Raw genomic sequence first — 51,646 nt, 5'->3', positions numbered from 1 at the left:
ATGGTTCATTTTTCCTTGCCAAGGGTTGCTAAGAACTTTGATTCAACTTATATAGCATATAATTCTCAAGTTCTCTGGCGGATGGCGTCCATTTTAACCACTTGTAATAGGCAGATCGAGCAACCCCTGCTAACGTACACAACTTTGTAATTGCGTAACCTTTTTCTTTGTTCAGTTCTTGAATCGCTTGATACAAGTCTACTTGTCGAACGAGGGTTAGCGTGTATTTCGTCGCTTGATCTCCGCCAACTTTTTTGCGAAAGTATTCTCCATCTCTTGGTATTCGTTTCGAGCCTCTAATTCCTTGATCCGTAGCTTAAGACGTTCATGCTCATCTAGTTCCTCTAAAGGCTTTTTGCGACCGCGATTGTCCTTAAGAGCATCCTCACTGCCTGCTTGATATTTCCGAGCCCAGGCGTACACCTGCTGATAAGATACACCGTACTTTTCGATCGCTTTCTGATAATCCAAACCATTAGCGATTGTATATTGTGCAATTTCAATGCGTTCCTCGAAAGTTGTTTTACGTCCTTTACTCATATGAGATAGTCCTTTTCCTTTATGTGTAGGTTTCAATTCTATCTCATTAGTATACTTGGTAATCCATTTCCCCAAAACACTTCTACTCGAAATACGATGCTTCTTTGTCGCCTCTTCTACGGAGCAATGACCAGACAACACATCTTTAATAGCAGCAAGCTTCAATTCCTTTGAGTATGATTTCCACGTATTCCATTCCTTTAACCCATCCAAACCATCTGCACTATATTTTCTTATCCATTCTTTAACTGTGTGTGTGCTAACACCTAGCTGTTTCGCTTCATAGTTTGGATTTGATTTGTGCTCTAAGCATCGCTGTACACATGTAATTTCGTTTCAAAAGAAATTGAACTTCTTTTAGACATCAGAAAAACTCCCATCACTGTAGCAGTAGAAGCTTTTGTTTTTCCTACTGTCTACTATGATGGGAGCATATCAATTCATCCCGGCTTTTTTCTTTTGTGAGCGGACATGCTTGATAAAAAAGGACGGCCCTTCCTGTGTCAAGACGAGCCCAACTTTCTTATACTGTCATTACGACATGGGCATTCGTCCTGGTCGATGCCGCAATCCGAGGAGGCACACGATGGTAACCTGGAGCATTTGTATCGCTGCAATCGCTTGGACTGCTTTATGTATTGCCGCGATTGCGCTTATCTGTCGCAGCTGGCGCAGCCTGACCAAGGTGGATGCCGGCATGGAAGAAGGCCGCAGGCTGATTGAACAGCTTCGAGAGCTTACCCGCCGAGCAGAGAAGGTGTTGAATCAAGCGGAACAGACAGGCGACACGATCAAGGAGTGGTCCGATACGCTGCATGAATTGCATAAACGGGTTGGACGGTGGAATGAAGCCCTCGGCAGATGGTCTCAGCGGGCGTATTCTGGAATCGGCACTGCGAGGGAAGCAGATGAACGACGCGAGCCCGATACGCAGCTTTGGCTGGACATTTTATTTAAACTGTGGAGTGAGATTCGATCCCGCCGCGCCCGTGCATCGTAATCTTCTTCGGATGTGCAGCAAGGATGAATGCAATAGAAGGAGGAACTAACAAAATGGCGAAAGCAAATAAAACATTCTGGATTGGCGCGTTAATCGGCGGAGTGCTCGGTTCGGTGTCCGCACTTCTCTTGGCTCCCAAATCAGGCCGTGAATTGCGTCAAGATATTGCTGAAGGAGCACAGCAGGTCAGCGAGAAGACACAGCATTTGGCGAAGCAATTTGGGGAACATTCAGGAGAACTATTAACGACGGCGAAAGAGAAAGTCGTCGCTATCAAGCAAGGCTGGAGCGAGTGGAGACAGGACGGAGCGGAAGAGGAAGAGAAGGTTATGGTCACTGCGGTTAAGGAGAATACTGCAGAACAAGTCACGGATAGCTTAGCAGAGCAACATGAGGATAATCTATCGGGGCAAACCAACGAGAACGTCAGTCACAGTGAGGAATCTGTTAGCCAAGCGGAGACGGAGCATGAGTTAATTCATCAATCTTGACACCGGTGCTATGAGAGCGAAGAAGTCCCTTCATACAACCATTCGCGCCCGGTTGCGATGAAGGGACCACTCATTCATAATACGATATGATTACCATGTGCTCGGATCGATCTGGCTTGGATCAAGGCCTTCCCAGATGTTCTTGATTGTAACCTGCTCTGGATGCTCAAAGACCAAGAAGGCGGAAGGCAAATAGCGCTCTCCGTATTGGCTTGCAGGCGAATTCTTAATCGATCCGCCTCGTTCGACCAACACGGTCGAGGACCCCCCATCCAAGTTCGCTGCAATAACGGCTCCGTTCTCCAGCATAACTTGTTGGCAGTCATATAAATCGGCTCCGATGCTGTGAGTCTGGCGGCCATCGATGATGAGGAAGAGTATGGCACCGTCTTCCCGTTGACCCATTACCGTGCGGGGCGCAATCCCCCAGCCATCGGCATGGTTTTTAATTTGTCCCTTGCCATTGACAATCATGCGGGGTTGGAATGTGACGCCTTCCTTTACTCCCATTTCCAGCAGCTCATCGACTTTATAATTGCCTGCTACCATCTTTCCATCGTTGTCGATGCCGACGATTTGAGTGCGGCGGTTTTTACCTACGCCATCGTAATACAGTTTGCCGTCAGCGAAGACGACACCGATAGGCTGGAATCCGTTCCCCTTCCAGTTCGGATCGGCGAAGCCGCCCGCATTGACGCCTGCCAGTGCCCCGGTACGCTCGACCATGCTGCTTACCTTTTCACCGCGTCCGACTCGATTCGGCACGGCGATTCGAATCTTGGTCGGGTCGTTTACAATCATCAAATAGCCGCTATACCCCTTGCCGCTTACTGTCTTATATTCAATTAACGGCTTCTGCTCTTCTTCAACAGGCGCGGGCTTCTTAATTTCGAGAGTGGACTCCTCTTCGCCCATTTGTTCGAATTTCTTCCAATATGCTGCTACCCGTTTATCGAGCTCTTCTTGTCCAATTACATATTTCGCCCAATGTCGGTGTCTTGTTGTAATTAAAGTATCTGCAATTAAGAAACGCATTTCCGTTCCGGATGGCGTGAAAAATAACCACCCTGCCCCAAATGCGCTCATGATGAGCATAACGACTGCTGTCAATCTGAGCGTGCGCCAGAATGAACGTTTGCGACGACGTTGTGTCTTTTGCTGCTTGCGCCGCCCTGTCCGCTGTTGAGCGGATTTACGTGGCGGCAGAGAACGAGCGGTGCTTCTTCCCGCCGATGAACGTTCAGGATTCATATTTCAAGTCCTTTCTACATTATCTTGCATCATTATAAACGTTTTTTTAGAGACAAAAGGTTGCAGTAATGTAACAATATGAAAACAATGATTTTAGCTGCATGCCAATCCCGGAACATGTGACTTGAACCTTGTCTGACTTGCTGATAAGATCGAGGTACGTTTTACCTCTACCAATCATATGGTATCAAAGGTCAGTCAAACAAGAGACGAAGGAAGCGGTGTATTCGTGCAGCAAGCCATAGCAATGTTTGATTCAGGTGTGGGAGGACTGACGGTCGTCAAGGAAGTGATGCGTCAACTGCCACGCGAGAAAATTATTTATTTCGGAGATACTGCCCGTTCGCCTTACGGTCCGCGCTCAGCGGAGGAAGTAAGACTATTCACCCGACAGATCGTAGATTATCTCATTCAATATGAACCCAAAATGATTGTCATCGCTTGCAATACAGCGACTGCCGTAGCATTGGAAGAACTGCGTGCATACGTTTCGATTCCTGTCGTTGGCGTCATTCATCCTGGCGCAAGGGCGGCCCTTTCAGCAACAGACACAGGTTACATCGGAGTTATCGGTACGGAGGGAACGATTAAGAGCGGGGCTTACGAACAAGCACTGAAACGGTTAAATCCACACGTAGAGGTCATTAGCAGATCTTGCCCTAACTTTGTGCCTCTGGTGGAGAAGGGATTGTTCCGATCTGATGAAAGATGGCACATCGTGAGTGACTCATTGGATCCATTGCGAAACGTTCCAATAGACACCCTTATTCTCGGATGCACTCATTATCCTTTTTTAACGGAACCGATTCAACGAGTAATGGGATCAAGCGTGCAACTGATTAATTCTGCAGAAGAAACAGCAAGGGAAATCAGCACGATCTTGCATGATAAAGGGCAATTGGCTCATAATGACGTGGTGCCAGTCCATCAATTCTTTTGCAGTGGTGATCCTGAAATATTCCAGCAGATCGCTCGTTCTTGGCTTGGAGAACAAATTCATGCTGTGCCTGTTGTATGGCAGATGCCTCAAATCATATAACATCCACACAGTTGAGAGTCTGTTCCTAAGTCAATCCTTTACTTTGCGGGCATTCTATTCAGCCAGCTTAAGCAGCTTCCAATGATCAAACTCGAAATCAAAAATTTTATTGATGTCATAGAGGCTTGAGGAGGGTTGCCCTCTCAAGCCTTTTTATAATTTTTAAGCTGCAGCATTAGTCGCCGCAACCTGTAATTTTCGCCATCCTCCTGGCATATGATCAATGATGATAGGCTAAGGAGGTGCCATAGATGGCTATCCCTTATATAGTGCAGCAAGGCGATACCTACCTGCGTATCTGCACGCGTTATGGTATTAATCTGCATGCATTGTTTGCGCTCAATCCACAGCTGGATACGGAGGATTATGCGCTTCCCGGTCAAGTTATAACGATTCCGAAGCGGCCGAACAATACGTATATCGTTCAGCAGCATGACACGTTCTACGATATCGCTTCCCGGTTCCACGTACCGGCGCAGCTGCTGTCCTCCGCCAATCCGTGCATCAACCCGAGCCGATTGATGGAAGGGCAAAGCTTGCTCATTCCTTACGGCTGTCCGGAAGGGGCGCTAAGAAGAAACGCGGAATACGGACATGTTCAACTGACAGAGGATATCTGTCGATTGAGCAGCCGATATTCCTTCATCTCAGTGGAAACGATCGGCCATAGTGTATTGGGCAAGCCGATACAGGCCATTGGTATCGGCAGGGGCGGTGTTCCGATACATGCGAATGGAGCGGTGCATGCGAATGAATGGATTACCTCGGCTCTGTTGGTTCAATTCATTGAGGATTATGCAAATGCATATGACAGCGGCTTGGCATGGCGCGGATGGGACGCGCATGCCGCTTATGAGCGGACGTCATTGTGGATTGTGCCGATGGTTAATCCCGACGGTGTCGAATTGGTGCAGGAGGGCATTTCGCTCGGGCATCCGTTCTATAAGTCGATTATGGAATGGAACCAAGGCTCAAATCGGTTTCAGCGTTGGAAGGCGAACGTGCGCGGCGTTGATTTGAATGATCAATTCCCGGCTCATTGGGAGGAGGAGCGGGAAAGGCGGGGGATGCTTTCCCCGGCTCCGCTTAATTATGGAGGGGAGCAGCCGCTGTCCGAGCCGGAGGCTGCCGCTTTAGCGTCATTTACAGAGCAAATTCCATTTGAGCTTGCCTTATCGTTTCATACACAAGGTCAAGAGATTTATTGGAATTACCGGGATTACGAACCTGAAGAGTCGTTATATTGGGCGGAACGGTTTCAACTGGTGAGCGGATATCGTGCCGTTAAACTAGCGGGAAGCGATGCAGGCTATAAAGATTGGTTCATTCAGCGGTTTCTCAAGCCGGGGTTTACCATTGAAGTGGGACTTGGATCAAGCCCGTTGCCTTTGCACGATTTTAATTCGATGTATCGGGAGGTGTCTTCCATTTTGATGGAGGCACTAAGAGGTGATATAGTCGAGAACGAAAACACGTAGAATTTAGTAAATATGTATTTGTGTTTTGTTGTATGTTCCAAGGGGCGCGACGCACAATATCGTGAAGGAGGTGTGCGCGATGGCACCATCATCACGGGAACCGAAGCAGCGTTCGGGAGGAAGGCGCCCTTGGAACAATCTGTGGTGGCTTATCAGCTCCGTCCCCCGTCTGTTAGCATCACGCAACGTACCGATTTGGGAAAAGGCATTGTTCGTCGGTCTCGTTGTCTTGTATTGGATCATGCCGGATGTTCTGCCGTTTATGCCGATTGATGATATATTATTCACAGTTATTCTGATGCCATGGTTTGCTAAACGCTCTCTGAAATATGAACAGTTGTCATGAAGTTTGCGCAATATGGTTGCTTCTCTGTACAGGTTCCCTTACAATGACATAGTAGGTCAAGCAAACAAAATGATTGCGAAAGTACATCATGACTAAGTGGGTAAAGCGGAGTGACGAATAATGGCAAACGATATACGTATTTGTGATAAATGTCGGCATATTAAAATGAAGTCGTTTTTACCGAAAGTGAAGAAGCTTGATCCGAATGCGGACATTAAGATTGGTTGCAAATCATATTGCGGACATTGCACCAAGCGAGTGTTTATTTATATTAACGGCAGATACGTAACCGCCCCGACGGAAGATGAGGCTATCGAGAAGGCGAAATCCTTCTTGAAAGACTAAAGGTATAGAAAATGCTGCTGAGCACATCCTATTCATTGGAGAAGGACCGCAACGAATACCGTTCCAACGAAGGAGGCTCACAGCATGTCCCAATACGACTCCAGCTTGCAGTCGCAAAATCCGATCTCGCAGGCGCAAAACGCCATTGAGACAGCGCATAATGCTGTTTCTCAGGCTATGTCACATCCAACGGACCAATCCGTACTACAAGCGGAGCAATCTCTTGAGCACGCCGAACGCGCGGTCGAACAAGCCGGTTTGAGCGTGAATCCACATCCGGTCCAATTAGCGGAAGAAATGCTTGCAGAGGAACAAGGCCGATTGCAATCCCTCATTGAAAGTGAGCAATGGGAGCAGCAAGAGGGGTAGGCTTACTTAATCAAGGTAATGATGTTTTTTTATCCCGGACACAATAGGTCTGGGATTTTTTTACATATCATACATGGCAACAAGAACGACAAGACAAGCATCTAGGAGTGGTTATGTGGTTTTTGGTATTTCAGTCATAATAATACTAGCGTTTGTTATATGGGGCTTCGTCGCACCGGACACTCTTGCTGAACAATCGAGCGCAGCATTGTCATATACGACGGAGACATTCGGCTGGTTCTATCTCATTACGGCACTGGTTATTTTGATATTCTGTTTTGTTCTGGCCTTTGGCAAACACGGGCACATTACACTCGGAAGCGACGATGATGAGCCTGAATATTCAAATATATCTTGGTTCGCCATGCTGTTCAGCGCAGGAATGGGAATCGGCCTTGTGTTTTGGGGAGTGGCAGAGCCGATCAGCCACTATATTACTCCTCCTACGGATGACGGGATGACACCCGGTGCGGCGCGAGAAGCGCTGCGTTATTCCTTCTTCCATTGGGGACTTCATCCGTGGGGAATCTACACTCTTGTGTCGCTCGGACTGGCTTATTTTACGTTCCGCAAAGGCTATAAAGGTCTGATTAGCTGGACGTTTCAGCCATTGCTCGGGGACCGGGTGAATGGGCCAATCGGAAAGGCTATCGATATTTTGGCTATTATAGCGACCGCTTTCGGCGTAGCCACGTCTCTTGGGCTTGGAGTCATGCAAATCAACGGCGGACTCGCGCATACATTCGGCATTCCGAGCAATCCAACGGTTCAGATCATTATTATTGCAATCGTAACGGTACTGTTCCTGACTTCTGCCATCTCTGGCTTGGACAAGGGCATTCGCATCCTGAGCAATACGAACCTGCTTATTGCGCTGGGATTGCTTCTTTTCACACTGCTGCTCGGTCCAACGTCGTTCATTTTTGATACATTCACGACAACGCTTGGAGGTTACTTGCAAAACATTATTCAAATGAGCTTGCGCTTGACGCCGTTTACCGAGGATTCTTGGGTGGCGAACTGGACGTTGTTCTATTGGGCATGGTGGATTGCTTGGGCGCCGTTTGTAGGTTCATTCATCGCCCGCGTCTCACGTGGACGTACGATTAAGGAGTTCGTTCTCGGAACGCTGCTCTTGCCAAGCGGATTCAGCTTCATTTGGTTCTCCGTCTTTGGCGCGACCGGTCTGAAGTTCGAAATGTTCGATGGACTGCCCATTGCCGAATCAGTGAAGCAGGATATTACATCGGCATTATTCATCACACTTGATTACTTGCCAGGGGGCACGTTCCTGGCGATACTGGCTACGCTGCTCATTGTAACCTTCTTCATTACGTCCGCCGATTCGGCTACATTTGTCCTCGGCATGATGTCTTCGAACGGTAATCCGAATCCTAGCATTCCCGTGAAGCTGGCATGGGGTATCTTTCAGTCGCTCATCGCGATTGTTCTGCTGTTGAGCGGCGGACTGGAGGCGTTGCAGACGGCCTCTATCTTGACCGCCCTGCCATTCGCTGTCATTCTGCTCGGCATGTGCCTGTCACTCGCCAAGGCGCTGCGCAAGGAAGAGCGGGAGCGGCGCTTGAAGGAGAAGAAGCGGCGCAGGAAGCTGGACAAGCTGTTGGAACAGGACGGAAGTTGACGTAGAGCCGGGATGGCCTTTACTATCTGGGAATCGCCATAGTCCTTTAACCATCAACTAACCTTGTGGAACTAGAGAGAATGCGTCGAGCTTTCGGCGCATATTTCATTTTTCTTTATGAAAAGCAAGCATGCTCAAAATAGTTGTCTAATGAATGAAATGAAACGATCGCTTCCTCATCGTTCTCATTCTTGTTTCTGACTCTCTCTACCTTCGCTGCAGGATGGATGTCAATTGTCGGCTGAGCTTTAAGCATCAGGAGGAGATATATTTCGCCTCAATCTTAATGCCGCTTGACCCAACTCTGAGAAGGTCTCTTCGTTCGCTTCTTTGCATCACACTCCCCTCCATTCAGAACAGACATACCGATTCCCTGTAAACCTAGATAATTTCATTACATATCTGGCCCCGCTGGCCATCAGCAGCTGTGACTTGTTCCCTGTAGTATCCCCCATGCACGGAGTGCGGCACCTTCAGATGATGCAGTATAAAAGATAGCATCGAACAAGCGGGCTGATTCGGATGCTGAGGCATATCGCACCATACGAAATACATCAAAATTGGAAGAAGAAAGGGTCTTGTTTCGTGTTGTTTAAAAAGCTGCTTCAAGCGTATTTGGATATTCAAGCTAGTAGAAAAATAACTTGAAACAGGAACATTTGTTCTGTATAATGAATATAAGAACATTAGTTCCATAATTAGGTCGAAAAAGCCCGTTATGAGGAGGTAGTCTTGATGGAAGCATTGCAATCTATCGCTACATTGGAAGAGTTGCGCCGTCAGTTTCATACCGAATCTTCTTGCTTCCATTTTCTATATAAGTTAAAGTGGCCGCATGGTTTTGTCTGTCCACGCTGTCAGCATGCCCATAGCTATGTCATCCGGACACGACGGCTTCCTCTGTACGAGTGCCGCGCTTGCCGACATCAGACTTCGCTCATCGCTGGCACGGTCATGGAAGGCAGCCGCACGTCCTTGCAGAAGTGGCTCACTGCATTCTGGCTTGTCTCCCGTTCCGACACCGGCATCAACGCCGTCCGGCTCAGTTCGATTATCGAGGTTACATATAAGACAGCCTGGTTGATGCTGCATAAGATCCGAGCTGCGATTAGCCGTACCGACACTGAGCGTCCTCTGCAAGGGGTCGTTCATGGCTTCGTGGCCTTTTATGGCCGCCATCCGTCAAGACAACTTAACCCTCGGGAATGCCCTCTGATCGTTGCCGAATCTGTCACACCAGACGGGCAAACGGGAGAAATCAAAATGAAGCTAGTAGAGCCAACGGGCCACTGCAACAAGCTGCTGCTCCGTTCCGACTGCGAACACTTCGCCGCACTGCATGTCGCTAAGACTGCTGCCGAGACATCCATCATCCGACACAATTACCGGGTACGCCGCAATCGTCCTTTATTTCAATCTTTCAGACGGGCGTGGCGTTGGATGAACGACACATTTCACGGAATAGGCGCTAAATATCTCCAGACATACCTGGATGAATTTTGCTTTCGATTCAATGCATCTCTCCATCATACGTCCGCTTGGGAGCAACTACTGTATATATGCATGGCGGTGTTTTCTCCTGTCCCGACTTCGTCTTGCATCGGCTATGACGAGCCCTTAGTTCCAGACACACCAGCAGCAGCATGACCAGGTTGACTGCGCCCTTGCATGAGGCGTTCTTCAAAGTTTGTTTACATCTCATTAATTTATTCCGTTCAATACTGCGACTTTTCGAACGTTCTTGCTGTACTTCTTAATCCGTTCCAACTGCAAACATTGAAACGTTCTGGCAGAACTTCTAGCATTCTTCCGGTTGGTTACTATATGAGCGTCCTGCAGTATTTTTTCATGCACCGTTCCGTTTATCGCTGTATGAGCGTTCTAGCAGCATTTCTTGAATTGTTCCAGTTGGTTACTATATGAGCGTCCTGCAGCATCTTTTCATGCACTGTTCCGTTTATCGCTGTATGAGCGTTCTAGCAGCAATTCTTGCGTTCTTCCGGTTGGTTACTATATGAGCGTCTTGCAGCATTTTTTTATGCCCGTTTCGTTTATCACTGTATGAGCGTACTAGCAGCAATTCTTGAATTGTTCCAATTGTGACTGTTTGACCATCTTGATTGTATTTGATGCTCCATTCCAGTTGCTGCTCTTTGGCGTTCTTCATGTTGAAAACCTATTTCTGAAATATTTATCTCATGTCTTAGCTCTTTTTTTACTTCTCGAAAAATGAAAAGGCGCTGCTATAAGCAAGTGCATGCGCTGGTATTATCCTGCATCAACTTTATATAGTTTCTGAACTAAGGGGAGAGTGGAGCTAAGTGCTCTATGAAGGATCCTACTATGAACGTAATACCTCAAGGTTTATATTGTTTCAACTGTAGAGTACAGTCGCTGGATAAGCACGTCGTGCTGGCGTTTCCTAAAAAAGAGGCCGTCTTTCAGTAGAAAAATCTACTTGCGAGACGACCCCTTTTGCTCAATGAACGTTCAATTTTCGCCTTGCCGGAACTGCTTAATCAAGTTATGCGTAATGACCTGATCCGAGATGCTTAGACGATGCTTGGCTTCAGCTTCTAAAGGCTCGCAGCGGGATACAGCAGTCGTTTGGCGCGTGCTGTAATCGAAGCAGGTTCCGTTCTCGAACAGCCCGTCTGCCGAAGGCACATAGAATACGTTGCCATCGGTAAAAGAGCCGTTGCGCAGCACGACGAGCCGGTTGTTAGGGTCGAGCAGGTTGTGGCCCATCATATATTTGTCACCCGCATCGATGCCAAGCCAGTGCAATATGGTAGGAGCAATGTCCAACTGACCGCTTGGGGTGTCGTATGTGCCTGCGTTGGCTCCGTCTGGAAGATGAACGATGAGCGGGACTTGATTCTTCATTTCGAGCATATCCAAGTCGCTGATGTCATGCCCCAGAAATTGGGCGAGCGGCTCCCGGTCCCCGATGGAATTGTCATGGTCCCCGTAGAGCACCCAAATCGTCTTATCCCATAATCCGCGCTGCTTTAAATCGGCGATCATCTCTCCGACAGCATCATCCACGTAACGTATGGCCTGCAAGTAATCACCAAAGATAGTATCCTTGTGCGGGTCGACGTTCAACTGCTGTGCGGATTCCGGCAGCTTGTACGGGTGATGGCTCGTCAGCGTAATTAAGAAGCTGTAGAACGGATTCTGTGCTTCCGCCATGCGCGCAACAGATTGGCGCAGGAAAGACTTGTCTCCGACCGACCATCCTAGCGGCTCGTCCACTTTATAATCTTTGCGGCTCATGAAGAAATCGTAGCCCATATTGTTATACATTAAATAGCGATTCCAAAACCCTGCGTCATACGCGTGATATGCCCCTGTCTCATAACCCGCTGATTTTAAAGTTCCTGGCAGCATATCATACGTCTGATTCGGGTAACGGATAAAGACGGAACCCGTCGGAAGCGGGTGAAGGCTGCCATTGACGCCAAAGTCTGCATCCGAGGTCCGGCCTTGTCCCGTTTGATGGAAGAAGCGGTTAAAATACATGCTTTCCTTCAACAAGGCGTTAAGGTGCGGCGTAATTTCCTGACCGTTAATCTTTTTGCCGATGACGAAGTTCTCAAATGCTTCTGCTTGTACGATGATGACATTGCTATCTTTGTATTTGCTGAACGAGACGGGCGGACCTTGGCGATCGGCGCGATGGTCGGCAAACCATTGCTTGGCCCCCGCCAGTTCCTCGGCGGAAATCGTGGCGCCAGAGAACCAGTTATCCTTGGCATAGCGGTACACGTCATAGCCGTGAAATCCGAGTAGTCCGGTAACGTTATAAATCGAAGCGTTCCACCAATGACCGGCGAACAAGCCTTTCGCCCACGTGCTTGTCGCTTGCTGTACGGGTACTGCGATGAGCAAGGAACCGATAGCGATGCTGACAATGCCGCTGATCAAGCGCGTTATTATCTTGGGACGTCTTCTGGATGACCCTGGAAGAATATAGCTGCTACTCTGAGCGCGACGCTCCTTCGACAGCATGCGGAATGTCACGATGGATAACGGAATGACGACAATCCAATCAATGAACAACAAGCCATCCTTCAGCATTATCAACGAAGCGATGCTGTCTCCGAGCGAGCTGACCTGTGCCGCTTGCAGCAGAACTGGCACGGAAATGAAATCTTGAAAGTAACGGAAATAGACTAAATCCGAAAAAATCAGTATCGTGAGAAGCACGTTCAGTATCATTAAGGCCAAGGTGCGCCAACGCGCTGATAACCATAAGGTCCAACCCCCGACGATAAGCACCGCACCAAGGGCAACCCAGAAATCGCTCGTGGACATCGCCATATTCGGGATGGAGAGCGCCTTGTCGAACCAAATGAGCTTCCACAAAATCAAGACAACAAACCAGACGATATCCAACCGTCCAACTAAAGACAGCAGCCGTAGACTGCGGTTCGAGTATCGGACTGGACCGTTTATTGTCGGTTTCATAACTTCTTCCTTTCTCCTTGCAAATTGAAAAAAACTGTATGGAAAAATAAACACTCCCCATCATAACAGATTTACGAAATATATAAAAATAAAAAGACATCCAAAACGATGAGCTCGTTAAGGATGTCTGGTTAATTCAAGCTAGCCCTGCTCTGGGGAATGCAACCCGCGAGGCGGTCGAGGTGGGAGCGGACCGAAATATTGGTAGAACTGGCATTCTATATTTCCGTTAAACAGCTTGCGCCGCTTGTCCGCCGGCTTGCCGAAATAATGCTCGAACTGCCGGTTCGGACTAATCGTGAAGAACGACCATGTCGGCAAGCCCTTCGCCATGAAGCCCAGTTGGCGCACCATGCGTTCCACTTCATCCTTTTCATTCAACCGCTCCCCGTAAGGCGGGTTCGTAATGACAACGCCGTAATCGCCTTCTGGCTTTGCCTTGGCGACTGGTGTAACATGGAAGTTAATCTCCCTGGAGAAGCCTGCGCTCTTGGCGGCCGCTTCAGCGAGATGAATCGCTTCGGCATCGATATCGGATCCCGTCAGCTGCAGATCGATATCATCCTTCACCGAATCGAACGCTTCCTCGCGCGCCGTCTCCCAGTGAGCCTCTTCGATGACGTGCCAAGCTTCCGCAGGGAAGGAGCGACGCAGCCCGGGAGCTACGTTCCAGCCTATCATTGCCGCTTCAATGAGAATCGTACCCGAACCGCAGAAAGGGTCATACAGCGGGCGATTCGGATTCCAGCGGCTTAACTGCACCAGTGCGGCTGCCATCGTTTCTTTGAGCGGCGCCTTACCGGTAAGCTTCCGGTATCCACGCTTATGCAGTCCCGGTCCGGTCGTATCCAAGGTAAGGAGCGCCCGGTCGTTCAACAACGATATCTCGATGCGGTAAAGCGGTCCGGTTTCTTCGAACCAGTCGATATGATAATGCTGCTTCAGTTGTTCAACAATCGCCTTCTTCACGATCCCTTGGCAAGCGGGGACGCTGGAAAGCTGGGATTTATGAGAGCGGCCGTCGACCGGGAATTCTCCGTGTGCGGGAATCCATTCGTGCCACGGTATCGCCTTCGTTCCTTCAAACAGTTCCTCAAACGTTCGTGCCGGGAATTCTCCCATATTGATAAGCACGCGGTCCGCCGTGCGCAGCCACAGGTTGGTCCGGCATACATCGAGCGGTCCTCCTTTGAAATGCACGCGTCCGTTCTCTGCATGCGCATCCTCATAACCTAGCTGATGCAATTCTCGCGCCACAATGGCTTCCAGTCCCATCGGGGCGGTAGCGATTAACGACCAAGGTCGATTCATCGGTGTTCTTCACTCCGTTCTACTTTGTCTGACTTGTACTCATATGGCATTCATCATATCATAAAAAGCAGGAGGTTGGGAAAATGTCTAATGAAGCGGTAGAAACGTATTTAGAGCAGTTATACACGAAGGATGTCACGTTGGAGCATATTAAAGAGCAAATTTGCGCCAATGGTCTGCCCGAAATATCCGTTCCGGCCGGATATGGGCGCTTGTTGACGATGCTTGTCCGCATGTCGCATGCGAGGAATGCGTTGGAAATCGGCGCGTTAGGCGGATACAGCGGCTGCTGCCTGTTGAGGGGGCTTCCTGCGGAAGGCAAGCTCGTGTCGCTGGAATTGCGTCAGGACTATGCCGATTTAGCGAAGCAACACCTAACGGAGGCGGGCTTCGGCGAACAAGTGGAGTATCGGGTCGGGGAAGCGCTTGACTCGTTGGCAGCTTTGAAGAAGGAAGGCGCACGCTTCGATTTCTTCTTTATCGATGCTGATAAAGGCAACTATCCGAATTACTTGGAATATGCCATTACACTGGCCCGGCCTGGAGCCATTATCGCCGGTGACAATCTCATGCTGCGAGGACGCACCTTAGACACTGACAAGCAAGGTCCTTCTGTGCTAGCGATGCGCCGCTTTAATGAAATGATCGCACAAGACGATCGTCTGATTAGCACAATGCTGCCGGCTTATGACGGTCTGGCATTAGCCATCGTGCGCTAGTGCGCATAAGTGTAAAGATTTGCGTCTGGAAAGGCCTTTGCTCCCTTGTGTTATAATATGTGACAGCAACTTATGTAACGGAGGGTACGGACTATTATGAAATCGGGAGAACAATGGACTTCCAGGCTTGGATTTATTTTGGCGTCAGCCGGTTCAGCCATCGGACTCGGAGCGATATGGAAATTTCCGAATGTCGTGGCGACAAGTGGCGGGGGCGCCTTTTTCCTTGTTTTCATTTTATTTACGTTTGGGATCGGATTGCCGCTTCTGCTCGCTGAATTTCTCATTGGACGGAGCACCGGAAAAGAAGCGGTGTCTGCCTACCGCGATTTGGCACCGAACAGCCGCTGGCATTGGGTTGGATATTTAGGAATGGCGACCTGTTCGATATTGCTTTCCTTCTACAGTGTCGTCGGTGGATGGATCGTCCTGTACTTCATTCGCGCCATTACCGGCTCTTTGTTGACAGCCGGACGCGATTATGGCGCTCTTTTCGACCAGACATCGGCCAATCCATGGGAGGCAGTGCTTTCTCAAGGCGCATTTATGCTGCTGACGATTGTGGTCGTGGCCAGGGGAGTCAAGCAGGGCATCGAGAAGGCAAGCCGGATCCTGATGCCAGGGCTGTTCTTGCTCTTTGTCGTGCTTATTATCCGGTCGCTTACGCTGCCGGGAATGAGTGAAGGGCTCGTCTACTTTCTAAAGCCGGATTTCAGCCGACTGTCTTCTGAGGCGCTGCTGTATGCCCTCGGACAGTCCTTTTTCTGCTTGAGCGTAGGCGGATCCTGCATGGTGACATATAGCTCCTATTTGCAGAAGAACGAACCGCTTGGCAAGCCGGCACTGTCCGTTGTCGGCTTGAATGTGATGACCTCGTTCATGGCGGGCATTGCCATCTTTCCGGCTCTGTTCGCGCTTGGGATGAAGCCGGTAGAAGGACCGGGATTATTGTTCGTGACACTGCCTGCTGTGTTCGAGCAACTGCCGTACGGGAGTCTGTTCATTACGGTGTTTTTAGCTTTGTTCCTGTTCGCCACGCTGACATCGGCCTTCTCTTTGCTTGAGATAGTCGTCGCGGCTTTCGCCCACGGGGATGCAGCCCGCCGCAAGAAGATGTGCTGGCTGTTCGGAACGATTATATTTATGCTCGGCATCCCGTCCGCGCTTTCCTTCGGGGTCGGCAGCGACTTCGTATGGCTGGGCAGAAACGTATTCGCATGGGCGGATTTCGCGGTGACCAATGTGATGCTGCCGCTGGGCGTGCTGCTCATCTCTGTATTTGTTGGCTTTCGATTTCCGCGGGAGCGGCTGCAGGCAGAGTGGTCAGGCGAGTCGGCATGGGCCCGGAAGGGACTTGCCTTGTATGTCTTCATGCTGCGATTTGTCCTTCCCGTTATCGTCGTGCTTGTCTTCATGCACGGGATGAACTGGCTGCCCATTTAAAGAGGGTGTATATGACAACACACAACTATTTCAACAAGAGTGACAACAGGAGGAACAAATGAAATCGCGAGAGCAGTGGTCTTCAAAAATAGGTTTTATATTGGCGTCAGCAGGGTCGGCCATCGGATTGGGCGCAATCTGGAAATTCCCCAATGTGGTGGCAACGAGCGGAGGCGGCGCTTTCTTTCTCGTTTTTCTACTATTTACATTAGGTATCGGGTTGCCACTGCTGCTTGCGGAGTTCGTTATCGGACGCAGTACCGGTAAAGAAGCGATTTCTGCCTATCGGGACATCGCTCCCGGATCCAAGTGGCACTGGACCGGGTATCTCGGTATGGGAACATGCTTCCTGCTCTTATCTTATTACAGCGTGGTAGGAGGCTGGATACTGATGTATTTGGCGCGCGGATTAGTTGGCGGGCTGCTGCAGGCGGGGCAGAATTACGATACGTTGTTTAACGAGACTGTATCCAATCCATGGTCTTCGGTGACGGCGCAGTTCACCTTCATGCTCATTACGATTATCGTGGTCGGACAAGGAATTAAAGGTGGTATTGAGCGTGCTAGCCGTCTTTTGATGCCAGGCTTGTTCATCTTGTTTCTCGTTCTGATCGCGCGATCGTTGACGTTGCCAGGCATGACCGAAGGGCTGTTGTATTTTTTGCAGCCTGACTTTGGAAAATTGACAGGAAAAGCGATCTTGTATGCATTAGGACAATCCTTTTTCTGTCTTAGCGTCGGGGTATCTGTTATGGTGACGTATAGTTCTTATTTGAATAAAAAGGAATCTTTGGTGAAGTCCTCTTTATCCGTTGTCGGGTTGAACGTCTTGACCTCGTTCATGGCAGGTTTGGCCATCTTCCCGGCTGTGTTCGCGCTTGGCATGGAGCCGCAAGAAGGACCGGGACTGTTGTTCAGCACATTGCCTGCACTGTTTGAGCAGATGCCATACGGAAGCATCTTCATTGCGCTGTTCCTCGCACTGTTCTTATTTGCAGCCATGACCTCGGCCTTTTCGATGCTGGAAATTCTCGTCTCGGGATTTTCCCGCGGGGAGGAGCAGAAGCGCAAACGGTTAAGCTGGCTGTTCGGGGCCCTCATCTTTATGGCAGGCGTTCCATCGGCTCTATCCTTTGGCGTATGGTCAAACGTCCAAATTATGGGATTGTCGCTATTTGATGCGGCGGATTTCGCTGTGACGAATGTTCTGATGCCGATCGGCGTGCTGCTTATCGCCTTGTTTGTCGGATACCGCATGCCAAAAGAACGGTTGTACGCCGAATTTTCATCGGAAGCGGCAGGATGGCGCAAAGGTTTGGCCTTATATGTGCTGCTGTTGCGATATGTGATTCCGGTCATCATCGTTATCGTTTTCTTAAACGTTCTGAACATCCTGCCAGTTTGAATTTGATATGGGGCAACAGAACGGGAAACCGGGTTCGACGACATGACCATCATTCCGTTGCCGACAGATGCCAAGGCGGATGAATAATAACAAGCCTCCGCCCATGTGGGTCGGAGGCTTGTTCGTATTACAGCAGGCCGACGGTCCGCAGTCCCTTCCATATGCCATCCTCGGTATGAGAAGCCGTGACGAGATCGGCGTGCCGCTTGACCTCCTGCGAAGCGTTGCCCATAGCTACGCCTGTTCCGGCGAACTGCAGCATCTCGATGTCGTTCACGCCGTCTCCGAATGCATAGCAGTGCTCCTGGCTCATACCGGTCCGTTCCAGGAATTTACGTATTCCCACCGCTTTCGAGCCATCCTTCTGCAGGAAGTCCGTCGCTAAGGAGTGCCAACGGTAGAATTGCATGTTCTGAAAGCGCTCGGCAAACGGTATCGTCGCCTCGTCATTGCAGAATAGAACGCCTTGATATACTGCTGCTTCCCTATAGCCCGTTGCACAGACGGGCGGATGCTCCAGATTGCATGTTCGCAATCCGTCGTGAATAAGTTGATGCTCCATGGAGGCGGACATACCGTGCGAATGCATGTACACAATAGGATGATGAAGTGATGCGGCCATGGAAGCGAAAGCCTCAAGCTCAACGGTGTCCAGCGGCTGATCGTAAATGACCTCATCTTCGAAGACGACGTATTGTCCATTAATCGATACATAGGAGTGGATGCCTAGTTCTTCGCGGATCCACGTAAAGGTGGATGGTGCTCGGCCGGTAGCAAGTGCGGTATATACACCGGCATCCTGCAGTTCTTGGATGGCGCGTTTTGTCGATAGGGCAATTTCGTGGTTCTCGTTCAAGATCGTTCCGTCTATATCGAAGAAAACGATATTACGTGCCATATTTTAGACCTCCTGCTTCATGCTGCTGTTCTTAGGGGCGAGCCACCGAGCCGTAACGCCCGACAACATCCGGTTACGCCGACTTCAGGTGACTGCAATCCCAACATAAATGATGAAATGCATTTCAGGTCAAGCTGAATTTGTAAATGTCGAATCATATCTCGCGATGCTTCGTGCTCAAAAGGTTTTTTTGAACAATCTCTAAATTTAAATTTCGTTAATGCGATCGTAATCATCTATAATACAAGTATTAGCCTGGACAGGGGGGATTTGCGCTTGGCAAACATTAAACAAATCGCGGAGCTTTCTGGCGTATCTGTCACAACAGTGTCGCGTGTCTTGAACAATCATCCCTATGTCAGCCGGGAAAAGAGAGAAGCCGTACTGGAAGTCGTCAGGAAGCTGAATTACAGCCAGAATGTTAATGCTGTCCATCTGGTTAAAGGTCGAACGCAAATGATCGGAATTTTATTGCCGTATATGAATCAGCCCTTTTTTACGAGCTTTATGAAAGGGCTTGCCGATGAGGCATTGAAGCATCAATACAACCTCATTTTTTTTCAATCCGACTATCGGGAGCAAGAAGAGCTGCGCGCCTTGGATATGTTGAAGATGAAGCAGATTGACGGATTAATCATCGTGTCCAAGGCAGTTCCTTGGCATGTCGTGGAAGAATACGCAGCGTATGGGCCGATCGTTGCCTTTGAAGATACGGGCGAACAGACGATTTCCTCGGTGTCGTTCGACCATTATAACAGCTACATGCATGCGATGGATTATTTCATTCAGCGGGGGCATCGGCATATCGGTCTTACGCTGGCCCGGGAGCACAGCTTCAACAGCGGCATTCGCAAGCGCGCCTTCAGCGATGCATTGGAGCGGATTGGCGAGCGTCCGAGGAAAGAGTGGATGTTCTATCAATGCTATGACATTGCGAAGGGTGCTGAAGTGATAAGAAGCTTGGCCAAGCTGGAGGAGCTTCCTACCGCGATGCTTGTATCCGGAGACGAGATTGCGGCGGGTATGATGCTTGAAGGACGGAAGCTGGGGATAAAGGTGCCAGACCAAATGTCCATCATTAGCTGCGAGAACTTGCCGCTTGCCGATGTGCTGGAATTGACGGCTCTGGGGCATTGCAACGAGGAGGCTGGAAGTCTCATGTTTCAAGTCTGTTATCGTAAAATAATTAATCCTGCCGAAGAGACAGTGAAGCATAAGCTTCCCTTTCAATTCGTCGAACGCGCATCAGTCCAGTCGTTGACATAACAACAGAGGCCAAGGTTATCCCTTGGCCTCTGTTCGTGCTGAGTGGCAGTGTGAATCGATGTGGCGACGTGTGACCTTATCTTAGTTGATTGCATTCGTACGATAGAGACGTCACGGACGGTGCGTCGCACGGTTCCGACCATATAGAGAGAAGCGGGCCCAAGCTGTATTGATAAGCAGAAATACTCCAGACATAATGAAAATGCCTTGAATGCCAATGAAGCCGGAAACAGCCCCGCCCATAATAGGACCGATCATATTTCCTAGAGCGAGTGTACTGCTGTTAAAGCTATAGGCGCGGCTCTCCATCCCGTCAGGCGTATATTTCCGAATGAGCGCGTTGACGGAGGGCAAGAGACCGCCCATAAACATACCCAACATGAACCGTATGGCGACAAGCTGCCATACTTTACTCACGAAGGCTTGCGGAATGAGCGTACACGCAGCCCCGATTAAGCATACCGTTAAGATGCGGTGGGAGCCGATCCGATCGCTGAGCCGGCCCAGTATCGGCGAGCAAATCATGTTCGACATCCCCGCCACTGCACTAACAAAGCCGGCGAGGAGCGCCAAGTTCTGCTGTGATCCATGCAGCTCCTGCACATAAAGCGGCAGCAGGGATGCAGGGCTCATCATCGCGAATTGCAGCAGAAATGTGACCGCAAACAAAGCAAGCAGCTGCGGAATGCCTGCCAGCTGCTTAAATCCGGCCATGACGGACATTTGCGGCGTCTCGGCCGCCTTCTCGCGGTCGAACGGTTCCTTAACCATAAGCATAGTGAGCATGGTCGCGAGGAAGAGCAGCGTACCGGTAATGTAAAATATCGGACGGTAGCCTACCATATCCGCTAGAACCCCGCCGATAAGCGGGCCTAGAATCGTACCAGCGACGACACCGGACTGAAGGATGCCCATCGCGAAGCCCATGCGTTCTTTCGGTGTCGTTGACGACACAAGCGCGACGGCAGCCGGGTTAAAGCCTGAAATGGTTCCGTTCAACATGCGCAGGAGCAATAGATGCATAGGCGTCTGCGCCAATCCCATTAAAGCCGTTACCACCGCCATGCCGAAGCCAGAACGCAAAATCATAATTTTGCGGCCGTATTTATCCGCGAATTTGCCCCATATCGGCTGAAATATGAATGAGGTCAAGAAATTCGCCGCAAAAATTAGGCCCGACCAGACGGCGATTTCATGTTGATTGCTCATTCCAATGTCGTGCTGCAAATAAAGCGCCAAAAATGGCGTTACCATGGTCATGCCTGCCATGGCTAAAAATGACCCGAACCATAGGATGATTAGATTTACTTTCCATTGCTGCATTTCCCTATTCACCACTTTCTCAGGTCACGGTCCGTCCGATGCGCCAGCAACTGGTGTTCATTATATCATACTTTTACTATATCGATTGTGTCATATGACATAAACGGAGGTATGCTCTATAACGTTCAATGTCCTTCTGCAATCCCTTTTATTACCTGAATATGTTGCGCAAATATTGTTTTTTTATGACAGCAACAAAGAAGCTTGTACGGCCGAAGAGCAGCAGGGCAAGGATGACGATCAGGACGATGCCGATATTACCGATACCCATACGCTCACCCCCTTATCATGTGAAGCCGGTCCCTTTTTCCAATGATAATGAAGAAGTTGATCGTGAATGTGTTTAGCTCGTCACTATAAAGGTAAAAGTTACTTGTAAGCGGGGGGGAGCGGCATTTTAAGAATTTGTGTGATAAAATGTCAAAAGTTGTTCACATTTGGGTGATTTTTGTCAACAGATTGTCATAGCTTCGTAGGAAGGTCCGGTTGTGGCAAGACGAGAAAAGGGGCATAATGGAAGCGGTAGGTTGTAACAAATTGCACAATGCCGTCAAAGTGGGGGTTATTGATGAATTATAATGATCGTTTCTTGCGTGCATGCCGAGGAGAGCAAGTAGATCGGCTGCCTGTGTGGTACATGAGACAAGCTGGACGTACTGATCCTGATTATCGCAAAATTAAAGAGAAATACAGTTTGCTTGAAATTTGCCGCCAGCCCGAATTGGCTGCGGAAGTCACCATGATGCCGGTGAACAAGCTCGGCGTCGATGCGGCGATATTGTATTCCGATATTATGAATCCGGTTGCTTCCATTGGTATTGATTTCGATATCGTAGCTCAAGTCGGGCCTGTTATTCACAATCCGATTCAAAGCGCTGCCGATGTCGAGCGGCTGAAGCCAGTTGATCCGGAAGGGGATCTGGGACATGTTTTGGAGACGATTCGCATTTTGGATGCGGAGCTGAAGGTTCCGCTCATCACGTTTGCGGGAGCTCCATTCACCATCGCCAGCTATCTGATCGAAGGGCGCCCGTCCAAGTCGTATATCCGTACGAAGACAATGATGTATGAAATGCCTGAAGTATGGTTTGCCCTGATGGATAAGTTGGGCGATATGGTCATCACCTATATTCGTGCTCAAGTTAAAAATGGAAGCAAGGCGTTCCAATTGTTTGACAGCTGGGCAGGTTCTTTGTCACCGCGCGATTTTAAGCGCTTTGTGCTGCCGACGATAGAGCGCATTTATGCGGAACTGTCTGATCTGGATGTGCCGAAAATTTACTTCCCGGGTGTAAGCTCGGGCGAGCTTCTGCCGTGCTTGCATGAGCTGCAGGCTGATGTGATTGGCTTAGATTGGCGCGTGTCGATACAGGAAGGACGCCGACGTCTGGATGGCCGCTTTGCGGTACAGGGCAACTTAGATCCTTATTTGCTCACAGGACCGATGGATGTCATTAAGCGCGAAGCGGCTCATATCATGGATGAGGGCATGCAGGAGCCGGGGTATATTTTCAACCTCGGTCACGGGCTGTTCCCGGAAGCATCGCTAGATAAATTGAAACAGTTAACGGAGTTCATCCATTCTTATTCCAGCGAAGCACTCGCAAAACAATAGAATAGAACGTATTGGAGACAAGAGGGAGGCGAAGAGATGAGTAAACGCAAAGTAGGAGTTCTCGTGATGTCCTATGGGACACCGCGCAGCATGGAAGAAATCGAGCCGTATTATACGCATATTCGCCGTGGAAATCCGCCTTCAGAAGAGCAGCTTCAGGAGCTTACAGAGCGCTATGAAGCGATTGTGGGGGGAGTATTCCCGCTGCGCGAGCATACCGACCGTCAAGTCCAAGGATTGCAGCGCATGCTTGATCGTGCGGCGGAAGGAACGGACGTGCAATATGTGTGCTATCAAGGCTTGAAGCATGTCGCTCCGTTTATTGAAGACGGCATTGCCGCGATGGCGCAGGATGGCATTCGTGAAGCGGTCAGTGTGGTGTTGGCGCCGCATTATTCCGTAATGAGCGTGGGAAGCTACAACAAACGCGCGCAGGAAGCGGCGGAGCAGCAGGATATCGCGCTGAAATGCGTGAATAGCTACCATCTGCATCCCGATTTGCTAGATGCGTTGACAGAGCGTGTTCAAGAACAATTAGATGCTTATGTGTCGGAAGGCGCGCCCCGTGAAGAAGTGGAAGTGCTGTTCAGTGCGCACAGCTTGCCGGCACGCATCTTAGAAATGAATGATCCGTATCCGGACGAATTGAATGCGACCGCTTCCGCCATTGCGGAGCGCTGCGAATTGAAGGAAGGACAATGGCGCTTTACCTGGCAGAGCGCCGGACGGACAGCTGCGCCGTGGCTGGGACCTGATATACTGGATACGCTTGATTCGTTGCGTCAAGAAGGTGTGAAGCATGTGCTGTCCGCACCGATCGGATTTGTATCTGATCATCTGGAAGTGCTGTATGACTTGGATATCGAGGCGACTCAGGCGGCAGAGCGTATGAACTTGAATTTTAAACGCATTCGCATGCTGAATGATGATCCGAAATATATGTCAGCGCTTGCGGATGTCGTTATGACATTGGATCAATAGTGAGCTTGACAGAAAGAAGGGGCACATCATGAATGGTTCGCGGGATCTTGTCATTATCGGCGGAGGAATTACGGGACTATCTGCCGCCTATTACGCGGTGAAGCAAGCGGAGGAGCGCGGACAATCGCTGTCCGTCACCATCGTTGAATCTGCTTCGCGCTTGGGCGGTAAGATAGAAACGTTGCGCAAGGAAGGCTGCGTCATTGAGAAAGGACCAGACTCTTTTCTTGCCCGCAAGCTGCCGATGATTGATTTAGCACGCGATTTAGGATTGGAATCGGAGCTCGTGGCGACGAATCCGCATGCCAAAAAAACATATATTGTACGGCGGGGCAAAATGTATCGCATGCCGCCGGGGCTCGTGCTTGGCATTCCGACGGAGTTGGGACCGTTCGCCAAGACGGGCCTTATCTCCGTCTTCGGAAAGTTGCGCGCGCTGATGGATTTGGTGAAGAAGCCCCGCACCTCGTCGGATGACGAATCGTTGGGATCGTTTCTGGACCGGCGACTAGGCAAGGAAGTTACCGAGAATGTGGCAGAACCGCTCTTGGCCGGCATTTATGCGGGGGATATGAGCAAGTTGAGCCTGCAGGCGACATTCCCGCAATTCGGGGAAGTGGAGCGCAAGCATGGCAGCTTAATCCGTGGGATGCAGGCGAACCGCAAGGCGGGGCAATCGCTGCCCGGACTGCCGGATGTGGCGAAGGGATCGATGTTCTTGACGTTCCGGAACGGCTTGACTTCGCTTGTCGAGAGATTGGAAGAAGTGCTGAAGGACCGGGTCGAGCTTCGGGTAGGCGTCGGTGCGGAACGGTTCGACAAGCTGGAAGATGGCCGCTACCTCATTGCTCTGCAGGATGGCAGCACGCTGGAGGCGTCTTCCATCGTCGTGACGACTCCGTCTTATCATGCGGCATCATTCCTGAAGGGACATGTGGATGTAAGTGCGCTTCAGGCCATCAATCATGTGTCGGTAGCGAACGTCGTCAGCGTATTCGATCGCAAGCAGATAAAGATGCCAGTGGATGGAACCGGCTTCCTCATTTCCCGTAAGGAACGAAGAGCCATTACCGCGTGTACGTGGACTTCGATCAAATGGCCTCACACGAGCAGCGAGGACAAACTTATCGTTCGCTGCTATATCGGCCGTGCCGGTGATGAAGAACGTGTGGAATGGCCGGACGATGCATTGAAACGAACGGTGAAAAATGAGCTGCGCGATCTGATGAGTATTGAAGCCGAGCCTGAGTTCGTGGAGATTACCCGCTTAAGGAATTCCATGCCGCAGTATCCGGTTGGACACGTGCAAGCGATTAGCGCGCTGCGCGATGGCGTCCGTCGCGATCTGCCTGGCGTATATTTGGCTGGTCAGCCATATGAAGGAGTCGGCATGCCAGACTGCATTCGCAGCGGCAGAGCGGCGGGAGAAGACGCGTATTCGTACTTTGCAAGCCGTAACAATGAATTGGAGCCCGTCTATACGACAACTGGGTGATATCGAATAGTTTTTTCTAAGAAGGCCGTGCTGCGGCCTTCTTTGTGTTATTAGGGTGCTTGCCTTGACATGTCTGCTAATAACCGTGTATATGTATTTGCAAAGACGATGTTCATTGATGATAATATCTTGTCAATGAGCAGATGCTTTTTATGGAGAGAGATGCTGTCCATTTTAATTGAAATAAACGTGTTAGAGCTAGTCCGGAAGGGGGGATGCCGGTGAAGCAAACATTGATCGACGGTCATGGGCGTGTTCACGATTATATGCGAATCTCTATCACAGATCGTTGCAATCTGCGGTGTGTCTGCGCTTTATTGAGTATATGCCTATAGGCGGGCGGCAAACAGGCTGGAAGGAAAGCTATATGTCTCTTGAAGAGCGGCGGGCGGCCAGTGAACTCGGAAGCGATTCCGGAAGGCAAGCCGCGGTAAGGCGGACCGGCTGAATATTACCGTCTGCCGGGGGCGCCAGGCTCATTCGGCCTCATTCATCCGGTAAGCGCTCATTTCTGCGAAACGTGCAATCGGTTGCGGCTGACGGCGGATGGCTGCTTGAAGCCTTGCTTGTGCTGGTCCGATGAATTTAACATTCGCACTTATATAGGCAATGAGGCCGCGCTGGCTGAAGCGATGCTGCGATCGCTCGATGCGAAGCCGCTCAACCATGAGATGGCGCACGAAATGTCCGGCCAATCGTTATCGTATCAACCGACGGAACGTACGATGTCCCAAATAGGCGGTTAGAAGGAGGGCGCAAATGACGAAGCCCAATACGTATACATCAGATCCAAAATTTAATCGCACAATTATATCCGTGCAGGAAGCGCAATCCATGGTCATGTCGCGAATGAAGGCGGGAGGGGTGGAGTACATCCCGCTGGAAGAAGCATACGGCAGACATGCGGCGGCGACCGTGCGGTCAGATGTGCCGGTGCCGCATTTTCGCCGGTCCATCATGGACGGCTATGCCATCCGTGCCGCAGATATTACGCAGGCTTCGCTGGAGAAGCCAGTTCGATTGCGCGTGACGGAGGAGGTAGCATGCGGCACGGTTGCAAGCCGAGCGTTGCTTCCGGGGGAAGCAGTGCGCATTATGACGGGCGCACAGGTTCCGGAAGGTGCAGATGCGGTCGTCAAGCTGGAGGAGACGACGGAATACGGCACAGCCGACCAGCGGGAGCTGGAGCTGCAGCAGCCGGTGAGGGAAGGCGACAACATTTTGCCTGTCGGCATAGAGATTGCGCAGGGCGAGCTGATGGTTGGCAGCGGCTGCCGTATCGGTGCAGGCGAAATGGCCTTGCTCGCCATGTTTGGCTGCGCGACCGTTCAAGTGCACCGCCGCCCGCGTGTAGCTATCTTGTCCACCGGACACGAGCTGCTCGATGTCTCTGCGCCACTGGAGCCGGGCAAGATTCGCAACAGCAACAGCTTCATGCTGGCCGCTCAGGTTCGGGAAGCAGGTGGAATCCCACACATGCTGCCGCATATTCCCGATGAACTGGAACGGGCGAAGGCAGTCATCATGGAAGCGATAAAGGAATTCGACGCCGTCGTTACGACAGGAGGCGTGTCTGTCGGTGACTACGATGTCATGTACGATCTGACAAACAATTGGTCTGGTGAGTTGTTGTTCAATAAGGTTGCGATGCGTCCAGGCAGTCCGACAACCGTCGGCTTCTTGCACGGCAAGCCGCTCTTCGCCTTATCCGGCAATCCGAGTGCTTGCTATGTCGGGTTCGAAATGTTCGTCCGTCCGGCGCTGCTTCGCATGCAGGGGGCACATGAACCGCTTCCTCATCGCATGACGGCGATGCTTCTTGAGCCGTTTGCGAAGCAGGACCGCTTTGAACGGTTCGTCCGCGGCAATTATGCCGCTGATGAGAATGGCAAACTTACGGTACGGCTGGCTGGGATTGATATGTCCAACGCTACGATTACGATTCGCGATGCGGATTGTCTCATCTGCATTCCGCCGACGAGCGCGGTCATGCCTGCAGGAACACGAGTCAATATCATTCCGCTGCGGCTGAGGCGCTAAGGCATCTGAAGGCGACATCGCAGTGGCGAAGCCGACAGGTGGATGGATAGTTGCGATGGGATGATTAGAAAACGAACTGAAAATATAAATTTTTGCTTATGGCCAAAGGACACGGGGTAGGTCTTCTGCTGAATGTTCCTTAGACCCATTCTCCCGTACAGTCAGGAAGGGTAATGTCGTGGCGAAGATAAGGTACATGCCACCTCGTATAGATACCATGTCAAGAAGCTGCCGTGAAGCGGCCAATCAGGATGGGAGTTAGCTTGACGGCGTCCAGAATCGCGAATGGGCGTGCCGCCTTCTGATGGAAGGGGAGAATGATGCAAAGGGGCTGATGAAGCGGATCACCTACAGTCTGAACGCGCCCCTGCATTAACGCAACGTTTTCCCATGGTGTCACTTTACCCTTCCCAGAGAAGGTATGCCCGTTCGATTCTTCGCATCACTTTCCCCTCTATTTAGAACATCAGCAACTCATTCCCTGCAATGAGCATCTTTCATAAGAATAGAAAACGAACTGAAAATATAAATTTTCACCCGTTGTTACTCATTCCAGGGCAGCAAGAGCGGATCGGGATCGAGAATCGATTCGTACTGTGCCATTGAACCCCATGTTCCGTCTGGATCCAAGCAACGATAGCGTTCGTATTTAGCGCAGCGATCTTCCGCTAGGGCCCAACCAAAATGTTGGATACGGGCGGGATGGCATGCGTATGACAGATGCTCGATTTGGTCTGGGAAGCGGCCGCAATGCTGATTCGTTTCCTTCCATGTATACGTATCCCCATGGCGAGGACGAACGAGGAACGGGCGATAGATGGAGTGGGCTCGCCATACGTCATCTTCCCGGTAGCAAGTATCGTTCCACATGTCGTATAAGCGAAAATACAAGGCATCAGCTGTCTGCTGCCTAAGGATCGCTTCAATGTCTTGATCGAAGCTGGGTTCGAACACTTCATCCGCATCGAGCATGAGGATCCAATCTGGCTCGAGGCGCATCGTTTCGTCCCATTGCTGCTTGCGCAAGCGATATTCCTCCGCGAAGCGGGAGACCGGATTGCGAATGATGGAGTGAGGAACGTCGTGAAGCGCTTCTGCACATACTTGCACCGTGTTATCTGTGCTGCCATCGTCGATAATGAGGGCATTATCGATGAGATGGCGATGCCGCTTAAGCATCCTGCTCAAATATCGGTCAGCTTCATTGCGGACAATCATGGAAAGTGTTAATCGATATGGTCTGGAACGCATCGTAAATGAGAACCCCCCTTTGTCAGCAAAGGCTTTGAAGTATCCTTGAACGCTTCAAAGGCATGCAAATACCTTGTGATTTGCTTAATTAGGACCATGCTCGCCGCCTTCCGCATAGTGTTGCGATGTGGCGTGCAAATAAGCGTCAACCCCCTGCAGGTTCGAGGGACGATAGATGTGGTAGGCCGGTCGGCGCGTATCGACAAACAATGGAAAGCCAAGAGCTGCCGCACGGATACAGAAGTGCCGGTCCTCTCCCCAGAAGGACACGTTGCGAATTTCAGCGAAACGAACACCAGCGCGAATCGCCTGTCGGCTAATTAAGGTGCAGGCACCGAGACCGCCGACTTCATAGATGCCAGGTTCTCTTAGCTGCTGCAGGAAAGCGTGCAGCCGGCGGTTGGCTTCCTCATCGGATAATGATTCGGATCGGCCTTTTTGAACTAGCGAATATACATCCTGAAGCCATACTTGAGGCATCTCAATCGTTCCCGGTTGCCAGGACGTCCAAAATATATTGCAAATAATATCCTTCTCCGCCGTAAGCAAACGATCAATCGTATCGGGGGAGACGAGGACGTCGGAATCGATGAGGAACAAATAATCGTAATCGTGAGTCTTTGCATGGGTGATGATGCGGTCTTTCATGGCGGCGACGCGCCAGACGAGCGTTTCATTCCATTCGTGGGTTACTTCATTGCACCGATATGGAACGGAGGGCTCCTGACTTGGCCAGATTAGAACGCTGCGCCTGCCCATGGTTCGTGATTGGAACGCAGCGAGTTCAAGCGATGCTTCGGGGGATTCATTATCGTCAATGAACAGGAAATCTGCGGAATGCCGCTTCGCATCGAGCCGTTCCAACGACGTTAGAAAAGGATTCAATATATCCGCTGCTTGGCGGACGGGACTTCCGATAAGCACGCGCGGGGTGGGCATGGCTTCACCTCAGTAAAATATAATAGGGCTCAAGCGGTCGTTCACCTATATTGTATGAGCGATACGAGACATTCAACACAAGAAGAAAGCGATATTAATGAATGGCCCTCGTATGGAAGAGATGAAGTAGGCTTTTGCATCGCATTCATGTAAAATAGTAGTGATGATATGTAAGAGGTTAGCAAGCAGCTACGCGTAATATTTTAGGAGGCGACGACATGCAGGAAACGACAGCGTCGGCTGATTCGGACGTGACAATAGACAATGGTTCGAACCATGATCGCTACTCCCGTCAAGAACGTTTCCAGCCTATCGGCCCGGAAGGGCAGCGTCGGCTGAAGGAGAGCTGTGTTCTCATCGTTGGTGCAGGAGCGCTCGGATCAGGCACTGCCGAAATGCTAGTGCGTGCGGGAGTCGGAACGGTGACGATCGTGGACCGGGATTATGTGGAGTGGAGCAATCTGCAGCGCCAGCAGCTGTACGTCGAAGCGGATGCGCTTGAGCGCCTGCCGAAGGCGGTTGCTGCCGAACGGCGTTTGAAGGCGATTAATAGCGAGGCTAACGTGTGCGGGGTCGTCGCTGATGTAACGGTTGACGAATTAGACGCATTAGCGGACGGGGCGCAGCTGATTATGGATGCGACCGATAATTTCGATACGCGTCTTTTACTTAACGATTATGCGATGAAAAAAAGCATACCATGGATTTATGGCGCTTGTGTGGGCAGTTACGGCATGTCAATGATGTTCGTGCCGCAGGAGACGCCGTGTCTGCATTGTCTGATGGAAACGGTGCCGCTTGGCGGGGCTACATGTGATACGGCTGGAATTATTGCCCCGGCTGTACAGATGGTGGTCTCTTATCAGACGGCAGAGGCGTTGAAGTGGTTGACAGGACATCGTGAAGCGCTGCGTCATACATTGGTCTCGTTCGACCTGTGGACGAATCAGCATACGGCGATCGGAGTGAAGGACGCGAGACGGGTCGATTGTCCATCTTGCGGGATAAAGGCCACGCATCCGTATCTTAGCGCAGCCCATCACCGCAAGACAGACATTCTGTGCGGACGGGACACCGTTCAAATACGGCCTGCTCATCACATAGAGCTTGATTTGGACGATATCGCCCAGCGATTTCATTCTGCACAGCATGGAGAGGTGCGGGTCAATCCGTATTTAGTATCCTTGCAGGCCGATGCGCACCGCCTGGTCGTCTTCCGTGACGGAAGAGTGCTGGTGCACGGCACAAAAGATCCGGTCGAAGCGCGCATCATACATGACCGTTACTTGGGTTGATAAGGCTCCGTCATCGGATTCCAGAGTTCGGCCCCGAGCTGATGCCCGACCCATTTAGAGCCATCTTCCCATATTTCTTTTTTCCAAATGGGCACGCGCTGCTTCAAGCGTTCGATGGCATAACGGCTCGCATCATAGCAGCTTGCGCGATGGGGAGAAGATACGGCGATAACGACGCTTGCTTCTCCCACAGGAACCGTGCCTAATCGGTGGGTAATCGCCGTTAACGTGCCAGGCCAGCGTACGGCGATCTCTTCGCCGATGGATTGGAGCATCTTGAGCGCCATCGGAACGTATGCCTCATAATCGAGCTGGATCGTGCGCTTGCCGTTCGTGTGCTCACGAGTCGTGCCGATGAACAGCAGCGCTGCACCATGGTCTGGATGCGCGACTGCGCTGGAGACGGCTTCGACTGCAATGGAATTATACATAAGCACAAATCGGTCATCATTGGAACGGGCGCCTGTCTCAGCGGAGACCGCAGAGGTACCGTCTCCGCCGGATACCGGCGGGATTAAGGCCAATTCATCCTGCGGCACGATCATGTGGTCGTCCGCGGCATATTGTTGATTGACGGCCATGAAGGCGCGCAGAATCGCTTGCGCCGCATGCGGATATCGGACAGCCATTATACCTTTCAGCTCTGCTACGGAAATGGTGGAACCATGGGCTTCCACCGTTGCGACGGCTTGTCCGATCAATTCGCCCAAGCCGGCAAAGCATTGCACATGATATAGCATTTTATAACCTTCTTTCTCCCATTGTTGCGATGAACACATTTTATCTGAACCCATCTTACCATAGGACTCAGGTAACTACCTAGTTTCCTGCAGGCTGGAAAAAGAACGTTAAAATAGAAGTCATTCAGTGACCGAGATTGAGGAGAAACTATGACATTATCGAGAATGGATCGAGCTAAAGAGGAGCGGGAACAACGTAAAAAGAAAAAGCGGCATCGCCTGTGGGGAAATGCCATTCTGGGCATTATCCTCATTGCGGCCGCTATCTACGGCTGGCAAAGCGGATTAATCGGCGGATCGGCGCCTGATGTGAATGAGTTGACTGTCGAGCCGGCAACCGGACCTTCATCGGACGGCGTGGATGCGAATAAGGAGCAGGACGATGCGAGCGGCCAACGTGGCGATGGAGGCGATTCAGAGAGCACCCAGCCCGGGGATCAGGATTCCGCCGGGAAAGAGCCGGTGGTGCGCCTCACATTTGTCGGGGATATGATGATGGCGGGCAAAGTAGAGGGCGTCGTTCAGGAGAAGGGGTACGACTTTCCATTTCAATACGTAAAAGGGTTGTTGCAAGCAGCGGATCTGTCTATCGGAAACTTGGAGACGCCGTTGACGACGGATGGCGTTCCAGCGGAGGAGAAGGACTTCGTCTATAAGACATCTCCGCAGGCGGCTCAAGCCATAGCGAATGCAGGTATTGATATCGTCAATCTGGCCAACAACCATACGATGGATCAAGGAGAAAATGGACTGCTTGATACGTTCGAAGCGCTCAATAAGGCGAAGGTGAAGTATGTCGGCGCAGGGAAGGACAGCAAAGAAGCTTACAGTCCCGTCATTGTAGAACGCCAAGGCATCAAGATGGCAATTCTCGGCTTTACCCGCGTCATTCCTGACTCAAGCTGGTATGCAGGGAAGAATAAGCCTGGAGTCGCAACCACCTATGAAGGTACGAAGGAGCAGGCGGCCGCGGCGATCAAGGAAGCGAAGCAGCAAGCCGATCTCGTTATTGTCATTGCCCATTGGGGCAAAGAGCGGGAGGATTATCCCCTCGAATATCAAAAAGAATTGGCTCAATTATATGTCGATTCCGGTGCCGATCTGATTGTCGGCGGTCACCCGCACGTGCTGCAAGGCTTTGAGCAATATAAAGATAAGTGGATTGCGTACAGCGTGGGCAATTTTGTGTTCACACTCAATGAACTGCCGAAGACGTGGGATACGATGGTGCTGCAGGCGGAATGCACGAAGAGCAGCAAATGTGAGCTGCAGATGAAGCCGTTCTTTACCGAGCTGGGGCAGCCGGTACCGCTTGAGGGAGAGAAAGGGACCGAGCTGATGAAGCACGTCGAAAGCATCTCCAACCGTGTATCCATTGACGGACAAGGACGTATCGCATCGAAATCATAAATAAGTTGCCATGAGGGGAGACATAAACGATGAACGCAGACCTAAAAGTAAACTTTGACCCATCCGCCGTACGCAATGTGTACTGCATTGGACGCAATTATCGCTTGCATGCGGCAGAGCTCGGCAATGACGTGCCTGCGCAGCCGATGGTATTTCTGAAGCCTTCCCATGCCGTATCGCTGATTGCCGATGGGACGCAGCTTCCTCTGCCGCTTCATACCGGTGCGGTTCACCATGAGATTGAGCTTGTGCTTCGCATTGGCCGCAAGGTGACCCCAGGCATGACCGCGGACGAAGCGGTGGATGCCTATGCGTTAGGCATTGACTTTACGCTTAGAGACGTGCAGGATGTGCTGAAGCAAAAAGGACATCCGTGGCTTGCGGCAAAGGGAGTGCTAAATAGTGCCCCCATTACGCGCTTTGTGCCGTTTCCGGGAACGGCTGAGCTTGAACGCATCCCTTTTTCGTTAGTGAAAAATGATGAAACCGTACAGTTTAGCAGTGCAGAAGAGATGATTTTTTCGCTGAATACGCTCATTTCATACGTCGCTCAGCATTACGGCTTAGGTGAAGGAGACTTATTGTTTACTGGTACGCCTGCAGGAGTCGGTCCTGTACAGGCGCGGGATCGATTAGCCCTTTGTCTGCGCGAAGAGGTGCTCGGTTCCTGCATTATTACGGAGCAGGGTTAGAATGATCGGAACAGAACTGGCTTGGTGGAGTCTCGAGGAGGGACGAATTTGTTTCAAGAGTGGATGAGGCTATTGGGCAGCATCAGTCCTTGGTTGATTGGCTTCGCGGGAAGTCTGCTGGTGGCAGGCGCAGCGTGGTGGAAGCGATCGCTGACAAAATCGGGTGCCGCTGCAGCTGTTATCATGGGGACGATATATTATGGGAGTGGCGACCTTCTCTGGTTCGGATTGCTGTTGACTTTTTTCATTACGTCAACTGGCTGGTCCAAGTGGAAAAAGCGAATGAAGGTGCGCTTTGATGAACTGTATGAAAAAACAGGAGAGCGCGATGCAGGGCAAGTGTTGGCGAACGGCGGCATTGGCATGATTCTCTGTCTCTTGAATTACGTTGCTCCGAATTCGATATGGATGTGGTTGTTTATCGGGGTAATGGCTACGGTCAATGCGGATACGTGGGCAACGGAAATCGGCAGCCTCAGCCCTAAGCCTCCCCGTTCTATACTGACAGGCCGTACAGTTCCCGCGGGAACATCGGGGGCTGTATCGGTCATAGGCACACTAGCTTCTGTTGCGGGGGCGCTGACCATTGGCATTGCAGCCGTCGTTTTTATGCTCATTTTGAACGAGCAGCATAATTGGGTTGATTTAGGGGTGATTATTGGCGCAGCAGGAATAGGCGGTGTGGCGGGAGCCATGCTCGATTCCTTATTCGGCGCTACCGTCCAGGCGAGCTACCGCTGCAGCAAGTGCGGCGCGGATACGGAACGAACCGAACATTGCGGCATCCCGACCGTGCTCGTTCGCGGGGCAGGCTGGATGAACAATGATAGAGTCAATATGATTACTTCTAGCGCCGGCGGTGCTGCTTCTTGTCTTGTTTTGTTGTTATATGGAATGTAACAAATCGACAAGCAATCGAACTCGTGATATATTCGAACAAAGAATGTCAGGCATAGGTCATGGCTTGGGCAAATGTGGAGGAGGTGGGCCGATGAGTTACGGTTATGGCGATAAGCTGCATCTCATTTTAGATGCGGCATACGAGCTCTTCGGTTCCGATGGCTTTTACGAGACGAAAATGTCTGATATTGCCGATAAAGCAGGCATTGCCAAAGGAACACTTTATTTATATTTTAAGAGTAAGGAACAATTGTTCACCGCGATGACGGTGCGTGATTTTGAACAATATTTGCGCGAACTGGAATTCGGTCTGAATCAACGCCATTCATTGGAGGAACGGCTGCGATTTATTGCGGACCATCATTTGCGCTATTACTATAACCGCAAAGAGTATACGAAGCTGTTCTTCAAGACGCCGAATAATGACCCGGACATGATGGCTGCGCTTCGAAACTTCATGCACAGCTATATGCGTCTTATTTCGGAGACGATGGAGGCTTACGGGGTGCCGGAAGCGACACTTCATGCCAAATCGTACGCGGGAATGTTGGATATGATCAAGATGGATATTTTGTTCTCGCCTACATTTACGGAACGAGATTTGCAGCAGCGCATTCGATTTGTTGCTGATTTGTTCATGAATGGGTGTGCCGCGAGTCATGAAGAAGCCGCCGGGCAGTAAGAGGAGCGACTTAGCCAAAGGTGCCGAAAGTGTATAAAAGCAAGGGGAGAACCTCGGGTTCTCCCTTTTTGGGCAAATCATGCGAATTTGCTTACGAACCGAATGGAGGATTTATGATGCATTTAATGACGATAGATCAGCTTGGCAAAAGCTACGGAGAGAAGACGCTGTTCAAGGAGGTAACCTTCGGAATTGAAGCTGGGGACCGCTTGGGCATTGTCGGTGTAAACGGTACGGGAAAATCAACTTTTTTGCGCACGATCGCTGGAGTGGAACCGTTGGAAGAAGGGCAAGTGCTTATCGGAAATCGGGTGACCCTGCAGTATGTGTCGCAGGAGCCAGTCTTTGATCCGGAGGCTGCCGTTCTCGATCAAGTGCTTGGCGGAAATGCGCCCGAGATGGTCGCTGTCCGGAAATATACGGAATGCTTGGAAGAAGCTCGCCGTAAGCCTGACGATGAAGCCATACAGATGAAGCTTGTGCACGCAAGCGATGATATGGAGCGGCTGCAAGCATGGCAGCTCGAAAGCGAGGCGAAGACGATTCTGTCCAAGCTTGGCATTCAACAGTTCGACGCCAAGATGGGAACCTTGTCCGGCGGACAGCGCAAGCGTGTTGCACTCGCCTCTGCGCTCATTCATCCGTCAGATATTTTGCTGCTGGATGAGCCGACGAACCATATCGATAACGATACTGTCGCATGGCTGGAGACGCTGCTGCAGAAGCGATCGGGTGCGCTGCTTATGATTACGCACGATCGTTATTTTCTCGATCGGGTTGCCAACCGTATGATGGAGCTTGATCGAGGATGCGCTTTCTTCTATGAAGCGAACTATACCCGTTTCTTGGAGCTGAAGGCGGACCGTGAAGCAAGGGAAGCGGCAACCGAAGATAAACGACAGAACCTGCTGCGTCAGGAGTTGGCTTGGATCCGGCGTGGTGCGAAAGCGCGGTCGACGAAGCAGAAGGCGCGCATTCAACGGTTCGAAGATCTGCAAGCGGACGGACCGCTTGCAAAAGGCGATCAGGTGGACGTCTCGACCTTATCTGCCCGGTTGGGCAAGAAGATAATGGAGCTTGAGCATGTCGGTTGCTCCATTAACGGCCAAGCGCTGTTCCAGGATGTGAATTATATTGCGGTTCCCGAAGATCGCATCGGCATAATCGGACCGAATGGAAGCGGGAAATCAACGCTGCTGCGCATCATTGCTGGACTGCGAGAGCCTGACGAAGGGTCGATCGTGCTTGGGCCGACGGTCCGCATTGGGTTCTTCACGCAGGAGCATGAGGAAATGGATGAGTCGATGCGGGTAATCGAATACGTGCGCGAAGGGGCGGAAACGGTTCGTACGTCGGAAGGGCAGAGCATTACCGCAGCGCAAATGCTGGAGCGGTTCTTGTTCTCTCCGGCGATGCAGTGGACCTTAATCGGCAAGCTGTCTGGTGGAGAGAAGAGACGGCTGCAACTCCTGCGCATGCTGCTGGAAGCGCCGAACGTCCTGCTGCTCGATGAGCCTACGAACGATTTGGACGTGCAGACACTAGCTGTGCTTGAGGATTATTTGGACGATTTCCCGGGCGTAGTCATTACCGTGTCCCATGATCGCTATTTCCTGGATCGTGTGGTGGAACGTATCTGGTCGTTCGAAGATGGAGCGATAGAACAGCATGTAGGCAACTATTCGGAATATATGGAGTGGAAGGCAAAATACGGCGGAACAGCGAGCGCGGAGTCCGATCAAGCGGCTAAGGCGGCTACAGCAGTTGATAAATCCGAACGTCTCGAGCGTAAGACTAAGCTGAAAATGTCTTATAAAGAAGAGCGTGAATATGAGCAAATCGAGGATCGAATTGCAGAGGCGGAAGAAAATATGGAGCGCATCCAGAAGGAAATGGAGCAAGCATTCAATGACTCCGCCCGTCTGCAGGAGCTCATGAAGGAAGATAGCACTGCCCAGACACAGTTGAGTGATTTAATGGAGCGATGGACCTATTTAAGCGAGTTAGCAGAACAGATTGAGGCAGAGAAACAGAAATAACATCGGTACGGACGGGATAGAGTGCAACATGAGGTTACGTGCTCCTTCATCGGTTTATATAAGAATAGTTGGGATGAAAGGAGAGATGCTCTGTCGTGACAGCATATGAAGCGGAGTCGAATGCATATGTCATTTATCCAGGCAAGCGCAAATTGATATTAACTTTGTTGGGGTCGCTTGTGTTCGTCGTCATCGGTATTGTATTGATGCTTGACAGTGAAGGAGTATCCATTGTCGTTGGCGGAATTTGTTCATTATTTTTTGCGGTAACATTGGCATACTCCCTCTTTCGCCTGATGGTGCCGAAGCCGGCGCTAGTTGTTTCTAATGAAGGCTTCATCGATAATGCCTCCTTGAGTGCGGCAGGTGTAGTGACATGGGATGAAGTAAAAGACATTTTTATTTATGAATTCATGGGCCAGCATTTTATCGGCATCCAAGTAGTGAATCCGGATCGGCTTATGGCGCGGATTCCATCGTGGAAGCAATCGATTGCAAAAGCGAACAAGCATTTAGTGAAAGCTCAAGTAAATATTCCAAAGGTCGCCATCAGCGTGCCATTGGAACAGGTGGTCAACGAAATGCTCGCGCGTTGGAAACGATCCGAACCAACAATGGGATAGTCATAACCAAACGAATACAAAGAGCAGGCGCCGACCTTATGAATCGGCGCCTGCTCTATTTAGATAATATGGTAACACTGACATGCGCAGCTGGCGTTTGTGCGTTCGCGCAGCGTCATTGTTTCATTCACGATCATTTCTAATCTTCCGCAGCTACGTGGACGAGCGCGCGGCCCCATGTCTGCCCTTCGAGCATACGAGCGGTATATTCCGGCACATCTTGAAGGGATATCTCATGGATCCATTCATTGTCTTGTGCAATGAACTTCCATTCATCAGCCATTCTTGACCAGAGTCGAGTCCTGTGAGCGGCTGAAGCATAGACCGAGTCAATTCCGTATAGGGCTATGCCTCTCAAGATGAACGGATAGACCGATGTCGGCAGCTGTCCTCCCGCAGTCAGTCCGGCAGCCGCAACGGCTCCGCCATACCGGGTAGAAGCGAGCGCTGCTGCAAGAATGTCGCCGCCACATACATCGATTACTGCCGCCCAGCGCTGCTTATCCAACGCACGCGGCCGTTCAGGCTGCCACCCCTGCCGCGATACGACATGAGCGGCACCTAAATTCCGCAGTGTATCGGCTAATTGACTCTTACCGCTCGCGGCGGTTACTTCGTAACCGAGCTTGGCCAGCATAGCGACGGAAATGGAGCCGACTCCGCCGCTTGCTCCGGTTACAAGAACCGGGCCATCATCTGGACGAATACCGTGCTGTTCGAGGCGTTCTACGGCTAATGCCGCCGTAAATCCTGCCGTTCCGAACACCATCGCCTCCCGCAAGCTGAGTGACTCGGGTACAGGCACGACCCAATCTCCAGGGACGCGGATGATTTCGGACAGACCGCCGAAATGAGTCACCCCTAGCTCATAACCGGTAACCAGCACTGGCTGACCGGCAGTAAAGCGCGGATCATGACTTGTCATTACGATACCCGACAGATCGATTCCGGGGATGAATGGGTACGATTTAACGATGCCGCCGTTCGGTGCGCAAGCTAATGCATCTTTATAATTTAAGCTGGAATAAGCAACACGGATCGTTACACTGCCCTCCGGCAGATCGGACAAGCCGAGCTCCTGAACGGACACGTTCATTATATCGCCGTCTGACTTGCGCACGACTAATGCTCGAAAGCGCTCCGTCATATTTCTTCCTCCTTCTCATCGATGCAAGTTGTCGTTCGAGTGATAGAGTCCTGATAACTATCATGTCCCTACTTCCGTCCGGTAAGTTTACTCTGTAATGTAAGCGGAGAGAAGCCGCGCCGTATTGATGACTGCCTTCTGATGGGTACGTTCCATCGCATGGGATGCATGCACGCCCGGTCCGATGAGCGCGGCGCGAATATTATGACCTCCCCGTAAAGCGGCGGAAGCATCCGAGCCGTAATGAGGATAAATATCCACCGCATACTCGACGCCTTCCCGCTCGGCCAATGCGATCAATTGTCCGGTCATCATGTAATCGTAAGGACCGGAGGAATCTTTGGCACATATAGATACATCGGTCTCTTTACATGACAAATCGTCCCCCATTGCGCCCATATCGACGGCGATCATTTCCGTTATTTCCTGGGGAATGTATGATGCGCCGTGACCGATTTCCTCATAGTTCGTAATGAAAATGACGATATCGTGCTGCGGTTGCCAAGATGTGCGCTTTATGCTCTCCAATACGCCGAAAAGTGCTGCAACGCTTGCTTTGTCATCCAAGTGACGCGATTTGATCAAGCCGTTATGCAGATGGACTGGGCGCGCATCGAAGGACACGTAATCGCCCGTACGGATGCCAAGCGCTTCGGTATCCTGCTTGGAGTGGACAAGCTCATCGATGCGCACCATCATATTTTTCTCTTCACGCACGTAGTCGCGTGCGTCGCTATATACGTGTACAGACGGGTGATTGGTCATAATTGTGCCAGTATAGACCCGTCCGTCCCGAGTATGTATTTGGCAGTACTCGTTCTCCATTGAATGAGACATGTATCCGCCTAACGAAGTGAGCCGCAGCGTCCCGTCTGCGTTGATGGAACGGACCATTGCGCCAAGCGTATCCACATGCGCTGATAAGCCGATGACTTTCTCGGCATTGCCTTTTGCGCCGTTCACTTTGATCACGCCGCATCCTTTTTGCGTAAGCTCAAATGAATATCCGAGACGTTTCGCTTCTTCGCCAATTCGCTTCATTATGTGATGTGTATAGCCGGTTGGGCTTGGGGTCTGAAGCAGTTCCATTAAAAACGAAGTTACATAATTCTCATCTATCGCCGCATGAAACGGCTCCGATGTTATGACAGGTTGATTCATTATATAGCCTCCTCATCTTTGCATCCGTTTAATTCCATATAGATAGTGGTAGTTATGCTACTCGGCGTGCTTCCGATCAGCGGAAGCGTTGGAGGTATCGCTCAGATCCTCAGTGCCTTGCAGAGCTGGCTCTTCTACAGTGTCCGGAATGACATACCCCGTCGCGTCCATCACTTGAGCAAGCTGCTGTTCCAGCCCTTTCAGCTTCTTCTGGGATTTGTACTGCAAATAAATGCTGTAGGAGCCTACAATGATGGCCCCTAATAGGGTGCAGCCAAGGATGAGCAAAATAAGAGGTACGTCAAATGTACCGAATAACAAATTGACTTGGACCGGATTGACATTAATGACGGCGAAGATGGCCGTAATCAACGCGAAAAAGAGCCCTGCCAGCAAAGACCATTGAATACGCATCGAGTTATCCTCCTCATGGTTCTATATATCTACCTCTCAGTATAATGTTCGACCGCTTTCGTCACAAGTTGAATGCATTATCCAAAAATAAATTTAATTAAGGTGAAAATATTCAAAACGTTCTTGAAGCATGATATGCTCATAACAGGTGGGTTAATGTGGAAAAGGAGGAGCGCGATGAAAAACATGAAAGCGGATGCAGTTGTTATCGGTGGGGGGCTTGGAGGTACGCTTGCAGCATGGACATTGGCAAAGCGGGGGTATCAAGTTGTGTTGACGGAAGAGACGGATTGGGTGGGCGGCCAGCTAACGAGTCAGGCCGTGCCGCCCGACGAGCATCCCTGGATAGAACAGACGGGATGTACAGGCTCCTATCGGGAATTCCGTCAACAGGTTCGACGACATTACCGCCAACGGGTGCAGCCTGATCAAGTGCGCGGCGAGGCGCACTTCGACGAACATTTCAATCCAGGCAATGCATGGGTCAGCCGTCTTAGTCATGAACCGAACGTAGCGCATGGCATTTTGCAGAAGTGGTTGTGGCCGTTTGTGAAGGAGGGGCGCCTTCATATTTTGTATGACACGATACCGATTCAGGCACAGGCGGAAGGAGATAAGGTGCAGCAAGTGACAGTCCGGCACTTGAAGAGCGGGGAAGAGACGACGATTGCCGGGGATTACTTCGTGGATGCAACGGAATGCGGCGACTTACTGCCGCTCGCTGGCGTGGAGTACAATGTCGGGGCTGAGTCGCAGCAGAATACTGGAGAGCCGCATGCGCTCCTTGAAGCGAATCAAGAGGATACACAGGCGTTCACGGTCGTGATGGCGGTTGAGATGCTGCCGGAGCATGCAGCTCATCTCGCCCCTTCGATCCCGCAACCAGAGATGTACGAGTTCTGGCGCAGCTTCTATCATGAGGGATCGCCCTATCCGCTGCTGAGCTGGTGGGATATGAAGCCGAACGCTGATGAGGAATATCGCAGCTTTACATTCCTGCCAGGAAGCAGCGATCTGCCGCTGTGGACATATCGCCGTGTCGTGGATGCAGCCCAGTTCAAAGAAGGGGAGTCGGAGGGTGACATCTCGCTTATCAATTGGCCGCAGAACGATTACTCCTTGGCATCGATTATTGAAATGCCATATGAAGAACGGATGCAGCATGTAGAAATGGCAAAACAATTAAGCTTATCACTATTATATTGGCTGCAGACTGAAGCTCCTCGGGAGGACGGGGGAACGGGCTATCCCGGACTCCGGCTGTGCGGCAAAGCGGTCGGAACGGAGGACGGATTGGCGAAATCTCCATATATTCGTGAGTCGAGACGAATTCAGGCGCTTTATACGATTACCGAAGCGGATGTAAATAAGGAATTGCGGCAAGACAAAGGCGAGGGAATACGCTGTTATGAGGATAGTGTCGGTGTAGGGCATTATTTCTTGGATTTACATATGACGGCCAAGAGCCGCCGCAGTATGTTCATTCTAGCCTATCCGTATGAGATTCCGCTCGGTGCGCTCATACCGAGGCGGGTCCAGAATGTGCTTCCCGCCAGCAAAAATATCGGTACAACACAAATTACGAATGGCTGCTACCGTCTCCACCCGACCGAATGGAACATTGGGGAGTCGGTCGGTCATCTTATTGCGTACGCTCTGGATCATGGCGTGACGCCTCGCGAGGTGCATGGTCATTCACTTCACCTGAAGGCTTATCAAAAAGAACTCGATGAGGCAGGGATTCAGCGCAGCTGGCCATTCGAGGGAATGAACTAGGGTGTCTCAACAGCAAGAAAACGGGTGCCCAGAGGGGCCCCCGCTTTCTTATTCCATGGCATCTTATTTTGCAGCCATTTGCTCCATTTCTTCAATGAGCGATTCCAGAAGGCTCATGCCTTCCTCGATTGGAGTAGGCGTGGACATGTCTACTCCAGCTTTCTTCAAAATGTTGATGGAGTAGTCGCTGCCACCACTCTTCAGGAAGCCCAGGTAGCGTTCAACGGCCGGCTGGCCATCATCCAGTATTTGCTTGGCAAAGCTTTGTGCGGCAGAGAAGCCTGTCGCGTATTTGTACACATAGAAGCTAGTATAGAAGTGTGGAATGCGTGCCCATTCCATTTCGATATCTTTGTCGACGACCATGTCGTCTCCGTAATATTTTTTGTTCAGATCATAGTACACTTCGCACAGCAGCTGTGGAGTCAATGCTTCGCCTTTCTCGGCGCGCTCGTGAATGATCATCTCGAACTCCGCGAACATCGTCTGACGGAACACCGTTGTACGGAATTGGTCGATGTAATAGGCGAGCAGATACATCTTCTCTTTCTTATCGTTCGTCTTCTTCAGCATATAATCCATAAGCAGCGCCTCGTTCAATGTCGACGCCACTTCTGCCAAGAAAATCGTATATTGTGCATCACGATACGGCAGGTTGTTATCGGAATGATACGAATGCAGCGCGTGGCCCATTTCGTGGGTCAACGTGAACATGCTGTTCAAGTTATCCTTGTGATTCAACAGCACGTAAGGATGCGTGCCATATGCGCCCCAGCTGTAAGCCCCTGTACGCTTTCCTTCGTTCTCGTACACATCGATCCAGCCATTATTGAAGCCTTCTTGCAGCGCCTCTAAATATTTCTCGCCAAGCGGCTTTAAGCTCTCTTTGACGGTTGCTTTTGCTTCGTCGAACGTGATGTTCATGTCGAACTCATCCACGACAGGAGCGAACAAATCGTACATATGCAGCTCATCAACATTCAGGAGCTGCTTGCGGAGCTTCATGTAGCGATGCATTAGCGGCAAGTGCTTATGAATCGTATTAATCAGGTTCGTATATACTTCCTTCGGAATGTTATCTCCGTAAAGGTACATTTCGAGTGTTGAAGGATATTTGCGTGCACGCGCGTAGAACAGATTCTTCGTCACGTTGGCATTCAGTGTCGCGGCAATCGTGTTGCGTTGGCCACGGTACGTGCCGTATACGGCTTCGAATGCTGCTTTGCGCACGTCGGCGTTGCGGCTTTCGAGAAATTGAATGTAACGTCCGTGCGTCAACTCTACTTCTTCGCCTTTTTCATTTTTGATCTTCGGAAACTTCATATCCGCATTGTTCAGCATGCTGTAGATGCTTTCAGGCGCTTTCGACATGCTTCCGACTTGAGCAAGCAACGCTTCCTCTTGCTTCGACAGCACATGGGCCTTCTGGCGCTTCATTTCTGTCAACGTAAAGCGGTAGCTTGCAAGCGCAGGATCCGCAATCAGCTTATCGAGCTGCTCATCAGAGAGAGCTAGAATCTCCGGAGTCATAAAGGAGAGCGCTTCTCCTACTGTAACTGTCAGTTGCTTCGACTTCTCGGACAGCGATTGATATTGTGGTTCAGCAGTATCTTCGTGATGGCGCATATTGGCATATACGTATAAGCGTTCAGTATGTAAGGAAATATCATCTTCCAGTTCGAAGCAAGCGCTCAACGTCTTAGCGTCGCTTAGCTTGCCATGGTATTGCTTCATCTTCTCCAACAATTGAAGCACGAGCTCGTACTCTCGCTCCCATTCTGCCTTGGAGCCGAATAGATCCTCCAGCTTCCAACGGTCCTCTTGCGGTACTTCCGAGCGTTTCATAACTTGTTGCATATGTACCCTCCTCATGAAATGTTCTTGAAATCGCGGTTGCCAAGCTGAATCGGCTGCTTGAGCCGGCAATGCTGGAGCAGGGATTAGCGTGACACCTAATAAAGATCCTACGACGAGTAAGATTATAGCGCGGCGCTGTGCGGTCATATCTATCCTCCTGTCGTTCAGGCTGAGACTTGAATCTGAAGGCTAGTATGACCGAAGTGCCGTAAAACTATTGAAAGAGGTTGTTCAAAAAGCTCCCTTATTGATCCGGAGCATCCCAAGATGTGATTCGACATCGAATCTTGTCTTAGGTACCCAGCGTGACAAGCGAGTACACAATCAGGAAAAAAGCGAATGCGATTAAGAGAAGCGCCAGAAGAGCCATCGGGCGGCGCATCGGAGCAGGCACGGTTTCTTTTTTCCATATCAGGACGGCTCCGAGTGAGAAAGCCAAAATAATGAAGATTAGGTTCGTTGACGAATTCATGGATTACCTGCCTTTACACTTGCTTGAAAGCGTCCATAATCTGATTCCATTCTTCTTCCTTGCCGACATAGTCTTCTTTGGGGAAGCGCTGCTTGGCCCAATGCATAAGTGCCGGGCGGCTTAGAAAGTTATGGCATTCTTCGCCCCATTGGTCTGATATTTCTCGCAATATGATATAGCGGCCCTGCACTTCAACCGTCATCATATTCCAATTGTCCGTCTTGTAAATGACATGCTTTTTTATCATATAAAAAACCCCGTTTCCATGGTGCAGGACACCGTGAATCTTGCGTACTGTCTCACTGAGACAGTCTTATCGATCATGATAACCCAGCCCATACTTGAAATCAAATAATTGTTCAATAAAAAAAGTTGCGTTCTCAAATGTCCTCAATTATAATGTAAATATTCGCCTGTAAGGGTGGATTATGTGAGGAGGTTTTGATCTTGAAAGGTATTGTAAAATGGTTTAACGCAGAGAAAGGCTACGGATTTATTCAAGTGGAGAACGGTGAAGATGTATTCGTTCATTATTCCGCAATCCAAGGCGACGGATTCAAAGCTTTGGACGAAGGTCAAGAGGTTGAATTCGAAATTACCCAAGGAAACCGTGGTCCACAAGCTGCTAATGTCATTAAATTATAATGAGATTACCCGGCTAGGGGATCGTCATCTATAAATAGTGTACAATAGCAAAGCCAAGCAGCCTTGTTCCGTTCATTCGGCGAGGCTGCTTTTTTGCTGTTTATTTTTAGAAGCACAGTGAGGCGCGGTCAACCGGGCCTCACTGTGCTTCTGATGATGTCTTAGCTACTCAGCCGCTGGACATGTCTGGCGAGCCAGTTGCCCCGGTGACACGCTGTCCCGGCTGAAAGGGACGAGACGAACCTTGAATGACGTCGGTTCGCACTTCAACTCGTGCTGCGGCAGTGCTTTCGGACCGCAGCTGTTGCTGCCAAGCCCATGCTGCGCCTTATCGAGATGCACGATGATCTCATTTCTTGGCAGCAGGTCCGCATGATGCGCCGCACGCTCAAGGTCTTGTACGGCGTAACGATGCGCACTGAAGTCGAACAGTGTGTCGCTATGGGCCAGCAGGCCAAACCCGCGTTGATTCGTGAAGGCAACCCAGCGTGTATCCGTACGGTTCCCGTTCTCTTGCGGCTTCTCGTAGGCGACCATCAAATCATCCACATTCGCATCGTACCAGCCTATGGCAGCAGCCTGCTTGCTGTCAATGTAGCTCTCGCCGGGACCGCGTCCATACCATGAGCAGTGACCCAACGTGTGCGGAAGGCTAAGTTCATAGCCAAAGCGCGGCAGCACATCTGGATGCTCGCCTTCTGGTACAGCACTAACCTGTAAAGTAAGCGAGCCGTCATGATGTATCGTAATCCGGTGATGGCAGCGAATTCCCCATTTGACAGTCGGGGCACTCATCCGAATGTTGACATTCAAATGAATCAATCCTTGTACTGCTTCCGATGAATTGACTTGAATGGATTCAAGCCGTTCTGTCATCTGGTGCAAGCCGAAGCGGCGCCAATCCTTGACTGTATAGCGATCGTTATCAATGACTGCACGCCATAATTGGATGTGAGGGCTTCCCGCCAGAAGATCGATGCCTTGCGATTGCCATGTCACGATGGCGCCATTGCGGCGATCGATGCGAATCGTAAAATCGCGGCCTAGCACGACGAATATATTTCCGGCCTCTTGCACTTCGAGCGGCGCTATGACACTGAACGCGGTGGAGGAGGGAGCTGCATCAATGGCAGCATCGGCTTCGGTCATGCCGTTCTCCACGCTGCTCTTACCGCTGCATGGTTCGATCTGGAACTGGGCCCAAGCCAACTCATGTCCGGACTGCGCCCAATCTTCGCTGCGGCACGTGCGGAACGACAGCCGCAGCCATACGTCTTTGCCGTGTAATCGATGAGCGGAGCTGCCCAGCACCTGCCATGCGTCCCACGTCCAAGGCTGGCTTTCGCGCGGCGCTACATCCGGCACATCGAACGGGCCTCTTGCGACAACTGCTCCGTCTGCCACAATCGTATACACTCCGGCAAGCGCAGAGAGCGGGATGAAGTCGAATCGGTTCTCGATCACAAATTGCCCTGAAGCGATATCTGATACGTAGACTTTCACCGGCTCAATCGCCTTCTTATATTCATGCAGTGCAGGCCATGGCTTGCGATCGCCATCGACCAAGCCGTTCAGGCAGAAGTTGCCGTCGTGCACCACTTCGCCAAATTCACCGCCGTACGCCATGAAGGAACGGCCGTCTTCCCGAATTTGCCGTATGCCTTGGTCCACCCAATCCCATACGAATGCTCCTTGCAGCTTCGGATACCGATAGAACATTTCGACATACTCCGTGAACCCGCCTGGACCGTTGCCCATGGCATGGGCGAATTCGCATAGGATGAACGGACGCTGGTCGCCATTCTGCGCAATGGTCTCCACTTCATTGACCGCCGTATACATTCTTGAGACGATGTCGAGGCCGAGTATATCCTCCCAGTCTCCTTCATAATGCACGACGCGGGTCGGATCGTATCCGTTTGCCCATTCCGCCATCGCGGCATGATTCGGACCGCAGCCTGATTCGTTGCCGAGCGACCACATGATGACGCTTGCAAAGTTTTTGTCCCGCATGACCATGCGCTGCATACGTTCGACATACGCTTGCCGCCAGCTCGGCTCATTGCTGAGCTGTGCCCAGTATCCGACAGGTTGGAACCCATGCGTCTCCAGATCGGCTTCGTCGATCACATAGAGCCCCGCCTGATCACAGAGCTCATAGAAGCGCGGATCGTTCGGATAGTGCGCTGTCCGGACCGCATTAATATTGAACGACTTCATAACGCGGATATCTTCCGACATCGTCGCCAACGGGACGGCCCGGCCGAGGTCAGGATGAAACTCGTGGCGGTTGACCCCTTTCAACATAATGGCTTTCCCGTTAACAAGCAGGTTCCCATCCGCTATCTTCACTTCACGGAATCCGACTCTCTGGGCGGTGATTTGCTGAATCTCGCCGTGTTCATCCCGAAGTTCGAGCAGCAGGTGATACAGATACGGAGTCTCGGCCGTCCATAGCTGCGGCGCTTCGATTTCAACAGCAAAGTTGACTGTGCTTGCAGTGCCAGCGGTAATGGCGGCAATGGGCGTTGACGACGCACGGGCGACAGGCTGCAGATCAGCATCCAGCAACGTAAGCAGCAGTTGGTTGTTGGCAGAAGACACCGCGCGATCATTGCGCAGGGAAGCATCTACCTCAAGCACGGCCCGCCGGTAATTGTCTGACAGCGGTGTCCGTACCGTAAAATCCCACAAGTGTGTGCCTGGAAAAGCAAGCAAGTACACATCGCGGAATATGCCGCTTAGCCACCACATATCCTGATCTTCCAAGTAGGTGCCGTCACACCATTGGTACACTTGTACGGCAATATGGTTTCTGCCCGGACGAACAAGCGCAGTAATATCGAATTCGGCGGAGATGCGGCTGCCTTGGCTATAACCGGCATGTTCACCGTTAACCCACACGTGGAATGCGCTGTCGACCCCTTCAAAGCGCAGGACGATCCGCTTGTCGGACCACTGCTCGTCTATCCAGAAGGTACGGCGGTAGGATCCGGTCGGGTTCTGATCAGGCACATACGGCGGATCGACGGGAATCGGATACAGCACATTGGTATATTCCGGCTTGCCGTAGCCCTCCATCTGCCAATTCGAAGGCACCGGGATGCGTTCCCATGAGATGTCATCGTAATCGAGCTCGAAAAAGTGCTGCGGTGCGTCTTCCGGGCACTCTGCATAGTGGAACTTCCATTCGCCATTAAGCAGCTGAAAGCAAGGGGAAGCTCCGCGTTCATATGTGAGCGCTTCAGTCGCATTCTCATGCGGGATAAAGTAAGCACGGGGCTCCAAGCGATTCAGATGCAGCACAGTTTCGTCTTGCCAAATCGGTGCGGCCGAAGATGGTTGTGCAGGATGTGCGTTCGAATGAGAGGTAGTCATCTTCATCTTCCTTTCCTATGAACGTGTCATTTTAATAGATACGGGCACAGATATATAACGATTTGAACATGATTTTGTATCTATTTATATGATAGGACGGGATTCTGATGCTTTTCAATCTAACGATTTTATAGTACATATAAGGATATGAAACAAATACAACTGGAATGTTGACGGCGAAGGAAAGGGGCGATACCCATGGACAGCTTGCACTTCCCTATGCTTACCGACAAGGAGCGAACATTGCCGCTCATCGTCACTACGGTGGGGAGCTGGAGTCATCAGACCGAAATTGATCGGCCGCATGGCTATCCTGATTACCAATGGCTGCAATGCACTTCCGGCCGAGGAATATTCCGTTGGGAAGGGCACGAGGAGACAATTGAGATAAGTTCGGGGCAAGGCGTCCTCCTGTTTCCCGATGTTCCGCATGAATACAAGCCCATGGAAGAACCGTGGGGAATATATTGGTTCGGCTTTCAAGGTGCACTGGCGCAAGAACTGCTGTCTACGGTGAACATCCGCCAATCGTCGCATATGACGTTGAGATCGCCCGATATTACAATGGATCCGATCCGGCGCGCGCTTGCGCTGCTAAGCGATTCTGCTTACGGTCAAGGGACTGTATTATCTTCGCTCGCGTATGAGCTGGTAATGGCATGGGGGCGATGCGGTTGGGCGGATACCGGCAAAGCTGGACGACAGCCGAAGCAGGGGATCGAATCGCTAGCCCCTTTGTTAGACTGGATTCATGAACATTATATGAAGGAAGTGACGTTGCAGCAGATGGCGGATCGAATCAATATCTCTCCGCAGTATGTATGCACGTTATTTCGCCGCTCGATGGGGTTTCGCCCCCTTCAATATGTGAACCGGCTTCGTATCCGCAAATCAATGCAATTGTTAATGAGCCAGCCTGAACTGTCCGTCAGTGAAATCGGCAATGAGGTCGGATTTCAGCATGCCAGCTATTTTATTCAACGTTTCAAGCAGCAAGAAGGAATGACGCCCGCTCAATTCCGCCAGCTTCATGGAGGAATTGCGGCAAGGGAGGAATCGTTGGAGTGATGTCACTTCCCTTCTTTTTGACCGGAAAGCGGACCAAGTGAAGAACAACCAGTGGGTGATGGCGAGAATGCGGAGAAGCTGATGAAAATGATGGATTCTTTCGAAGATAATGACGATGTGCGGCAAGTTGTAATTATAGACAAGCCCCTCTGCTCTTTCCTGCTGGAAAGGACGAAGGGGCTTGTGTCGTGAGTGGGATAAGTTCCCGTACTCGCGCGTGTCCAAATGGGGCTTCTTTATTCGATAATACGTAAAATGTCTTCTACCGGCTTGCGGGGCAGCTTCGCTGGCGTGTCCGAAGGGTATCCGAGCGCAAGCACCATGTTAACCTGACGATCTTCAGGGATGTCCAGCAGATCCTTGATTTGTTGGTCAGCCAAGAGCACGGGACCGGTCATCGGACAGGTCGCCAAACCGCGGGCATGCGCTGCGAGCATGAAGTTCTGAATCGCCAAGCAGCTGCTCTTGATGCCTTCCTCATCCCACACCGTGGATGGCACGAGCCCAATCGGATCGAAGATGCGCTCGCGGAATTTGGACGTATACGGGGACGCCAGACATATAATAAGCGCAGGCGCATTGGAAAAAGCGGTTGCGTACGGGCCGAACGATTTGACGAGCAATCGGGCTTCCTTCGCTAAGCCTTGGGCTTCAGCCTGCTCCGCGCGCGTATGCAAGGCATCCCATGTAAGCTGTTCAATCCGAGCGATCAATTCGGGGTTCAAGATCGCGATGAATTCCCATGTCTGAGAGTTCGTATCGCTCGGCGCATATCGCGCACAATCGATGAGTTCCCTTACATCTTCCACCGTTACCGGACGGTCCTCATAACGTCGCACGCTGCGGCGTTCGTGAATGACTTCTTTCATGATTTCATACGTTGTCATGTCTGATCCCTCCGCCGAGGTTGCCCTTAGGCAGCCTAAGCTATCGTAAAATGATGGTTTGTACAATTGCAGACTGTATATAATTAAGATTAAGACCTTGTACTAAGACCTACCCTTATTATACGGCACGGATGGAAAATTGCAACGAAACCGTGTTGATCTTGGAAGCATGATTAATGTTCCCGTATCGAATTCATTCAACGTCTGCGTCGAATCGGCCAACGAGATCCCGTTTCTGCATAATGCGATTGAAGCGCAAGCATCATGAACCCGAGACAAGCGGCGAATGCGAATATCGCACCGACGTGATAGACGGTATCTTTGCCGTATGCTTCCAGCAGCACGCCGCCAAGCGTTCCGCTCAACAACCCGGCGATGCTCGACCAGACGATCGTATAGAGCGCTAGCCCTGTCGAACGGTATTCGTCCGGAATGATTCGGCTAATATAGCGTACGGCTACAAAATAAAATATGCCGAACGAAATGCTGTGCATTAACTGGGTGGAGACAATCCACACCGGGTTCTGCATATACGCAACGAGAAGCAATCGGATAGCGTAAGTTAGTCCGGAGAAGGCAAGCAGCGGCAGCTCCTTGAATTTGTCCCCGAACGCATTTAATAGGAAGAAGATGGGGATTTCACTCAACGCAGAAAGCATCCATGCCCAGCCGATCAATGATTCATCTGCTCCTAATTGGGAGAGCGATAAGCCAAGAAATGCTTCGTTCAGACGATGCGCTATTGCAAGCAGCAGTACAAACAGAAAGAACAGCAAGACTTCCCGTTGTTTCAAAACAGC

Annotated in this window: 47 protein-coding genes (1 of these 47 cut by a window edge); 28 read left to right on the top strand and 19 right to left on the bottom strand. The window is 50.8% G+C overall.

All coding sequences use genetic code 11. From position 1 onward, the window contains the following. Positions 1-216: 216 nt before the first annotated feature. Positions 217-753, bottom strand: coding sequence for a helix-turn-helix domain-containing protein (locus LQV63_RS31820; protein ID WP_233697658.1), 537 nt, complete (start codon positions 751-753; stop codon positions 217-219). A 373-nt stretch (positions 754-1,126) separates the two neighbouring features. Here LQV63_RS31820 and LQV63_RS17310 point away from each other — a divergent pair, with 373 nt between their 5' ends. Together LQV63_RS17310 and LQV63_RS17305 are read left to right on the top strand one after the other, a co-directional pair. After that, complete coding sequence (locus LQV63_RS17310; protein WP_019418957.1) at positions 1,127-1,540, top strand: hypothetical protein; 414 nt, start codon at positions 1,127-1,129, stop codon at positions 1,538-1,540. A 53-nt stretch (positions 1,541-1,593) separates the two neighbouring features. Next, on the top strand, positions 1,594-2,031 hold the full coding sequence (locus LQV63_RS17305; RefSeq protein WP_233697657.1) for a YtxH domain-containing protein: 438 nt from the start codon (positions 1,594-1,596) through the stop codon (positions 2,029-2,031). 90 nt (positions 2,032-2,121) lie between these two features. Here LQV63_RS17305 and LQV63_RS17300 read toward each other — a convergent pair whose 3' ends face one another. Next, on the bottom strand, positions 2,122-3,282 hold the full coding sequence (locus LQV63_RS17300; protein WP_233697656.1) for a phosphodiester glycosidase family protein: 1,161 nt from the start codon (positions 3,280-3,282) through the stop codon (positions 2,122-2,124). A gap of 229 nt (positions 3,283-3,511) precedes the next feature. On the opposite strand from LQV63_RS17300, the gene racE reads away from it, so the two are divergent. The 7 genes from racE (at position 3,512) to LQV63_RS17265 (ending at position 10,148) form a co-directional block, all read left to right on the top strand. Continuing rightward, positions 3,512-4,321, top strand: a complete 810-nt coding sequence (gene racE, locus LQV63_RS17295; RefSeq protein ID WP_019418960.1) for a glutamate racemase — start codon at positions 3,512-3,514, stop codon at positions 4,319-4,321. Positions 4,322-4,572: 251 nt separating this feature from the next. Beyond that, positions 4,573-5,799 carry a M14 family metallopeptidase gene (locus tag LQV63_RS17290; protein WP_233697655.1) on the top strand — a complete coding sequence of 409 codons (1,227 nt, stop codon included), beginning with the start codon at positions 4,573-4,575 and terminating at the stop codon, positions 5,797-5,799. A 79-nt stretch (positions 5,800-5,878) separates the two neighbouring features. Then, positions 5,879-6,145, top strand: coding sequence for a hypothetical protein (locus tag LQV63_RS17285; protein ID WP_019418962.1), 267 nt, complete (start codon positions 5,879-5,881; stop codon positions 6,143-6,145). Positions 6,146-6,265: 120 nt separating this feature from the next. Then, entirely contained in the window at positions 6,266-6,490 is a 225-nt protein-coding gene (locus LQV63_RS17280; RefSeq protein ID WP_019418963.1) for a DUF1450 domain-containing protein, read from the top strand. Positions 6,491-6,574: 84 nt separating this feature from the next. Beyond that, entirely contained in the window at positions 6,575-6,859 is a 285-nt protein-coding gene (locus LQV63_RS17275) for a hypothetical protein (protein WP_019418964.1), read from the top strand. 115 nt (positions 6,860-6,974) lie between these two features. Beyond that, entirely contained in the window at positions 6,975-8,501 is a 1,527-nt protein-coding gene (locus LQV63_RS17270) for a glycine betaine uptake BCCT transporter (protein ID WP_019418965.1), read from the top strand. 735 nt (positions 8,502-9,236) lie between these two features. After that, complete coding sequence (locus tag LQV63_RS17265) at positions 9,237-10,148, top strand: transposase (protein ID WP_233697654.1); 912 nt, start codon at positions 9,237-9,239, stop codon at positions 10,146-10,148. A gap of 843 nt (positions 10,149-10,991) precedes the next feature. Here the strand turns inward: LQV63_RS17265 and LQV63_RS17260 are convergent. Beyond that, complete coding sequence (locus LQV63_RS17260) at positions 10,992-12,974, bottom strand: LTA synthase family protein (RefSeq protein WP_233697653.1); 1,983 nt, start codon at positions 12,972-12,974, stop codon at positions 10,992-10,994. A gap of 141 nt (positions 12,975-13,115) precedes the next feature. Next, complete coding sequence (locus tag LQV63_RS17255) at positions 13,116-14,285, bottom strand: THUMP domain-containing class I SAM-dependent RNA methyltransferase (RefSeq protein ID WP_019424228.1); 1,170 nt, start codon at positions 14,283-14,285, stop codon at positions 13,116-13,118. An 83-nt stretch (positions 14,286-14,368) separates the two neighbouring features. Between LQV63_RS17255 and LQV63_RS17250 the strand changes: the two genes are divergently transcribed. From LQV63_RS17250 to LQV63_RS17240, 3 genes are all read left to right on the top strand, one after another. Then, on the top strand, positions 14,369-15,004 hold the full coding sequence (locus LQV63_RS17250; RefSeq protein ID WP_019424229.1) for an O-methyltransferase: 636 nt from the start codon (positions 14,369-14,371) through the stop codon (positions 15,002-15,004). Between the two features lie 96 nt (positions 15,005-15,100). Then, positions 15,101-16,447, top strand: a complete 1,347-nt coding sequence (locus LQV63_RS17245) for a sodium-dependent transporter (RefSeq protein ID WP_019424230.1) — start codon at positions 15,101-15,103, stop codon at positions 16,445-16,447. Between the two features lie 58 nt (positions 16,448-16,505). Next, on the top strand, positions 16,506-17,852 hold the full coding sequence (locus tag LQV63_RS17240) for a sodium-dependent transporter (RefSeq protein ID WP_233697652.1): 1,347 nt from the start codon (positions 16,506-16,508) through the stop codon (positions 17,850-17,852). A gap of 127 nt (positions 17,853-17,979) precedes the next feature. Here the strand turns inward: LQV63_RS17240 and LQV63_RS17235 are convergent, their stop codons facing one another. Then, entirely contained in the window at positions 17,980-18,750 is a 771-nt protein-coding gene (locus LQV63_RS17235; protein WP_233697651.1) for a Cof-type HAD-IIB family hydrolase, read from the bottom strand. 276 nt (positions 18,751-19,026) lie between these two features. Between LQV63_RS17235 and LQV63_RS17230 the strand changes: the two genes are divergently transcribed. After that, positions 19,027-20,016 carry a LacI family DNA-binding transcriptional regulator gene (locus tag LQV63_RS17230; RefSeq protein WP_019424233.1) on the top strand — a complete coding sequence of 330 codons (990 nt, stop codon included), beginning with the start codon at positions 19,027-19,029 and terminating at the stop codon, positions 20,014-20,016. Between the two features lie 111 nt (positions 20,017-20,127). On the opposite strand, the gene LQV63_RS17225 is transcribed toward LQV63_RS17230, so the two are convergent. Beyond that, complete coding sequence (locus tag LQV63_RS17225) at positions 20,128-21,339, bottom strand: MFS transporter (protein ID WP_019424234.1); 1,212 nt, start codon at positions 21,337-21,339, stop codon at positions 20,128-20,130. Between the two features lie 568 nt (positions 21,340-21,907). On the opposite strand from LQV63_RS17225, the gene hemE reads away from it, so the two are divergent. From hemE to LQV63_RS17200, 5 genes are all read left to right on the top strand, one after another. Further along, positions 21,908-22,954: a uroporphyrinogen decarboxylase gene (gene hemE / locus LQV63_RS17220; protein ID WP_233697650.1), complete on the top strand. Its 1,047-nt coding sequence runs from the start codon at positions 21,908-21,910 to the stop codon at positions 22,952-22,954. Positions 22,955-22,990: 36 nt separating this feature from the next. Further along, positions 22,991-23,935 carry a ferrochelatase gene (gene hemH / locus LQV63_RS17215; protein ID WP_233697649.1) on the top strand — a complete coding sequence of 315 codons (945 nt, stop codon included), beginning with the start codon at positions 22,991-22,993 and terminating at the stop codon, positions 23,933-23,935. 28 nt (positions 23,936-23,963) lie between these two features. Then, positions 23,964-25,430, top strand: a complete 1,467-nt coding sequence (gene hemG, locus LQV63_RS17210) for a protoporphyrinogen oxidase (protein WP_019424238.1) — start codon at positions 23,964-23,966, stop codon at positions 25,428-25,430. A 458-nt stretch (positions 25,431-25,888) separates the two neighbouring features. Further along, positions 25,889-26,176 (top strand): GTP 3',8-cyclase MoaA family protein, encoded by a 288-nt coding sequence (locus LQV63_RS17205; protein WP_407672937.1) that lies wholly within the window; start codon positions 25,889-25,891, stop codon positions 26,174-26,176. Positions 26,177-26,189: 13 nt separating this feature from the next. After that, positions 26,190-27,470, top strand: a complete 1,281-nt coding sequence (locus LQV63_RS17200; protein ID WP_233697648.1) for a molybdopterin molybdotransferase MoeA — start codon at positions 26,190-26,192, stop codon at positions 27,468-27,470. 220 nt (positions 27,471-27,690) lie between these two features. Here LQV63_RS17200 and LQV63_RS17195 read toward each other — a convergent pair whose 3' ends face one another. The 3 genes from LQV63_RS17195 to LQV63_RS17185 form a co-directional block, all read right to left on the bottom strand. Then, a complete protein-coding gene (locus tag LQV63_RS17195; protein ID WP_019424241.1) occupies positions 27,691-27,870 on the bottom strand; it encodes a hypothetical protein in 180 nt (59 codons plus the stop codon). 143 nt (positions 27,871-28,013) lie between these two features. Continuing rightward, positions 28,014-28,721, bottom strand: coding sequence for a glycosyltransferase family 2 protein (locus tag LQV63_RS17190; RefSeq protein ID WP_233697647.1), 708 nt, complete (start codon positions 28,719-28,721; stop codon positions 28,014-28,016). An 84-nt stretch (positions 28,722-28,805) separates the two neighbouring features. Beyond that, positions 28,806-29,660, bottom strand: a complete 855-nt coding sequence (locus LQV63_RS17185) for a glycosyltransferase family 2 protein (protein ID WP_233697646.1) — start codon at positions 29,658-29,660, stop codon at positions 28,806-28,808. 218 nt (positions 29,661-29,878) lie between these two features. Between LQV63_RS17185 and LQV63_RS17180 the strand changes: the two genes are divergently transcribed. Continuing rightward, a complete protein-coding gene (locus LQV63_RS17180) occupies positions 29,879-30,955 on the top strand; it encodes a ThiF family adenylyltransferase (RefSeq protein WP_233697645.1) in 1,077 nt (358 codons plus the stop codon). On the opposite strand, the gene LQV63_RS31815 is transcribed toward LQV63_RS17180, so the two are convergent. Further along, positions 30,943-31,695 carry a molybdenum cofactor biosynthesis protein gene (locus LQV63_RS31815; protein ID WP_325175895.1) on the bottom strand — a complete coding sequence of 251 codons (753 nt, stop codon included), beginning with the start codon at positions 31,693-31,695 and terminating at the stop codon, positions 30,943-30,945. The genes LQV63_RS17180 and LQV63_RS31815 overlap by 13 nt on opposite strands. Positions 31,696-31,845: 150 nt before the next feature. Here LQV63_RS31815 and LQV63_RS17165 point away from each other — a divergent pair, with 150 nt between their 5' ends. The 6 genes from LQV63_RS17165 (at position 31,846) to LQV63_RS17140 (ending at position 38,041) form a co-directional block, all read left to right on the top strand. Continuing rightward, positions 31,846-33,105 (top strand): CapA family protein, encoded by a 1,260-nt coding sequence (locus LQV63_RS17165; protein WP_233697644.1) that lies wholly within the window; start codon positions 31,846-31,848, stop codon positions 33,103-33,105. A gap of 29 nt (positions 33,106-33,134) precedes the next feature. After that, positions 33,135-33,797, top strand: coding sequence for a fumarylacetoacetate hydrolase family protein (locus LQV63_RS17160; protein WP_233697643.1), 663 nt, complete (start codon positions 33,135-33,137; stop codon positions 33,795-33,797). Positions 33,798-33,845: 48 nt separating this feature from the next. Beyond that, the gene (locus tag LQV63_RS17155; protein ID WP_019424248.1) at positions 33,846-34,697 is read left to right on the top strand and encodes a DUF92 domain-containing protein; all 852 of its coding nucleotides are present in this window, start codon (positions 33,846-33,848) and stop codon (positions 34,695-34,697) included. A 91-nt stretch (positions 34,698-34,788) separates the two neighbouring features. After that, positions 34,789-35,379, top strand: a complete 591-nt coding sequence (locus LQV63_RS17150; protein WP_019424249.1) for a TetR/AcrR family transcriptional regulator — start codon at positions 34,789-34,791, stop codon at positions 35,377-35,379. Between the two features lie 116 nt (positions 35,380-35,495). Beyond that, a complete protein-coding gene (locus LQV63_RS17145) occupies positions 35,496-37,418 on the top strand; it encodes an ABC-F family ATP-binding cassette domain-containing protein (protein WP_233697661.1) in 1,923 nt (640 codons plus the stop codon). A 95-nt stretch (positions 37,419-37,513) separates the two neighbouring features. Beyond that, entirely contained in the window at positions 37,514-38,041 is a 528-nt protein-coding gene (locus LQV63_RS17140; protein WP_233697642.1) for an STM3941 family protein, read from the top strand. 139 nt (positions 38,042-38,180) lie between these two features. Here the strand turns inward: LQV63_RS17140 and LQV63_RS17135 are convergent, their stop codons facing one another. The 3 genes from LQV63_RS17135 to LQV63_RS17125 all read right to left on the bottom strand — a co-directional run bounded on the left by LQV63_RS17135 (position 38,181) and on the right by LQV63_RS17125 (position 40,763). Beyond that, positions 38,181-39,188, bottom strand: a complete 1,008-nt coding sequence (locus tag LQV63_RS17135; protein ID WP_233697641.1) for an oxidoreductase — start codon at positions 39,186-39,188, stop codon at positions 38,181-38,183. A gap of 87 nt (positions 39,189-39,275) precedes the next feature. Further along, positions 39,276-40,349 (bottom strand): M42 family metallopeptidase, encoded by a 1,074-nt coding sequence (locus tag LQV63_RS17130; RefSeq protein WP_233697640.1) that lies wholly within the window; start codon positions 40,347-40,349, stop codon positions 39,276-39,278. A gap of 57 nt (positions 40,350-40,406) precedes the next feature. Beyond that, positions 40,407-40,763, bottom strand: a complete 357-nt coding sequence (locus LQV63_RS17125; protein WP_019424254.1) for a LapA family protein — start codon at positions 40,761-40,763, stop codon at positions 40,407-40,409. A gap of 177 nt (positions 40,764-40,940) precedes the next feature. Here LQV63_RS17125 and LQV63_RS17120 point away from each other — a divergent pair, with 177 nt between their 5' ends. Next, positions 40,941-42,539 (top strand): FAD-dependent oxidoreductase, encoded by a 1,599-nt coding sequence (locus tag LQV63_RS17120; RefSeq protein WP_233697639.1) that lies wholly within the window; start codon positions 40,941-40,943, stop codon positions 42,537-42,539. A gap of 63 nt (positions 42,540-42,602) precedes the next feature. Here LQV63_RS17120 and pepF read toward each other — a convergent pair whose 3' ends face one another. The 3 genes from pepF to LQV63_RS17105 all read right to left on the bottom strand — a co-directional run bounded on the left by pepF (position 42,603) and on the right by LQV63_RS17105 (position 45,115). Next, the gene (pepF, locus tag LQV63_RS17115; protein WP_019424256.1) at positions 42,603-44,396 is read right to left on the bottom strand and encodes an oligoendopeptidase F; all 1,794 of its coding nucleotides are present in this window, start codon (positions 44,394-44,396) and stop codon (positions 42,603-42,605) included. A 292-nt stretch (positions 44,397-44,688) separates the two neighbouring features. After that, the gene (locus LQV63_RS17110) at positions 44,689-44,868 is read right to left on the bottom strand and encodes a hypothetical protein (RefSeq protein WP_019424257.1); all 180 of its coding nucleotides are present in this window, start codon (positions 44,866-44,868) and stop codon (positions 44,689-44,691) included. 13 nt (positions 44,869-44,881) lie between these two features. Then, positions 44,882-45,115, bottom strand: coding sequence for a hypothetical protein (locus LQV63_RS17105; RefSeq protein ID WP_019424258.1), 234 nt, complete (start codon positions 45,113-45,115; stop codon positions 44,882-44,884). 200 nt (positions 45,116-45,315) lie between these two features. Between LQV63_RS17105 and LQV63_RS17100 the strand changes: the two genes are divergently transcribed. Beyond that, on the top strand, positions 45,316-45,513 hold the full coding sequence (locus LQV63_RS17100) for a cold shock domain-containing protein (protein WP_019424259.1): 198 nt from the start codon (positions 45,316-45,318) through the stop codon (positions 45,511-45,513). Positions 45,514-45,678: 165 nt separating this feature from the next. Here LQV63_RS17100 and LQV63_RS17095 read toward each other — a convergent pair whose 3' ends face one another. After that, positions 45,679-48,891 carry a glycoside hydrolase family 2 TIM barrel-domain containing protein gene (locus LQV63_RS17095; RefSeq protein WP_233697638.1) on the bottom strand — a complete coding sequence of 1,071 codons (3,213 nt, stop codon included), beginning with the start codon at positions 48,889-48,891 and terminating at the stop codon, positions 45,679-45,681. A gap of 198 nt (positions 48,892-49,089) precedes the next feature. On the opposite strand from LQV63_RS17095, the gene LQV63_RS17090 reads away from it, so the two are divergent. Next, positions 49,090-49,959, top strand: coding sequence for an AraC family transcriptional regulator (locus LQV63_RS17090; protein ID WP_233697637.1), 870 nt, complete (start codon positions 49,090-49,092; stop codon positions 49,957-49,959). Between the two features lie 236 nt (positions 49,960-50,195). On the opposite strand, the gene LQV63_RS17085 is transcribed toward LQV63_RS17090, so the two are convergent. Beyond that, positions 50,196-50,846: a nitroreductase family protein gene (locus tag LQV63_RS17085; RefSeq protein WP_233697636.1), complete on the bottom strand. Its 651-nt coding sequence runs from the start codon at positions 50,844-50,846 to the stop codon at positions 50,196-50,198. A gap of 197 nt (positions 50,847-51,043) precedes the next feature. Further along, on the bottom strand, positions 51,044-51,646 hold the 3' portion of the coding sequence (locus LQV63_RS17080) for an MFS transporter (RefSeq protein ID WP_233697635.1). It continues 594 nt past the right edge of the window; 603 of the gene's 1,197 nt are visible here — the last part of the coding sequence; its start codon lies beyond the right edge, outside the window; it ends in the stop codon at positions 51,044-51,046.

It is taken from the genome of Paenibacillus profundus (assembly GCF_021369635.1).
Classification (GTDB): Bacteria; Bacillota; Bacilli; order Paenibacillales; family Paenibacillaceae; genus Paenibacillus_B; species Paenibacillus_B profundus.
Note: the sequence above shows the minus strand (reverse complement) of the source record. Positions and strands in the feature narration are given on the sequence as shown.

What these genes read in the sequence shown, in the direction of transcription:
- LQV63_RS17310 (WP_019418957.1), top strand. Translation starts at nt 1,127, where the DNA reads ATGGTAACCTGGAGCATTTGTATCGCTGCAATCGCTTGGACTGCTTTA.
- LQV63_RS17305 (WP_233697657.1), top strand. Translation starts at nt 1,594, where the DNA reads ATGGCGAAAGCAAATAAAACATTCTGGATTGGCGCGTTAATCGGCGGA.
- LQV63_RS17300 (WP_233697656.1), bottom strand. Translation starts at nt 3,282, where the DNA reads ATGAATCCTGAACGTTCATCGGCGGGAAGAAGCACCGCTCGTTCTCTG.
- LQV63_RS17290 (WP_233697655.1), top strand. Translation starts at nt 4,573, where the DNA reads ATGGCTATCCCTTATATAGTGCAGCAAGGCGATACCTACCTGCGTATC.
- LQV63_RS17285 (WP_019418962.1), top strand. Translation starts at nt 5,879, where the DNA reads ATGGCACCATCATCACGGGAACCGAAGCAGCGTTCGGGAGGAAGGCGC.
- LQV63_RS17280 (WP_019418963.1), top strand. Translation starts at nt 6,266, where the DNA reads ATGGCAAACGATATACGTATTTGTGATAAATGTCGGCATATTAAAATG.
- LQV63_RS17275 (WP_019418964.1), top strand. Translation starts at nt 6,575, where the DNA reads ATGTCCCAATACGACTCCAGCTTGCAGTCGCAAAATCCGATCTCGCAG.
- LQV63_RS17265 (WP_233697654.1), top strand. Translation starts at nt 9,237, where the DNA reads ATGGAAGCATTGCAATCTATCGCTACATTGGAAGAGTTGCGCCGTCAG.
- LQV63_RS17260 (WP_233697653.1), bottom strand. Translation starts at nt 12,974, where the DNA reads ATGAAACCGACAATAAACGGTCCAGTCCGATACTCGAACCGCAGTCTA.
- LQV63_RS17255 (WP_019424228.1), bottom strand. Translation starts at nt 14,285, where the DNA reads ATGAATCGACCTTGGTCGTTAATCGCTACCGCCCCGATGGGACTGGAA.
- LQV63_RS17250 (WP_019424229.1), top strand. Translation starts at nt 14,369, where the DNA reads ATGTCTAATGAAGCGGTAGAAACGTATTTAGAGCAGTTATACACGAAG.
- LQV63_RS17245 (WP_019424230.1), top strand. Translation starts at nt 15,101, where the DNA reads ATGAAATCGGGAGAACAATGGACTTCCAGGCTTGGATTTATTTTGGCG.
- LQV63_RS17240 (WP_233697652.1), top strand. Translation starts at nt 16,506, where the DNA reads ATGAAATCGCGAGAGCAGTGGTCTTCAAAAATAGGTTTTATATTGGCG.
- LQV63_RS17235 (WP_233697651.1), bottom strand. Translation starts at nt 18,750, where the DNA reads ATGGCACGTAATATCGTTTTCTTCGATATAGACGGAACGATCTTGAAC.
- LQV63_RS17225 (WP_019424234.1), bottom strand. Translation starts at nt 21,339, where the DNA reads ATGCAGCAATGGAAAGTAAATCTAATCATCCTATGGTTCGGGTCATTT.
- hemE (WP_233697650.1), top strand. Translation starts at nt 21,908, where the DNA reads ATGAATTATAATGATCGTTTCTTGCGTGCATGCCGAGGAGAGCAAGTA.
- hemH (WP_233697649.1), top strand. Translation starts at nt 22,991, where the DNA reads ATGAGTAAACGCAAAGTAGGAGTTCTCGTGATGTCCTATGGGACACCG.
- hemG (WP_019424238.1), top strand. Translation starts at nt 23,964, where the DNA reads ATGAATGGTTCGCGGGATCTTGTCATTATCGGCGGAGGAATTACGGGA.
- LQV63_RS17200 (WP_233697648.1), top strand. Translation starts at nt 26,190, where the DNA reads ATGACGAAGCCCAATACGTATACATCAGATCCAAAATTTAATCGCACA.
- LQV63_RS17190 (WP_233697647.1), bottom strand. Translation starts at nt 28,721, where the DNA reads ATGCGTTCCAGACCATATCGATTAACACTTTCCATGATTGTCCGCAAT.
- LQV63_RS17185 (WP_233697646.1), bottom strand. Translation starts at nt 29,660, where the DNA reads ATGCCCACCCCGCGCGTGCTTATCGGAAGTCCCGTCCGCCAAGCAGCG.
- LQV63_RS17180 (WP_233697645.1), top strand. Translation starts at nt 29,879, where the DNA reads ATGCAGGAAACGACAGCGTCGGCTGATTCGGACGTGACAATAGACAAT.
- LQV63_RS31815 (WP_325175895.1), bottom strand. Translation starts at nt 31,695, where the DNA reads ATGCTATATCATGTGCAATGCTTTGCCGGCTTGGGCGAATTGATCGGA.
- LQV63_RS17165 (WP_233697644.1), top strand. Translation starts at nt 31,846, where the DNA reads ATGACATTATCGAGAATGGATCGAGCTAAAGAGGAGCGGGAACAACGT.
- LQV63_RS17160 (WP_233697643.1), top strand. Translation starts at nt 33,135, where the DNA reads ATGAACGCAGACCTAAAAGTAAACTTTGACCCATCCGCCGTACGCAAT.
- LQV63_RS17150 (WP_019424249.1), top strand. Translation starts at nt 34,789, where the DNA reads ATGAGTTACGGTTATGGCGATAAGCTGCATCTCATTTTAGATGCGGCA.
- LQV63_RS17145 (WP_233697661.1), top strand. Translation starts at nt 35,496, where the DNA reads ATGCATTTAATGACGATAGATCAGCTTGGCAAAAGCTACGGAGAGAAG.
- LQV63_RS17135 (WP_233697641.1), bottom strand. Translation starts at nt 39,188, where the DNA reads ATGACGGAGCGCTTTCGAGCATTAGTCGTGCGCAAGTCAGACGGCGAT.
- LQV63_RS17130 (WP_233697640.1), bottom strand. Translation starts at nt 40,349, where the DNA reads ATGAATCAACCTGTCATAACATCGGAGCCGTTTCATGCGGCGATAGAT.
- LQV63_RS17125 (WP_019424254.1), bottom strand. Translation starts at nt 40,763, where the DNA reads ATGCGTATTCAATGGTCTTTGCTGGCAGGGCTCTTTTTCGCGTTGATT.
- LQV63_RS17120 (WP_233697639.1), top strand. Translation starts at nt 40,941, where the DNA reads ATGAAAAACATGAAAGCGGATGCAGTTGTTATCGGTGGGGGGCTTGGA.
- pepF (WP_019424256.1), bottom strand. Translation starts at nt 44,396, where the DNA reads ATGCAACAAGTTATGAAACGCTCGGAAGTACCGCAAGAGGACCGTTGG.
- LQV63_RS17110 (WP_019424257.1), bottom strand. Translation starts at nt 44,868, where the DNA reads ATGAATTCGTCAACGAACCTAATCTTCATTATTTTGGCTTTCTCACTC.
- LQV63_RS17105 (WP_019424258.1), bottom strand. Translation starts at nt 45,115, where the DNA reads ATGATAAAAAAGCATGTCATTTACAAGACGGACAATTGGAATATGATG.
- LQV63_RS17095 (WP_233697638.1), bottom strand. Translation starts at nt 48,891, where the DNA reads ATGACTACCTCTCATTCGAACGCACATCCTGCACAACCATCTTCGGCC.
- LQV63_RS17090 (WP_233697637.1), top strand. Translation starts at nt 49,090, where the DNA reads ATGGACAGCTTGCACTTCCCTATGCTTACCGACAAGGAGCGAACATTG.
- LQV63_RS17085 (WP_233697636.1), bottom strand. Translation starts at nt 50,846, where the DNA reads ATGACAACGTATGAAATCATGAAAGAAGTCATTCACGAACGCCGCAGC.